Source organism: Roseateles sp. 22389, assembly GCF_052044995.1.
In the GTDB taxonomy this organism is placed as follows: Bacteria; Pseudomonadota; Gammaproteobacteria; order Burkholderiales; family Burkholderiaceae_C; genus Roseateles.
Genome location: NZ_JBQEOF010000017.1, coordinates 63146 through 119968 on the forward strand (window position 1 = coordinate 63146; position 56823 = coordinate 119968).

The window sequence follows — 56823 nt, forward strand, 5'->3', positions numbered from 1 at the left end:
GGCGTACTGGCGGGCGGCGATCACGCCGATGATCTCGCCGCTCTGGCCGGGCTGGCGATAGACCGGCGCGGCCAGCCAGAAGGCGCGCTGGCCGGTGGTGATGCTGATGCCGGCGAAGACGTTGGGCTGGCCGCGCATCGCCTGGCGGTAGTACTGGCGGAAGGCCACGTCCAGGCCGATCGGGGACACGCCCTCGTCGTCCCAGGCCGCGATGATGCGGCCGTGCGTGTTGACGACGTAGGCCAGCTGCGCGCCGACGCTGGTGCCGATGACCTCCAGCGTCTCGAAGGCCGGGCGGGTGCGGCGGGCGGCGTCGGTGTCGGTGAGCGCGGCGGCGTTCTTGAGGTCGGGATTGAGCTGGCCGGCCAGCACGACCGCGCCCATGCCCTTGCCGGTCAGGGTCAGGCCCTGCAGGGCGAGCGCCTCGCGCTGGGCGGCATTGGCCAGGGCGTGCCGGAAGTCGTGCTCGAGAGAGCGCCGGTGCGTCTCGCTCGCGGCGATGCCGAGCGCGAGCGCCACGACGGCCGCCAGCAGCCACGCGGTCCGGCGATGTCCCAGCAGCCAGTCGGACACACGACCCATCCCTTTCCCTCCCTGGAAGGCCCGGTCGGAGGCCGCCGGGCCGTGATGGATGAACGCCGGGGCAGTGTAGGGGAGGCGGCGCGGGGCGCAAGCCCTGAACTGGCGCGGGAAGGCCGGGCTTTCACCGACGTACGGCGCAGGACGCGGCGCCGCGCGCGGATGGCGGGCGGGGGATGGCCGTCGGGCCGGACGCGGGCTCGTCCTACAGCGGCCGGCGCCGGTCCTGGCTAGCATCGGCCGACATGGGCCTGCCATCCAGCATCGAAGCGACCGGCGACGGGTCGGGGCGGGGCGACCTGGTGGTCGCCCGCCCCGAGGGGCTCTACTGCCCGCCCGGGGACTTCTACATCGACCCGTGGCGGCCGGTGGACCGCGCCGTGATCACCCACGGCCACAGCGACCACGCGCGCTGGGGCCATGCCCATTACCTGGCCCACCACGACAGCGCCGCCATCCTGCGGCGCCGGCTCGGCGAGGACATCACCCTGCAGACCCTGGCCTACGGCGAGGCCGTGGTGCACCACGGCGTGCGGCTGTCGCTGCATCCGGCCGGCCATGTGCTGGGCTCGGCGCAGCTGCGGCTGGAACATGGCGGCCGGGTCTGGGTCGCCTCGGGCGACTACAAGCTGGAGGCGGATGGCACCTGCGCGCCGTTCGAGCCGGTGCGCTGCGACACCTTCATCACCGAGTCCACCTTCGGCCTGCCCATCTACCGCTGGCCGTCGCAGGCGGCGCTGTTCGCCGAGATCGACGCCTGGTGGCGGCGCAATGCCGCGGCGGGACGCGCGTCGGTGCTCTACGCCTATGCGCTGGGCAAGGCGCAGCGGCTGCTGCATGGCGTGGATGCCTCGATCGGGCCGATCGTCAGCCATGGCGCGGTCGAGCCGCTGAATGCCGTCTACCGCGCCGCCGGCGTGCCCCTGCCGCCGACCTTCCATGCGGCCGACCCGGCGCTCGACAAGGCGGCGCTGTCGCGCGCGCTGGTGATCGCGCCGCCGTCGGCCGCGCGCTCGCCGTGGATGAAGCGCTTCGGCGCGGATCCGGCGGACGCCTTCGCCAGCGGCTGGATGCAGCTGCGCGGCACACGCCGGCGGCGCGGCGTGGACCGCGGCTTCGTCGTCTCCGACCATGCCGACTGGCCGGGCCTGATGGCGGCCATCCGCGGCACCGGCGCCGAGCGCGTCTTCGTCACCCACGGCAGCGTGCCGGTGCTGGTGCGATGGCTCAACGAGCAGGGCCTGCAGGCGCAGGCCTTCGCGACCGAATACGGCCGGGAGGACGATGCCGTCGCCGACACCGCCGACACCGCCGACACCGCCGAGCCAGCCGAACCCGCCGACGGAGCCCCGCCGTCATGAAGGCCTTCGCCGCGCTGTACCGCGAGCTGGATGCCTCGACGTCCAGCCTGGCCAAGCAGGCCGCGCTGCAGGCCTACCTGCGCGAGGCGCCGCCGGCGGATGCAGCCTGGGCGGTGTACTTCCTGGCCGGTGGCAAGCCGCGGCAGCTGGTGCCGACCCGCTTGCTGCGCGAGCAGGCGCGGCTGGCGGCCGGCCTGCCGGAGTGGCTGTTCGACGAGAGCTACGAGGCCGTCGGCGATCTGGCCGAGACGATCGCGCTGCTGCTGCCCGAGCCGACGGACATCGTCGAGCGCCCGCTGTCCGTGTGGATGACCGAGCATCTGCTGCCGCTGCGCGGCCAGCCGCCCGAGGCGCTCGCGCTGGCGCTGCAGAGCCAGTGGGCCTCGCTGGCGGTCGAGCAGCGCTTCGTCTACTTCAAGCTGATCACCGGCGCCTTCCGCGTCGGCGTGTCGAAGCTGCAGGTGACGCAGGCGCTGGCGGCGGTCGGCGGCGTGGATGCCAAGCTGGTCGCGCAGCGGCTGATGGGCTACACGCATGTCGGCGCGCGGCCGACCGCGGCGGACCATGCCGCGCTGGTCGCGCCGGCGCAGGCCACGGCCGGCGAGGGCGGCGCGCGCGGCCTGCAGCCGTATCCGTTCTTCCTCGCGCATCCGCTGGCCCTGCCGGTCGAGCAGTTCGATGCGGCGATCGGGCCGGCCGCGGACTGGCTGGTCGAGTGGAAGTGGGACGGCATCCGCGCGCAGCTGGTGCGGCGCGGCGGCGAGGTCGCGATCTGGTCGCGCGGCGAGGAGCTGGTCACCGAGCGCTTCCCCGAGCTCGCCGCGATGGGTGCGGCGCTGCCGGACGGCCTGGTGCTCGACGGCGAGATCCTCGTCTGGCGCGACGGCCGCGCCATGCCCTTCGCGGAGCTGCAGCGGCGCATCGGCCGCAAGACGCTGGGCGCGAAGCTGCTGCGCGAGCTGCCGGTGGCGCTGTGCGTGTACGACCTGCTCGAGCAGGACGGCCAGGACCTGCGCGAGCTGCCGCAGCATGAGCGCCGCGCGCGGCTGGAGCGGCTGGTGGCCGAGCATCCGCTGCCGGGGCTCGAGCTCAGTCCGCTCGTGAGCGGCGCGGACTGGGCGGCGCTGGCGCGCGAGCGCGAGCAGGCGAGGGCGCTGGGCGTCGAAGGGATGATGCTCAAGCGGCGCGACGCGCGCTACGGCGTCGGCCGCACCAAGGACGTCGGCGTCTGGTGGAAGTGGAAGATCGATCCGCTGTCGGTGGATGCGGTGCTGATCTATGCGCAGCGCGGCCATGGCCGGCGCGCGAGCCTCTACACCGACTACACCTTCGCCGTCTGGAACGGCCCGCAGGAGGATCCGGCGCGCCAGCTGGTGCCGTTCGCGAAGGCGTATTCGGGCCTCACCGACGCGGAGATCCAGGCGGTCGACGCGGCGATCCGCCGCACCACGATCGAGAGCTTCGGCCCGGTGCGCAGCGTCACGCCGACGATGGTGTTCGAGCTCGGCTTCGAGGGCATCGCCCGCAGCGGCCGGCACAAGAGCGGCATCGCGGTGCGCTTCCCGCGCATGCTGCGCCGGCGCGAGGACAAGCCGGTCGAGGAGGCGGACACCTTGCAGACGCTGCAGGCGCTGCTGCCCGCCGGCGGCGGCGACGCGGCCCTCGTCCGCGCGGCGCCGCGGACGCCGCCGGCAACGGGCGCAGCGCCGGAGCAGGGCTTGCTCGAGGACGCCGACGAGGCCGCACCGTGAGCGCGATGAAAGCAGGCGGCGACGCGGAAGCCGTGAGCAACACGAAGGCCAGACGAAACGCGAAGGTCGCGAGCGACGTGGCCACCGTGAGCAACGCGGACACCGCGAGCGACGCCGGCGTCGTCAGCGAGGGCATGTCGATCGATGCCTGGCTCGCCGCGCAAGGCTGGCGGTCGTTCCCGTTCCAGCGCCAGGTCTGGGCCGAGATCGCGCGAGGCCGCAGCGGGCTGCTGCATTCGAGCACCGGCAGCGGCAAGACACTGGCGATCTGGCTGGGCGCGCTGGCCACGCTGCGCGAGGCCATCGGCGGCGAGGCGCGCCAGCACGGCGGCAAGGCCGTCGCGCCGCCGCTGACGGTGCTGTGGATCACGCCCATGCGCGCCCTCGCCGCCGACACGCTGCGAGCGCTGACGCGCCCGATGGCGGCGTTCTGCCCAGGCTGGACGATCGGGCTGCGCAGCGGCGACACCAGCTCCGCGCAGCGTGCCGCGCAGGACCGGCGCCTGCCCACCGTGCTGGTGACGACGCCGGAGAGCCTGTCGCTGCTGCTGTCGCGGGCCGACGCGCGGGAGCAGCTCGGCCAGGTGCGGCTGGCGGTGGTCGACGAATGGCATGAGCTGATGGGCAACAAGCGCGGCGTGCAGACGCAGCTGGCGCTGGCGCGCCTGCGCCGCTTCAGGTCTGAGCGTGGGGCCGACCGTGGGGCAGAGCGCGGCGCCGGGCGCGACGCGGCCCTGATGACCTGGGGCCTGTCCGCGACGCTGGGCAACCTCGACGAGGCGCTGCGGACGCTGCTCGGCACGGGCGCCGTGGACGCCGCCGCGGATGCCGTGCTGGTCCACGGCGAGACCGACAAGACCCTGGTCATCGACACGCTGCTGCCTGCCACCGCCGAGCGCTTCGCCTGGGCGGGCCACATGGGGCTGCGCATGCTGCCGCAGGTGGTCGAGGCGATCGAGGCCAGCGCCAGCTGCCTGGTCTTCACCAACATGCGCTCGCAGGCCGAGCGCTGGTACCGCGCGCTGCTGGAGGCGCGCCCCGACTGGGCCGGCGTGCTGGCGTTGCACCACGGCTCGCTGGACCGCGAGGTGCGCGAGTGGGTGGAGCTCGGCCTCAAGGAGGGCCGCGTCAAGGCCGCGGTGTGCACCTCCAGCCTGGACCTGGGCGTGGACTTCCTGCCGGTCGACCGCGTGCTGCAGATCGGTTCGGCCAAGGGCGTGGCCCGGCTGGTGCAGCGCGCGGGGCGCTCCGGCCACGCGCCGGGCCGGCCGTCGCGGATCACGCTGGTGCCCACGCACAGCCTCGAGCTGGTCGAGGCCGCTGCCGCGCGCGCGGCGGTGCGCGCCGGTCGCATCGAGGCCCGGCACAGTCCGCGCGAGCCGCTGGACGTGCTGGTGCAGCACCTGGTCACGGTGGCGCTGGGCGGCGGCTTCGAACCGGATGCGCTGCTGGCCGAGGTCCGCGGCACCGTCGCCTACGAGGCACTCGACGACGCGAACTGGCGCTGGGCGCTGGACTTCGTGCGCCAGGGCGGGGCCTCGCTGACCGCCTACCCGGACTACCACCGCGTCGTGCCCGACGAGCACGGCGTCTGGCGCGTGCCGGACGCGCGGCTGGCGCGACGCCACCGCGTCAACATCGGGACCATCGTCAGCGACGCGTCGATCAGCGTGCAGTACCTGGGCGGCGGCAAGCTGGGCAGCGTCGAGGAAAGCTTCATCGCGCGGCTGCGCCCGGGCGATGCCTTCATGTTCAGCGGCCGCCTGCTGGAGCTGGTGCGGGTGGAGCAGATGACGGCGCTGGTGCGGCGCGCCACCGCCGGACGGGCCGCGCTGCCGCGCTGGAACGGCGGCCGCATGCCCTTGTCCAGCACGCTGGCCGACGCGGTGCTGCGCGAGCTGGCCGAGGCCGACGCGGGCCGCTTCGATTCGCCCGAGATGGCCTGCGTGCGCCCGCTGATCGACATCCAGCGGCGCTGGTCCGGCGTGCCCGCGCCCGACGTACTGGTGGCGGAGACGTTGAAGTCGCGCGAGGGCTGGCACCTCTTCCTCTACCCCTTCGCCGGCCGGCAGGTGCACCTGGGCTTGGCCGGCCTGATCGCCTGGCGCGCGGCGCAGCCGGAAACCGGCACCTTCTCGATCGCGCTGAACGATTACGGCATCGAACTGCTCAGCGCCAAGCCCATCGACTGGGCCGAGCGGCTGCCGGGCCTGCTCAGCGTGCCGCCGCTGGAGACGCTGCTGCACGAGGTGCTGGCCAGCCTGAACGCGACCGAGCTGGCGCGCCGCCGCTTCCGCGAGATCGCGCGCATCGCCGGGCTGATCTTCCAGAGCCACCCCGGCGAGCGCCGCAGCAACCGGCAGCTGCAGGCTTCCGCCACGCTGTTCTTCGAGGTCTTCCAGCAGCACGACCCCGGCAACCTGCTGCTGGCGCAGGCCCAGCGCGAGCTGCTGACGCAGGAGCTCGACGTGCGCCGCCTGGCCGAGGCGCTGGGGCGGATGGCGGGGCAGACCCTGCAGGTGCACGCGCTGCGCAAGCCGACGCCGCTGGCGTTTCCGCTGATGGTCGAGCGCTTCCGCGAGAAGCTCAGCAACGAGTCGCTCGGGGATCGCATCGCGCGCATGGTCTCGGAGCTCGAGCGCAGCGCCGGCGGGGAGGCGGTCGGCACCGCGCGCGAGCCGGCCGAGCGCGCGCTGGCGGTGTTCGCGAAGCAGGATTCGCCGCAGTTCGCGATCGCGACGGTGCAGGAGTCGCTCGCGCTGGAAGCCCGTGGGGAAGCGCCGCCGGCGCGTCGGCGGCCGCGCGGCGAGCGGGCGAGGCGAGGGCGATGACACTGGATATCGATGCGCCGGCAGGGGCGCTCGCGACGACGCTGGCCGGCGAGCGCGTCTGGCTGCTGCCCGAGCGCGCGCTCTGGTGGCCGGCGGCGCGCACCGTCTTCGTCGCCGACGTGCATCTAGGCAAGGCCGCGAGCTTTCGCGCGCTCGGCCAGCCGGTGCCCGCGGGCACCACGCGCGACAACCTCGATCGGCTGAGCGCGTTGGTCGACGGCGTGCGGGCCGCGCGGCTGGTGGTGCTGGGCGACTTCCTTCACGCGGCCGCCGCGCGGCAGGCCGGGGTGCTGGATCCGGCGCACCGCTGGCGCGAACGCCATGCGGGGCTCGACTGCCTGCTGATCCGCGGCAACCACGACAGCCATGCGGGGGATCCGCCGGCAACGCTGCGTTTCGAGCTTGCGGATGAGCCGCATCGCCTCGGGCCCTTCGCGGCCTGCCACCACCCGCGGCGGGTCGCGCAGGCCTATGTGCTCGCGGGTCATCTGCATCCCGCGATGACGCTGCATGGCCGCGCGCATGAACGTCAGCGGCTGCCGTGCTTCTGCGAGGTGGAGGGGCTCATGATCCTGCCGGCGTTCGGGGCGTTCACCGGGACCACCGTGGAGGGGCTGCCGCCTGGGGCCAGGTGCCATGCCGTCGGGGGGGGCGCGGTGTGGCCCGACCCTCACCCCTGACCCTCTCCCGCAAGCGGGAGAGGGAGCCTTCAGCAGCGCGGCGCGCGCGAGGCGGGTGACGCGGGGGTCACGAGGGGGTGATGGGGGGATGAGGCGGGCGGCACGGCGCGTCAGGGCTGGAAGCCGCCGACGTCGGTGTGGAAGTCCCCGATCTCGGTCCACTCCTGCAGGTTGGCGGGCACGGCGAAACGCTCGGCCAGCGCTTTCGCGGCTTCTTCCGCCGTCGCGAATGAATCCCCCCACGGCATGCTGTCGTGCTTCACCCGCCAACGCCTTGACAGCCGCGGTTTGATCGTGAACGTCCCCTCCAGACTCTGGAAGACGTATGAGACGGTATCGAAATCCATGCTGAGCTCCGGAGCGTCTCCGACCGGACGACCCTAACCCACCGGGCGGCAACTGTCATTCCCGAGTCGCGGATGAGGGGGACGGTCCGGCACTCGCACGGGCCCAGGGCGGCATGGCGGCGGCGGCATGTCGCTTGCCGCATCCTGCGCACCCATGACACACCCCTGGCGATTCTTCCGGGCGGGCGGCGCCGATCAGGCACGCATCGACACCGCGGACGACCTCCTCCATCTCCGCGACCTCGACCAGAAGCGCTGGGTCGCGCTGGCCTGTCCCACGCGCGGCCTCGAATTCGACGAACGCACCCTCGACCTGATCGACCTCGATCGCGATGGCCGCATCCGCGCGCCGGAACTGATCGCCGCCTGCGAATGGGTCGGCGCGCGGCTCAAGGACTGGCAGCCGCTGCTGCGCGGCGAATCGCGGCTGGCGGCGGCCTCGTTGTCCGACACCGAGGAGGGACGGGCGCTCGCCGAGGAACTACAACGCACGCTGGCGCTGGCGGGACGGGCCGCGCCGGCCGAGCGGTCCGACATCGGCCTGGACGAGATCCGCGAGCGCCAGTCGCACCTCGTCGCGGAGCGGCACAACGGCGACGGCATCGTGCCGGTCGCGGCCTTCGAGGATGCGAGCGACCGCGCGCTGGCGCAGGCCATCGCCGACGCGCTGGGCGCGGTCGCCGATGCCGGCGGCGAGCCCGGGATCGACGAGACGCGCATCCAGGCCTTCTTCGACCAGGCCGGCGCCGTGCGGGCCTGGCATGCCGAGGGCGAGGCCGACTGCGCCGGCCGACGCGCCGCGGCCATGGCGGTGCAGGCGGTCCACGACAAGGTGGAGGACTTCTTCGCCCGCTGCCGGCTGGCGAGCTACGACGCCAGCGTCGCCGCGACGCTCAACGCCACCGAGCCCGAGCAGCTCAAGCAGCATGCGGCCGGCCTGCTGTCGCTGGAGTCGGGGCCGCTGAAGCAGCTGCCGGCGGCGCCGGTCGCGGCGGGCGCGGCGCTGCCGCTCGACGCGCGCGCGAATCCCGCCTGGCGCGCGGCGCTGGCGGCCTTGCGCGAGCAGGCGGTGCGACCCTTGCTCGGACGCGATGCCGACGAACTCGTCGAAGCGGACTGGCGCGCGCTGAAGGACCAGGTCCAGGCCTGCCGCGAGTGGCTCAAGCGCCAGCCCACCGGGCCGGTGGCCGCGCTCGGCGTGGAGGCGCTGACCGCGCTGGCGGGCGCTCAGCCGGAGGCGGCCCGCGCCCGGCTGCTGGCGCAGGTGGCCGAGGACCGCGCGGCCGCGCCCCGGCACGCGGCGCTCAACGACCTCGAGAAGCTGCTGCTGCTCCAGCGCGATCTGCTGCGGCTGGCGCGCAACTTCGTCTCCTTCGAGGACTTCTACGAAGGGCGCGGCGCGGTCTTCCAGGCCGGCACGCTGTTCATCGACGGTCGCGCGTGCGAGCTCGCCGTGGAGGTCGTGGATCCCGCCCGGCACGCGCCCATCGCGGGCCTGGCCAAGGCCTACCTCGCGTACTGCGAGTGCGTGCGGCTCAACCAGAAGCGCACCATCGTCGCGGTGGTCAGCGCGGGCGACGTCGACTTCCTCTTCGTCGGCCGCAACGGGCTGTTCTACGACCGCGAGGGCCACGACTGGGACGCGCGCATCGTCAAGGTGATCGAGAACCCGATCAGCGTCGGCCAGGCCTTCCTGTCGCCCTACAAGAAGCTGGTACGGCTGGTCGAGGAGCAGGTGGTCAAGCGCGCCGCCGCCAGCGATTCGACGCAGCAGGGGCGCCTGGGCCAGTGGGCCGGGCGCATCGCCACGGTGGACCAGCCCGCGGCCGCACCGTCGACGACCGGCGCGGCGGGCGCCCCGCCGGCCGGACTGCCGGTGCCGGGGCGGCGGGTGGACGTCGGCACCGTCGCCGCGATCGGCGTCGCGCTGGGCAGCATCAGCACGGTGATCGTCGGCATCTTCGGCCGCTTCGTCGACCTGGGCTGGTGGATCCCGCTCGCGGTGCTGGGCATCGTGCTGTCGATCTCCGGACCGAGCATGCTGATCGCCTGGCTCAAGCTGCGCCAGCGCAGCCTCGGGCCCATCCTGGATGCCAGCGGCTGGGCCATCAACAACCGCATGAAGCTGAGCACGCGCCTGGGCGGCTCGCTGACGAAGCGGCCGCAGCCGGTGCCGCACGCGGTGAAGCTGCCGGAGATGCGGCGTACCGCGCGCGACGAGGGGGCGCCAGCGGGCGCGCCGTCGGCAGCGGTGTCGGAACCCTCGCTGTAGCGCCAGCCGCCGCGTCCTTGGTCCGCGGCGACGATCAGTCGTCACGCGGCGGCGCTCGCCGGTCGTCGTCGCGCCCGTCCTTGCGACGCCCACCGTCATCGCGCGGATAGGGCCGGGTGAACAGCGGCAGCACGGCCAGGATCAGCAGCGCCAGCAGCATGCTGAACACCGCGGTGGCCTCGCGCCCCAGGCCGCAGGCGATGCCGATGGCGGCCGTCATCCAGATGCTGGCGGCGGTGGTCAGGCCGTGGACCTGTTCCTCGTCCTTGAGCTTGAGGATGGCCCCCGCGCCCAGGAAACCGATGCCCGCGATGACGCCTTGGAGCACGCGGCTCATGTCGGGCATCGGCATGCCGCCCTGTTGCGGCACCAGCACGAACAGCGCCGCGCCCAGCGAGACCAGCATGTGTGTGCGGATGCCCGCGGCCTTGCCGTGGTGCTCGCGCTCGTAGCCGAGGATGCCGCCCAGCAGCGCGGCCAGCAGCAGCCGCACGGCGATGCGGGTGATCTGCGCGGCATCGGGCAGGTCCGAGAACTCGGACCGCAGCGTGTCGACGATCTCGGTCCAGGTGTCGGCGCTCATGGCGGCTCCTTCGCGCACGGCGCCGAGGCGGGCCGCGTCGCGGTCATGGCGTCCGACGCGGGCGCGGCGACCGGGGCCGCGGCCTGGGCGGTCTGCGCGGCCTGGGCGGCCTGGGCGGCTGCGGCCTCGGCCTCGGCTTCAGCGGCATCGAAGTCGTAGCCCTCGGCCGCGTGCAGCTGCCAGGCGCCGCCGCCGGTCAGGCGCAGCACGTGCGTGTGATGCCGCAGCACGCCGTGGCGGTGGGCGATGCTGACCAGCGTGACGCCGTCGCGGCACAGGCGCTCGTAGAGGCGGCGCTCGTTGCCGCTGTCCAGCGCGCTGGTCGCCTCGTCGAGGATCACCATCCGCGGCCGCCGCACCAGCACGCGGGCGAAGGCGAGCCGCTGCTGCTCGCCCATGGATAGCAGCTTGTCCCAGTCCTGCGTGGCGTCCAGGCCGCCGACGCGCTCGGCGAGCTCCGGCAGGCCGACCTCGTCGAGGATCGCGCGCAGCGCCTCGTCGTCGAGCTCGGTCGCCGTGTCGGGATAGATCATCTGGCTGCGCAGCGTGCCCGGCTGCAGGTAGGGGCGCTGCGGCAGGAAGAAGACCTCCTCCAGCGGCGGATGCTCGATCGTGCCCTCGCCGCAGCGCCACAGGCCGGCTATCGCGCGCAGCAGCGAGCTCTTGCCGCAGCCGCTGACGCCGGTGATCAGCAGGCTCTCGCCCGGCTGCAGCGCGACGTTGAGCTTCTCGACCAGCAGCCGGTCGAACTGCGGCGTGTACAGCGTCAGGTCGCGCAGCGCGAGCTGGTCCGCGTGGCTCGTCACGATGCGTTCGCGCTGGCGCTCCGCGCGCGGCTTGCGCTGGTGCATCACGTCCGACAGCGCATGCAGCCGGTCGATGCCGGCGACGAAGCGGCTCAGGCTCTCGAAGTTGTCGACGATCAGGGACACCGCCGTCAGCACCGCCGCGAAGGCACCGGCCGCCTGGACGGCGGCGCCGACCTCCAGGTCGCCCGACAGCACGCGCTCGGCCAGGATCACGCTGGGCACGACCAGCGTCAGCTGGCTGAAGCCGCGCTGGAAGAGGTTGAGCGAGCGCTGCTTGCGGATCAGCTTCCAGTAGTTCTGGTAGACGGACTCGAAGCGGCCTTCGATGTGGGCGCGCTCCTGCGGCTCGCCGCGGTAGAAGGCGATGGATTCGGCGTTCTCGCGCAGCCGCATCAGGCCGAAGCGGAAGTCGGCCTCGCGGCGCAGCTGCCAGAAGTTCAGCTGGATCAGCGGCGAGCCGAAGACATACAGCGCCAGGAAGGTGCCCACCGTCGCATACACCGCGAGGAAGGCCACCAGTACCTTGGACAGCGACCACAGCACCGCGCAGAAGGCCACCAGCTGCATCGCCGATCCCAGCATCAGCAGCAGGAAGTGGGTGGAGCGGCCGGTGAAGGTGTTGATGTCCTCGGAGATGCGCTGGTCGGGGTTGTCGATGTCGCCGGCGGCGCCGGTGCCGATCTCGTAGTACTTGCGGCCATCGAGGTAGCCGTCGAGGAAGCGGCCGGTGAGCCAGCGGCGCCAGTGGTTGGAGAAGGCGTCCCGCATGTAGTAGTAGAAGGCGTATACCGGCACGGCGAAGGCCAGGACGATGAGGCTGTCGCGCACCGCGGTCCAGAAGCGGGTGTGGTTGCGTTCGGCCAGGGCCGAAGTCAGCTCGCCGGTCTTGGCGTTGAGCAGCACCGCGAGCTGGGTCTCGCACAGCATCAGCACGATCAGGAGCAGCAGCAGTCCCCAGGCGGCCTTGCGCTGGTCGCCGAGCCAGTAGGGCTTGGCGATCTGCAGGAACTGGCGCCAGGCGGCCGCGGAGAGACGCGGTGGCCGACGGCGCCGGCGCTTGGGCGCCGCGGTGGTGGAAGGCGCGGGAGCGGTCGTCGCGGAGGCGTTCGCCGCGGAAGGCGAACGGGCGCTCGAAGCACCCGGAGGGCCGGACGGCGGCAGGTCCGTCGCGGGAGTGGAGGGAGACACCATGAGGTCGGAACCCGGTCTGCCGAGATGGCTAGACGGTAGCTCCGACGGGTCATGGGGCGGGTAGGACGAAGCCTACTGGCGGTGACGGAGGAGGGCGCGTGGCGTCGGGCCGCGGGCGGGCTCACGAGAGCATCCGGGAGACGATGATCGCCAAGCCCGAGGAGCTGGCCGCCGAGCCGGCGAACCACTTCAGCAGGCGCGCGTCCGACGCGAGCCCGGCGTTGTTGACGCGCTCGTTCAGCGTGTTGAAGCGCTCGCAGAGCGGAGCCACCGCAGCGGTCACGCAGGAGTGGACCGTGCTGGCGATCTCGGCACGCAGCTCCTGAAGGTGCTGCTGTGTTTCCCTGCGGAAGGCGTCGAGTTGCTGCTGCGACTCCCTGCGGAAGGTGTCGAACTGCTGCTGCGAATCCTTGCGGAACGTGTCGAGTTGCTGCTGCGATTCCTTGCGGAAGGTCTCGAGTTGCTGCTGCGAATCCTTGCGAAAGGTCTCGAGTTGCTGCTGCGAGTCCTTGCGCAGCGCATCCACCTGGTCGCGCGATTCGATGCGCACGGCGTCGATCGAGGTCTTGAGCTCACGGACGTCGCCGCGCAGTTCGTGGATGTGGACGGAGTGCTCATCCAGACGATGCATGAGCAGCGGGAAATCAGGATGCCAAGAGGGCTGTGGCTTGGCGGTCGGATAGGGAGAGCGGTGATGCATGCGCGGGTTCCTGTTGAGAGGGGAGGAACCAGCGATGCTAGGTCGGCGTCGGCATGGCCCGGTGTGGCGGCGAGGTCAAAGGTCCGAGGTCCTTGATCGACCTCAACGCATCGCGTCACGAGCGCGTTTCGTGGGAACGCCCGCGGCGCGGCTCAGGCGAACAGAGCAGCCAGGCGCGCGACGGCGGCCTCGCTCATCGCGCGATCGATGCTGCGGTCCGGGTTGTTGAAGTCGTGCTCGCCCTGGGCCTGGACCAGCAGGCCGTCGCGCCGCGGCACGACCATCAGGTTGTGCCCGCGCCAGGCGACCATGTAGTCCACCTCCGGTTGCGGCACGAGCCGCGCGATCTGGCCGCGCACCGGGATCAGCGTGTCGTCGCGGAACAGCGCCCGCGCGCCGTAGCCGGTGCAGTTGACGATCGTGCGCTCGGGCAGGCCGGCCAGTTCGCGCGCATCGTTGAAGTCGCGGGTGACGATCTCGCCGCCTTCGCGGAAGAAGTCTTCCATCAGCAGCCGCTGGTAGGGGCGGATGTTGAAGGTCATCTGGGTGAAGCGGCGCGCATGGGGCACCGGGAACGGGTGCTGCGCCGGGCTCAGCGGCGCGGAGCGCGGGTGCAGGTCGGGGATGAGGTCCAGCAGCTCGGGATAGTCGGGTTCGGCCGGGCCGCCGTGCCCCCCCTGTCCGGCGGGCAGCGGCTGGTCGAAGGGCAGGTCGGACAGCACATAACCGTCGCGCCATTCGACCGGCGCGCCGGGCAGCCCCAGTTGGTCCTGCCAGGCCCGGAAACTGTGGCGGGCCATGCGTTCCCACATCGCGTTGAAGGCCGGCGTCGCATGCTCGGCCGTGACCACGCGCGAGTCGGGCGACCACATGCCGGTGGCGAAGGTGGAGGCCACCTCGGGCGGGCGCTCGCGGCAGTAGATGCGCACCTGCAGCCCGGCGCGCTGCGCGACGCGCGCGGTGGTCAGACCCACCGCGCCGCAGCCGATCACGGCGATGCGCCGCTCCCGAGTGCGGCGGATCAGCGGCAGCGCGCCCAGCGTCGCCGAGCCCCAGGAGAGCGACCAGCCCGCGCCGCCGTGGCCGTAATGGTGGATGACGGTCTTGCCGTGCAGTCGCTGCGCCTCGATGCGCGGCCCCTGGGCCCGGAACGGGCGGGTGCAGACGGTGATGTCGACGATGCGGTCCGCCGACACCCGCATGCGCGCGGGCCTTGGCGGCTCGGCGAAGGGCAGGCGATCGGCGGGCAGCGGCGCGTCCGCTTGCGCGGCGAGCGGCCATGCGGCGGCCCAGGCGCTGGCGGCGCCGAGCCAGTGGCGGCGATTCATGGGAACTCCTTGTATCGCCGGTCCCAGCCGGCGGAGGCGATCGATTGCGGCGGTGATCGACTGGCCCGCGTCCGCAGGGACGCGGCCTCGTCAGACCGCGGCGATCTTGGCGAGCGACTTGCGGATAGCGGCGGCGTCGCGCAGGCGCTGCGCGGAGCCGTCCGCGTCGAGCAGCACGACGGTGATGGTCTGGCCGCCGCTCTTCATGCGCATCGCCAGGCAGCGGCCGGCTTCTTCGGTGTAGCCGGTCTTGGACAGGCGGATGTCCCAGCCCTTGGCGCCGACCAGGTGGTTGGTGTTGCGCAGCTCGCGCGGCCGGCCGTTGACCTCGACCTCGCTGGACTTGTCGCTGCTGATGCGCGCGATCACCGGATAGCGGGCCGCGGCGGCGGCGATGCGGGCGACCTCGGCGGCCGTCGAGGTGTTGTGGGGCGACAGGCCGGTCGGATCGGCCAGCGCCGTGTGCGACAGGCCCAGCGCCTGGATCTTGGCGGCGACCGCCGCCTCGTAGGCCGGCAGCCCGCCGGGGAAGTGGCGGGCCAACGCCGAAGCCGCGCGGTTCTCGGACGAGATCAGCGCCAGCTCCAGCGCCGCCTCCCGGCTCATGGTCGCGCCCACGCGCACCCGCGAGCGGCTGTGCTTGAGGCGGTCGACGTCGGCATCGTCGATGCGGATCTCCTCGTTCATGTCCTGCTTGGCGTCCAGCACCACCATGGCCGTCATCAGCTTGGTCAGCGAGGCGATGGGCACGACGGTGTCGGCATCCTTGGCCATCAGCACGCGGCCGCTGTCGTCGATCACCAGCATGTGGCGGGCGTTGACCGGCAGCTTCATCAGCGGTTCGTCGACCGGCGTGGCGGGCGACACCGGAGCCGCGACGGCCGGCGGCGCCTGGACGACCGCCGGCGCCGAGGCTGTCGGTGCCGGCACCGCGGGCGTCACGACGCCGGTCGGTCCGATCGCGGCCGAGGTGGGCGCGGTCGTGGGGACGACGACCTCGGGGTCGTCGCTGGCGGCCTGCACGATCAGACTGCCGCAGGTCAGGGCCAGGGCCGGCAGCGCGAGGCGCCAGTTGGTGTGGGCGAGGGTGCGGAGGACGGTGTGGCGGATCGACACGGCGGTGGACGGCAGGCGTGACAGGCGGGCGGGGCCGGGGAGGGCGTCGGGGTCAGGCATTGACCGGCGGGAAGTTTAAGTGCTGCGCGCCGGGCGTCCATCGGCGCGTGCCGTAACGTGCGTTACGCGTGCGCCGCGCTTTTCGTCCTGCGACGCACCAGCCGCTCGCGGGCGCCCAGGGCGAACTCAGTCCCAGACCTTGCGCAGCCTCGCCGCGACGTCCATCGCGGGCTTGACCAGCTCCGGCAGCGCCGCCTGCGTCTGGTTGGCCGGTCCCAGCTTGTCGAAGTGGCGCACCACCTTGCCGGGCAGGAAGCGCGACACGCTCGCGTAGAGGTGGCGGTCGCCGTGCCGCGTCTGCTGCGTGACGTAGAAGCGCTGCGGCACCATCACCGCCAGGTGCTCCTTCGCCCGCGTCATCGCGACGTACAGCAGCCGCCGTTCCTCCTCGATCTGCGCCTGCGCGCCGGTGCTCAGGTCCGACGGCAGGCAGCCGTCCACGCAGTTCAGCAGATAGACCGCGTTCCACTCCTGCCCCTTGGCCGAGTGGATGGTCGACAGGATCAGGTAGTCCTCGTCCTTCAGCGGGACGCCGGATTCGTCGCTGCTCGCCTCGGGCGGGTCCAGCGTCAGCTCGGTCAGGAAGCGCTCCCGCGAGCCGTAGCCCTGCGCGATGCGCGTGACCTGCTCCAGGTCGGCCAGGCGCACCGGCGCGTCGTCGTGCAGCCGCTCCAGGTGGGGCGCGTACCACTCCACCACCGACTCCAGGTCCATCGGCCACTGCGGATCGCCGATGAGCCCGGCCAGCAGATCGCGCAGCGCCGACCATGACGCGGCCGCGGCGCGGGGCGGCTCGAACGCGCGCAGCGCCTGGACCGGGTCCACCGCGGGCGACATCGCGTCGATCAGCCGACGCGCGCTCGCCGGCCCGAAGCCGGGCAGCAGCTGCGCGACGCGGAATCCCGCCAGCCGCCCGCGCGGGTTCTCGGCCCAGCGCAGCACGCTCAGCACGTCCTTCACATGCGTGCTCTCCAGGAATTTCAGGCCGCCGAACTTGACGAACGGGATGTTGCGTCGCGTCAGCTCCAGCTCCAGCGGCGCGGCGTGGCTCGAGGTCCGGAACAGCACCGCCTGGCGCTTCAGCCGCAGGCCCTGCTCGCGCCGCTCGAGCACCTTGTCGGCGACCCATTGGGCCTGGCGCGCCTCGTCGTCGACCGTCACCAGTTGCGGCCGCTCGGTCGAGGCCTTGTCGGTCCACAGCCGCTTCTCGTGCCGCTCGCGGGCCATGCCGATGACCGCGTTGGACGCGTCCAGGATCGGCTGCGTGGAGCGGTAGTTGCGCTCCAGCGCGATCACCCGCGCGGGCGGGTCGAACTGGACCGGGAACTCGAGGATGTTGCGCACCTCGGCCGCGCGGAACGAGTAGATCGCCTGCGCGTCGTCGCCCACCACGGTCAGGTGGTCGCCGCGTGGCTTGAGCCGGCGCAGGATCGTCGCCTGCAACCGGTTGGTGTCCTGGTACTCGTCGACCAGCACGTGCTGGAAGCGCTCCCCGAGCTCGGCGGCCAGGCCGTCGTCGCTCATCAGCTCGGCCCAGTAGAGCAGCAGGTCGTCGTAGTCCAGCAGCTGCTGGCGCTGCTTGTCCTCGACGTAGGCCTTGAACAGGCGCTTGAGCCCGTCATGCACCGGGAAGCACCAGGGGAAGTGGTCCTGCAGCACCTGGTCCAGCCGCGCCTCGCTGTTGACGACGCGCGAATAGATCGTCAGGCAGGTGGCCTTGAGCGGGAAACGCTCGGTGGTCTCGGCCAGGCCCAGGGCCTGCCGCTGCAGGCCCATCAGGTCCTCGGCGTCGGCGCGGTCGAGGATGGTGAAGTTGGGCGCGAGGCCGATGCGATGGGCGTATTCGCGCAGCAGGCGCGCGCCCACGCTGTGGAAGGTGCCGGCCCAGGGGAAGCGCGGCGGCGCCTGCGTGGCGCCCAGGCCGAGCGCGCGATGCAGCACGCGGCCGGCGCGGCGTTCCATCTCGCCGGCGGCGCGGCGGGAGAAGGTCAGCAGCAGCAGGCGCTGCGGGTCCGCGCCCGACTGGATCAGGCGCGCGACGCGCGCCGCCAGGGTCTTGGTCTTGCCCGAGCCGGCGCCGGCGATCACCAGCAGCGGGCCGTGCCCGGGAACGCCGTGTTCATCGAGGCCGTGCTCGACCGCCGAGCGCTGCTCGGGATTCAGGTCGGCGAAGACGTCGGCCGCGCGGGGCGGGGCGTCGGCGAGGGCGGAACACATGGGGCGGCATCATAGCTGTATGCAAAAACAGTGGATGGGCCGGGGCCACGTAGTCCCGGGGGTACGCGCATTGCCCGAGCGGAGCAAACTCCCCGCCTACTGCCATGCATCAAGTGCTTGTCCTCCTCGCCGCCCTGGCCATGCCCCTCGTGGCCTGGGCCTCGCAGCGCCGCGTCTTCGGCCCCGACAACGGCACGATCTCGGATCGTTACCCGACCCTGCTCGTCGCCGACGGCTACGCCTTCTCCATCTGGGGCGTGATCTTCCTGCTCGACCTCGTCGCCGCGGCCTGGCTGCTGCGCGGCCAGCCAGTGCCCGACCGGGAAGGGCACCGCGATTCCCATCGCTGCCACTGGCTGGTGGTCGCCGGCTTCGCGCTCACCGCGAGCTGGATGATCGTGTTCTCCCAGCAATGGTTCTGGCTGGCGCTGGCCATCATCTGGCTGGCGCTGATCAGCCTGCTGTGGGCGCTGATGCTGCTGGCGCGGGCGGTGCCGCGCGGCGCGCCCTCATGGCTCGCGGTGCTGCCGCTGGCGCTGCACGCCGGATGGCTGTCGCTGGCGGCGTTCCTGAACACCGCGCAGGTGATCGTCGCGCAGCAGCTGCTGCCCACCGTCGATCAGCTGCCGTGGACGCTGGTGCTGTGGGCGCTCGCCGCCTTGCTGCTGCTGGTGGCGAATGCGCGGTTGCATGCGCCCGGCACCGGACCGGCGGCGCTGGCCTTCGCCGCGGCGGCGGTCTGGGGCCTGGTCGGGGTCTACCTGAAGCAGCGGGCCTCGCCGATGGCGGGTGCGGGTACTTCCGCCTGGGTCGCGCTGGGGCTCGCCGCGGCGCTGGTGGCGCAGACGGTCTGGCTGCGCCTGCGGCCGTCGGGTCCGAACAGCCCGAGCCGCTCCGGCGGCACTAACGATCCGAACGCCCGGACGACCCGAGCGGCCTGAACGACCCGAGCGGCGTGAACGACCGGCCGGACGGTCCGATCACACCAGGCGGCGCTCGTCCTTCGCGTCGAACAGGTGCGCCGACTCCGCCGCCCATTGCAGCCGCACCGCATCACCGACATTGAGGTGGGGATTGCCCGCCACGCGGGCGGTCATCGGGCCGGTCGGGGTGTCGACCAGCAGGTAGGTCTCCGGCCCGGTGGGCTCGCTCATCTTCAGCACGCCGGGCAGACCACCGTCGTTGCCGTCGGCAAGCCGGATGTGTTCCGGGCGCACGCCGTAGAGCACCTCGCCGGTGGCGCCGATCGCCGCCTGCTGCGCCGCGTTCACCGGCATGGCCTGGCCGCTGGCCGCCAGCCCGGCGGCGCCGCGCTGGGCGCTGACGAAGTTCATCGTCGGCGAGCCGATGAACTCGGCCACGAAGCGGTTGGCCGGCCGCGTGTAGATCTCCTCCGGCGTGCCGAACTGCTGCACCAGGCCGTCGCGCATCACCGCGATCCGGTCGCCCAGCGTCATCGCCTCGACCTGGTCGTGGGTGACGTAGACGGTGGTGGTCTTCGTGCGCTGGTGCAGCAGCTTGATCTCGGCCCGCATCTCGATGCGCAGCTTCGCGTCCAGGTTGGACAGCGGTTCGTCGAACAGGAAGAGCTTGGGATCGCGCGCCAGCGCCCGACCCATCGCCACGCGCTGGCGCTGGCCGCCGGAGAGCTGCCCCGGCTTGCGGTCCAGCAGGTGGCCGATCTGCAGCATCTTGGCCACGCGCTGCACCGTCTCGTCGCGCTGCGCCTTGGGCACCTTGCGCATCTCCAGGCCGAAGGCGATGTTCTGCGCGACGTTCATGTTGGGATAGAGCGCATAGCTCTGGAACACCATCGCGATGTCGCGGTCCTTGCTCGGCGCATAGGTGACGTCGCGGTCGCCGATGTGGATCGAGCCCGAGGTCGGATGCTCCAGCCCGGCGATCATCGCCAGCAGCGTGGACTTGCCGCAGCCCGAGGGGCCGACCAGGATCAGGAATTCGCCGGCCTCGATCGACAGATCGATGCCCTTGAGGATGTCGGCCGAGCCGTAGCTCTTGCGGACCTGAGAAATGGCGAGCGCGCCCATGCTTGACTCCTCTTAACCCTTGACGGCGCCGGCGGTGAGCCCGCGCACGAAATACTTGCCCGCGACGATGTAGACCACGAGCGTCGGCAGCGCGGCGATCAGCGCCGCGGCCATGTCCACGTTGTATTCCTTGACCGAGCTGGACGTGTTGGCCAGGTTGTTCAGCCCGACCGTGATCGGCTTGCTGTCCGCGCCGGAGAACACCACCCCGTACAGGAAGTCGTTCCAGATCGAGGTGAACTGCCAGATCAGCGTCACGACCAGGATGGGCGTGGACAGCGGCACGACGATGCGCCAGAAGATCTGCCAGAACGAAGCGCCGTCCAGCGTCGCGGCCTTGATCAGCTCGTCGGGCAGGCCGGCGTAGTAGTTGCGGAAGAACAGCGTGGTCGAGGGCATGCCGGCCAGGATGTGGACCAGGATCAGGCCCCACACCGAGCTGGCGATGCCCAGCGTGCCCAGCACCTGGCTCATGGGCAGCAGCACGACCTGCATCGGCATGAAGACGCCGAACAGCAGCAGCCCGAACAGCAGCTCGCTGCCGCGGAAGCGCCACTTGGTCAGCACGTAGCCGTTGAGCGCGCCCAGCGCCGTCGAGATCAGCACCGCCGGCACCACCATCAGCACCGAGTTCATGAAGAAGGGCTTGAGGCCGCCGCAGTCGGTGCCGGTGCAGGCGCTGTGCCAGGCCTTGGACCAGGCGTCCAGCGAGGGGCTCAGCGGCACCGACAGCAGCGTGCCGGTGCGCACCTCGTCCATGCTCTTGAGCGAGGTGCTGACCATCACGTACAGCGGCAGCAGGAAGAAGAAGGCGAAGACCAGCAGCACGGCCCACAGCAGCAGGCGCTGCGCGGTCAGGTGCCGGGATCCGGCCGGGGAGGGGGAAAGGGTGTGGCTCATGTCGCGTCGCTCGTCCCGCACGGGATCACTGCTTCGAGCGGAGCTCGGAATAGAGGTAGGGAACGACGATGGCCGCGATCGTGGCCAGCATCACCGTGGCGCTGGCCGCGCCCAGGCCGATCTGGCCGCGCGAGAAGGCCATCGTGTACATGAAGGTCGCCGGCAGGTCGGTGGCGTAGCCGGGACCGCCCGCGGTCAGCGCCATCACCAGGTCGAAGCTCTTGATCGCGATGTGCGCCACGACCATCAGCGTCGAGAAGAACACCGGGCGCAGCGTCGGGATGATGATGCGCCAGTAGATCCGCGGCAGCGACGCGCCGTCGACCTGCGCGGCCTTGATGATCGAGTCGTCGATGCCGCGCAGCCCCGCCAGGAACAGCGCCATCACGAAGCCCGCCGACTGCCACACGCCCGCGATGACCACGCAGTAGATGGCCATGTCGGGGTCGACCAGCCAGCCGAAGCTGAAGGACTCGAAGCCCCACTGCTGCATCAGGTGCTCGATGCCCAGGCCCGGGTTGAGGATCCACTTCCACGCGGTGCCGGTGACGATGAAGGACAGCGCCATCGGGTACAGGTAGACCGTGCGCAGCACGCCTTCGCCGCGGATCTTCTGGTCCAGCAGGATGGCCAGCAGCAGGCCCACGGCCATCGCGCCGCCGATGAACAGCGCGCCGAACAGGCCCAGGTTGGTCAACGCGAGCCACCAGCGCTCGTTGTCGAAGAGCGCGCGGTACTGGTCCAGGCCGACGAACTCGTAGTTCGGCAGCAGCCGCGACGCGGACAACGACAGGTAGCCGTTCCACGCCATCAGGCCGTAGATGAAGAGGAAGGAGATCAGGAAGGTCGGCGCGACCACCAGCTTGGGAAGCCAGGGACTGCGGGGGGCTCGGGAGGCGGACATGCGGTGCGGACCTGCAGGGCGCCGGCGTGGCGCGTGGGAAGGATGGAAGGCAAACGGCCAAAGATCAAGGACCTGGGCCCAAGGCCCGAGGCCCGAGGCCCGAGGACCAAGGACCAAGGACCAAGGACCAAGGACCGACGAGCGGAGCCGGAAGACTCCCTCTCCCGCTTGCGGGAGAGGGCAGGGGTGAGGGTCTTCGCGCCCCCCGCCTTACTTGGTCTTCGCCGCCGCGGCCAGGCGCGCCTGCGCGTCCTTGGCCGTCATCTTGTCGCTGTTCCAGAACTGGCTGACCACGTCCTTCATCGCGCCCTCGGCGGCCGCGGGGACCGCCATGCCGTGCGCGATCGACGGCACCAGGGTGCCGGACTTGGCATCGGCGGCGAAGTCCGTGGCCGACTGCTTGGCGCAGTCGTCGAACTTGTCCATCTTCATGCCGGTGCGCACCGGGATCGAGCCCTTGTTCAGGTTGAACAGCTCCTGGAACTCCGGCGACATGATCGCGGTGGCCAGGTCCTGCTGGGCCTTCTCGTTGGCGGCGTTCTTCAGCTTGAACAGCGCGAAGGAGTCGATGTTGAAGGTGAAGGCCTTCTGCGTGCCGGGGGCGGCGGTGCAGGTGAAGTCCTTGCCCGGCGCCTTGCCCGCGGCGATGAACTCGCCCTTGGCCCAGTCGCCCATCAGCTGCATGCCGGCCTCGCCCTTGATCACCATCGCGGTGGCCAGGTTCCAGTCACGCCCGGGGGCGTTCTTGTCGGTGTAGTCCTTGATGCGCTTGAAAGTGGTCAGCACCTTCTCCATCTGCGGGCCGGCCAGCGTGGCCGGATCGAGCTGCACCAGCGCCTTCTTGTAAAAGTCCACGCCGCCGACGCCCAGCGCCACCGATTCGAAGACGGTGAAGTCCTGCCAGTTCTGGCCGCCATGCGCCACCGGGATGATGCCGGCCTTCTTCAGCGCCTCGGCGGTGACGAAGAACTCGTCCCAGGTGGTGGGCAGCTTGGCGCCGGCCTTCTTCAGCGCCTCGGGGTTGGCCCACAGCCAGTTCACGCGGTGCACGTTGACCGGCGCGGCGATGTAGTGGCCCTTGTACTTCATGATGTTGGCGACCACCGGCGGGATCACCTCGTCCCACTTGCCGGCCGCGGCGACGGCGTCGACGTTGGTCAGCACGCCTTCGGCCGCCCATTCCTGCAGCGACGGGCCCTTGATCTGCGCAGCCGCCGGCGCGTTGCCGGACACCACGCGCGACTTCAGCACCGTCATGGCCGAGTCGCCGCCGCCGCCGGCGACTGCGAAGTCCTTCCAGGTGTGGCCCTGCTTCTGCAGCGTGGCCTTGAGCGCGGTGGCGGCCTTGGCCTCGCCGCCGCTGGTCCACCAGTGCAGGACCTCGACCTCGCCGGCATGCGCCGCGCCGGCGGCCATCAGCGCGCACAGCGCCGCGGCCTGGGAAAGTTGCTTGAGCTGGGTCATTCCGTTGTCTCCGTGTCGTCGGGAAGTTGGAGCGAATGTTGTCATGCGAGGCCGCGGGAGCGGGCTGCCGCCCCCGGGCGCGTCATCGGTGGGGCGTCAGAACCAGACTTCGACCTGCGCGCCGAAGCTGGTGCCGGAGGTCTCGCCGTCGTAGCCGGCCACGCCGGTCACGTTGCCGGCGGCCTTGTTCCACTTGGCGTGGGTGACATAGAGGCGGAACTCGGGGCGATCCATCAGCGCCGGGCCGGTGGACAGCGTCGGCGCGAAGGTCACCTTGGTCAGGCGCGCGCGCTGGCCGCCGTCGGGCTTGTACTGCGACACGCCGGCTTCGGTGAGCAGCTTGAAGTTGCGGGTGACCCCGTAAGACACGCGGCCGCCGATGGAGGTGGACACCGTCGCCTTGCCGGCGTTGTCCTTCTCGTTGGCCCACAGCAGCATGCCCATGCCGCCCCAGGCGCCCTGCTGGAAGTTGACCGACTCGACGACGCGGAACTTCTTCGCGGCGGAGGTGTCGGTCTGGTTGCCGAAGTTGGAGTTCAGCCCGGTCGAGCCCTGCGCGTACTGCACCCACAGCACGTTGTTCAGCGAGGTGCCGAACAGCTTGCTCTGCACATGCTTGGCAGCCAGGCCCCAGCCGTTGGTGCCGCCGGCGAACTGCGACTTGGTGGCCGTGCCGAAGAAGGCCAGCGTGCCGTCGGTGTTGGTCGGGATGTCGACGTACTCGACGTTGCCGCGATGGCCGGGGCGCTGGTTGGTGTCCTTGTCGTTGGTGTAGTAGGCGACGCCGAGCTTGCCCGGGCCGACCGGGATGCCCTTCATGCCGGCGCCGATGCCGGCCATCTCGGTGAAGTAGGTGTCGACGATGTGGACGTCGCCGCGGCGGCCGCGTTCCTTGCCGGCCCAGACGGTGGCCTCGGGCAGGAAGTCGAAGCCCTTGGCCTCGACATACATCTGCGCCAGGCGCAGGTGCTTGGCGTCGTCGGCATCGGAATGCGGGTTCCAGTAGTCGGTCATCAGCACGACCTTGTAGTCGATGCCGTCCTTCTTGAAGCCTTGCGCGAGCTGGAACTCGCCGTAGATGTCGCACTCGTTGCCCAGGCGGTACTTCATGCCGCTGGTGCCGCCATTGAGGGCGTAGCAGGCGCGGCTGGCGCCGCCGTCGGTGGTGCCGCCCGGGCCGGCGCGCAGGTAGCCGGTGTAGTCCAGGGCCTGGGCGGAGCCCGCGGCCAGCAGCAGGCCGGCGGCGGTGGAGAGCGTGGCGCGAACGCCAGGGATGCGCGCGGCGCGCGGGGGGCAGGTCATGTTCAGTCTCCGGTGTGGGTCCGAGGAACGGCGCTCCGGGCGTGCTCCGTTAATCGGACGTTTATCTTTCTTGCATGCGGGCTGAACTTTAATTTTCCATTAATGAAACTATATTGGTGCTTACCACTAGCGCTGTGGTGCGTGAAATCCGTGTAGGCGGGCGAACAGCGCTCGGCGGGGCCGGGCTGGTGCGTGGGGGCGGATGGCGTGCGGCCGAAAGGCCACTGCGGCTACCGCGGCTACCGCGGCTACCGCGGCTACCGCGGCCGTCAGGCCGCGATGGGCAGCTGGATCGAGACGCGCAGTCCGCGCGGTCGGGCGGTGGACAGCCCGATGCGGCCGCCGTGGCGCTCGACGATCTCCTTGACGATAGCCAGGCCCAGGCCGCAGCCATTGCCCTCGTGGGTGGCGCGGAAGAAGCGCTCGAAGACCTGCTCGCGCAGGGCCTCGGGGACGCCTGGGCCGTTGTCGGTGACGACGAGTTCCGCGTGATCGCCCGCCTCGTGCACCTGCACCGTCACCCGCGCGCCGCGGCCGGCGTAGCGCAGCGCGTTGTCGATCAGGTTGACCAGCGCCTCGCGCAGCAGCAGCGGGATGCCGACGACCGCCACCGGCCGCCCGGGCGCGCCGTCGGCGTCATCGGTCTCCGGCCCCGCGCCATGCCGATCATCGAGCTGCGACGGAGAGGTGCACTCCGGATCGCTGTCCGGCCCGTCGTAGCCCAGGTCGACGTTCTGCTGCAGCGCGCGCGGCACCAGCTCGGCGGTGACCTCGCGGGCCAGACGGCCCAGGTCGAAGCGCACCGGCGTCTGGCGCTGCAGCGACTCCGGCTCGGTGCGCGCGAGCGCGAGCAGTTGGTTCACCAGATGCGCGCTGCGGGAGGCGCCTTCATGCACGCGCGCCAGCCGCATCGTCAGCGGACCGGGCGGCGCCTCGGCGAGCGCGAGTTCGCTCTGGCTCTTGAGGCCCGCCAGCGGCGTGCGCAGCTGATGGGCGGCGTCGCTGATGAAGCGGCGCTGGGCCTCGACGTTGTGGCTGACCGCCTCGAGCAGGTCGTTGATCGCCTGCGCGAGCGAGCGCAGCTCCTGCGGCGCGGCATCGAGCTCGATGGGCCGCAGGTCATTGGGCTTGCGGCCCTCGACCAGCCGGCGCAGCCGCGCGATCGGCGCCAGGCCCGCGCCGACGCCGGCCCACACGATCATGCTCATCAGCACGATCAGGACCGACAGCGGCAGCATCGTGTCGATCAGCAGCCGACGCGCGAGCAGCTCGCGGTTGGCGCTGGACCGCGCCACCTGCACCAGCATGGTCTGCTGGGCGCGGGGGTTCTCGCCAAACTGCAGGTACAGCGCGGCCACTCGCACCGGCGAGACGGCGCGGGCGCCGTCGGACTCGATCTCGCCGTCGTAGAACTGGGCCTGGCCCAGCGGCGGGCTGGCCGGCATCGCCGGCGGACTGGGCAGGTTGCGGTTGCCCAGGATGAACTGGCCCGGCGGCGAGCTGACGGTGTAGAGCAGCTTGTCGCTCGGGTCGGCCTCGAGCACGTCCTGCGCCGCGCGTGGGAAGTCGATCAGCAGCCCGTTGCCCATCGGCTTGACCTGGCGCGCGAGCGAGCGCGTGGCCTGCAGCAGCGTCGCGTCGACGGCCTCGTTGGCGTAGCGGCCGGCGAGCCGGTAGCTGAAGACCGCGCCGGCCAGCCACAGCACCACCTGCGGCAGCAGCAGCCACAGCAGCAGCTGGCGCTTGAGCGAGAACCGCGAGGGGCTCATGGCGCGCGGGTCGTGGCGGACCGAAGGCGAGGCACGGGTCAGGGCAGGGTGGGGCGGGAGCTCAGGCCCGCTCCAGCTCCAGCAGGTAGCCGAGCCCGCGCACGGTGCGGATCGCCACCTGCGCGCCCTCGAGCTTGCGACGCAGGCGATGGATGTAGACCTCCACCGCGTTGGTCGCGGCGCCGTCGCTCGTGCTGGGCGCGGCGCGGTCGCCCGACCAGGCCTGGTTGATCTGCTCCTTCGTGATCACGCGGCCCTGGTGGGTCAGCAGCAGGTCCAGCAGGTCGAACTCGCGCGGGCTCAGTTCCAGCATCTCGCCGCGCACCTGGGCGCTGCGGGTCTCGCGCTGCATGCTGAGCTGGCCCAGCTCGGTGCTGGCCTTGAGCGCGCGGCTGCGGCGCAGCAGCGCGCGCAGCCGGGCTTCCAGCTCGGGGAAGTCGAAGGGCTTGGTCAGGTAGTCGTCGGCGCCGGCGTTGAGGCCGGCGACCCGGTCCTCCAGGCTGTCCAGCGCCGTCAGGATCAGCACCGGCAGCGACGCGTCGGTCTGGCGCAGCTGGCGCAGCACGTCGATGCCGCTGACCATCGGCAGGCCCAGGTCCAGCACCACCACGTCGAACTGCTGCTTGGCCAGCAGGTATTGGGCGACGGCGCCATTGGGCGCGTGCTCCACGGTGAAGCCGCTGGCGCGCATCTGTTCGCACAGGGCGTCGGCCAGGATCGCATCGTCTTCGGCGAGCAGCAGGTTCATGAATGGCAGATTAACAGCCCGCGCGGACGCACTGCCCTGGGGCAAGCCCGGGGCGCCACTTCCGCACGCCACGCCCCGTTGTCGGGCGATTGTCGGGCGATTGCCGACAGGCGCTGGCGGCGATGGCCTCTGCCGCGGCGGCGGACGGTGCCGGAATACTGCGCGCCATGAATGCCAGTGACCTCAAGCAGACGCTCTGGCGCGTCGTCTACACGAAGAACGCGAACCTGCAGAGCAGCGGGAGCGCGGCGGGGCCCTGGCATCCGGACCGCCGCCACATCGAGCGCTGCGCCCAGGCCATGCGGGCGATGGCGCAGGAGGTCGGCATCCAGAGCAACGCGGAGGCGGCGAAGACGGCCTGCACCTGGTTGAGCGGCGCGGCCTGAGCGCCGCATAAGCACAGACGAATTTCTCGCTTCGGTCCGCACGGCTGGACGGGAACACTCGGCGCCATCGCGCTAGCCGCGCCCCGAGTGCCCCCGATGACCGCTCCCGTGCTCCGTCGTCCCGACGACCTTCCTCCGACCGCCGCCACCGCCACGACCGTCCCCGCCGCGGCCTCGCTCGCCCAGGTGCTGGGTCCGGGCCTGGATCAAGTGGTGCAGCAGCTCGCCGCCACGGCGGTGCGACGCGACCGCGAAGGCGGCCACGCCGCCGAGCAGCGCGAGCTGATCCGCGCCAGCGGCCTGCTCGCGCTGACCATCCCCGAGGCGCACGGCGGCCTGGGCGGCGGCCTTCCCGAGTTCTACGAGGTCGTGCGGCGGCTGGCCCGCGTCGACAGCGCGCTCGCCCATGTGCTGGCCTTCCACCACCTCCAGCTCTATGGCGTGTCGCTGTACGGCGGGCCGGCCGCGACGGCCCACGGCGCGCGCCACCTGCGCGAGACCGCCGAGCAGCGCCTGTTCTGGGGCAACGCGCTGAACCCGGCCGACACGCGGCTGACCGCCGTGCGCGAGGGCGGCGGCTGGCGCCTCCAGGGCGCGAAGGGCTTCTGCTCCGGCGCGCTCGGCTCCGACCGCCTGACCGTGTCGGCGACCACCGCCGCCGGCGGCTTCCTGATCGGCATCGTGCCGACGCGGCGCGAGGGCGTGCGGGTCGAGCAGGACTGGGATGCCTTCGGCCAGCGCCAGACCGACAGCGGCACGGTGCGCTTCGACGCGGTGCGCCTGGACGACGAGGAACTGCTGCAGGTCCCCGGCCAGGGACCGACGCCGCGCGCCACGCTGCGCTCCCAGATCGCGCAGCTGATCATGGCGCAGCTCTACCTGGGCCTGGCGGAAGGCGCCTTCGACGAGGCGCGCCGCTACACCGCGACGCGCGCCCGGCCGTGGTCCGCCTCCGGCGTGGCCCGCGCGGTCGACGATCCGCTGGTGCAGCACCGCTACGGCGACCTGTGGTTGAAGGTCCGCGCGGCGCAGGCCGTCGCGGCCGATGCGGTCGACCTGCTGCGCCGTGCCCTGGAGCGCGGCGAGGCGCTGACGGCGCAGGAGCGGGGCGAGGTCGCGCTCGCCGTCGCCGAGGCCAAGGTGCTGGCGCATCGCGCCAGCGTCGAGGTGGGCAGCCAACTGTTCGAGTTGACCGGCGCGCGCAGCACCGCCGCCGAGTTCGGCCTCGACCGCTTCTGGCGCAACGCGCGGGTGCACACGCTGCACGACCCGGTCGACTACAAGCTGCGCGACCTCGGCCGCTTCTTCCTCGACGGCCGGATCCCCGATCCGACGGCCTACTCCTGATCGAGATGCCCATGAGCGAGCCGCTGATCCGCCTCGACGGCGTGTCCAAGTCCTTCGCGTTGCCGGACGGCCGGCGCTTCGAGGCCGTGCGCGAGGCCAGCCTGTCGGTGCGCGCCGGCGAGGTCCTCGGCCTGATCGGCCGCAGCGGTGCCGGCAAGTCGACGCTGCTGCGCCTGATCAACCTGCTCGAGCGTCCCGACACCGGGCGGGTGCATCTGGGCGGCCGCGAGCTGACGGCCCTGAAGCCGGCGGAGCTGCGGCGCGAGCGCCAGCGGCTGGGGATGATCTTCCAGCACTTCAACCTGCTGCAGAACGCGACCGCGGCGGAGAACGTCGCCTTCCCGCTGCGGCTGCACGCGGGGCACTCGCGCCGCGAGATCGATGCGCGCGTGGCCGAGAGCCTCGCGCTGGTCGGGCTGGCCGACAAGGCCGACCACTACCCGGCGCAGCTGAGCGGCGGGCAGAAGCAGCGGGTCGCGATCGCGCGGGCGCTGGCGCCCCGACCCGACGTGCTGCTGTGCGACGAGCCGACGTCGGCGCTCGACGCGGCGACGACCGGCGAGCTGCTTGCCACGCTGCGCGACATCAACACGCGGCTGGGCGTGACGATCGTGATCGTCACCCACGAGCTGGAGGTGGTGCAGGCGCTGTGCCAGCGCGCCGCGGTGATCGCGGACGGGCGCCTGGTCGAGCAGTTCGACGTGGCCGACGCGTCGCGCCACGCGACATCGCCGCTCGGGCTCGAGCTGGTGCGGCTGCAGCGGCGCGAGACCAGGCCGGCCGCGCTGGACCAGTCGGCGCTCGAGACCTCCGCGGTGATCGCCGCCCTCGGACGCCGGGAGGTCCGCCATGCTTGAGAACCTCGTCGGCCTGCTGCCGGAGATCGGGATCGCGCTCGGCCAGACCGCGCTGATGCTGGCGATCGGCCTGAGCGCGGCGGTGCTGCTCGGCGGGCCGCTGGGCGTGCTGCTCTTCCTGCTGAGCCCGGGCCAGTCGCTGTCCGGCCATCGCGGCGCGGCGCTCGTGCACCGGATCGTCAACGCGCTGGTGAACACCGTGCGCAGCTTCCCGTTCATCATCCTGCTGGTCGCGCTGGTGCCGATCACGCGCGTCATCGCCGGCACCTCGATCGGACCGCTGGCGGCAGCGGTGCCGCTGTCCTTCGCCGCGATCCCGTACTTCGCGCGCCTGGTCGAGCAGTGCCTGCGCGAGGTGCCGCGCGGCGTCATCGAGGCGGCCCAGGCGATGGGCGCCTCGGAGAGCCAGATCGTGCTGCGCGTGCTGGTGCGCGAGGCCCGCGCCGGCCTTGTGGGTGCGCTGACGGTGCTGGCGATCAGCTTCCTGTCCTACTCGGCGGTGGCCGGCGTGGTCGGCGGCGGCGGCATCGGCGACCTCGCGATCCGCTACGGCTACTACCGCTTCCAGACCGACGTCATGGTGCTGACCGTGGCCATCCTCGTCGCGCTCGTGCAACTGATCCAGTTCGCCGGCCACCGCGTCGCGCGGCGGCTCGACAAGCGCTGAGCCCGCCGGCACCTGGGCGAGGCCGTCTCCGTCGCCATCCCCATTCACATCACGTCCACTTCCAAGGATTCCCGATGACCGTTGCCCGCCGCACGCTGCTGGCCCTCGCGCTGAGCGCCTCCGCGCTGTCCACGCCCCTCGTCCAGGCGCAGGACAAGAAGGAACTGACGATCGGCGCCACCGCCGGCTCCAACATCGAGGTGCTGCGCCAGGGCATCAAGCCGCTGCTGGAGAAGCGCGGCTACACCGTCAAGCTGGTCGAGTTCAACGACTACGTGCAGCCCAACATCGCGCTGGCCCAGGGCGCGCTGGACGCCAACTTCTTCCAGCACATCACCTACCTCAACCGCTTCCGCGAAGACCGCGGGCTGGACATCGTGGACGTGGTGCAGGGGCCGATGGCGCCGTTCGGGATCTATTCGAAGAAGCGCAAGAGCCTGGCCGAGGTGAAGCCGGGCGACCGCATCACGCTGGCCAACGACCCGGCCAACCTGGCGCACGGCCTGGCACTGCTGGCCGAGCAGAAGCTGCTGACGCTGAAGCCGGGCGCCGACCCGATCCGGGTGACCGAGAAGGACATCGCCTCCAACCCGCTGCAGCTGAAGCTTCAGCCCATCGAGGCCGCGCAGATCCCGCGCACGCTGGACGATGCGGAGTACGCGATCGTCAACGGCAACTTCGCGATCTCCAGCGGGCTCAAGCTGAGCGACGCGCTGCTGCTGGAGAAGACACCCGACCACTACATGCTGGTCGTCGCGGTGAAGGGCAAGGACAAGGGCCAGCCCTGGGCGAAGGCGCTGAACGACGCGTTCCGCGCACCGGAGTTCAAGACGGTGCTGCTGCAGAAGTTCCCGGGTTACGCGCGGCCCGCGTTCCTGCAATGAGCGCGCACGCGAAGGGCGCCGCGCCGGACCCTGGCGCGCCCAAGCCGGTGCGCTTCAACGCCTTTGCGATGAACACGGTCGGGCACCAGTCCCCGGGCCTGTGGACGCATCCGCGCGACGAGTCCCATCGCTACACCGATCCGGACTACTGGATCGAATTGGCGCGCCTGCTCGAGCGCGGCGGCTTCGACAGCGTCTTCCTGGCCGATGTGCTGGGCGTCTACGACGTCCATGGCGGCACGCCGGACGCGGCGCTGCGCCATGCGGTGCAGGTGCCGCTGAACGATCCGCTGGCGCTGGTGCCACTGATGGCCTCGGTGACGCGGCGGCTCGGTTTCGGCGTCACGGTCGCGCTCAGCTACGAGCCGCCGTACAGCTTCGCGCGGCGCATGTCGACGCTGGACCACCTGACCCGGGGGCGCATCGGCTGGAACATCGTCACCGGCTATCTCGACAGCGCGGCGCGCAACCTCGGGCAGGACGGCCAGCGCGCACATGACGAGCGCTACGACCTGGCCGACGAGTACCTGGACGTCGTCTACAAGCTCTGGGAACTGAGCTGGGCGGACGACGCGGTGCGGCGCGACAAGTCGGGGCGCGTGTACACCGATCCGTCCAAGGTGCGCGCGATCCACCACCGCGGCCCGCACTACCGCGTGCCCGGCGTGCATCTGTGCGAGCCGTCGCCGCAGCGCACGCCGGTGCTGTTCCAGGCCGGCACCTCGAGCCGCGGCCGCGCCTTCGCCGGCCGGCATGCGGAGTGCATCTTCGTCAGCGGCCCCAGCCAGGCGGTGGTGAAGGGCTACGTGGACGGCCTGCGCGAGGCCGTCGTGGCCGCCGGCCGTGCGCCGGGCGACGTGCTGATCTACGGACAGGCGCTGATCGTCACCGCGCCGACGGCCGAGCAGGCGCAGGCGAAGCTCGAGGACCTGGAGCGCCATGTCGACCTCGAAGCCGCACTGGCCCTGCTGTCGGGCTGGACCGGCGTCGACTTCAGCCGCTATCCGCTGGACGCGACCATCGACTACCTCGACACGCAGGCGGGTCGCACGGCGCTGGCCTCGTTCAGCAGCGCGGACCCGACGCGGCGCTGGACCGTCGGCGAGGCCGCCGCGTTCATCGGGCTGGGCGGGCGGGGACCGGTGTTCGTCGGCGATCCGGCGCAGGTCGCCGATCAACTGCTCGACTGGCAGGCGGCCACCGGCCTCGACGGCTTCAACCTGGCCTATGCGCTGGCGCATGAAACCTTCCGCGATGTCGTCGAGCTGGTGGTGCCCGAGCTGCGCCGGCGCGGGCGCTACCCACCCGAGCACGGGCCCGGTGCCGACGACGCCGACGCGACGGCGCCGACGCTGCGAGCCCGGCTCTTCGATCGCGGAGACCGGCTGCCGGCGAATCACGCGGGGCGGCAGGTCCGGATCGGTACGCCGCAGGACGCGCGCTCGACCGCGGGCCACGACGCCGCCCGCCACGCCGCTGCCCCCGCTGTCGATGCGGCCACCGATCTGTCCCTCACTTCCCTGACCATTCCCTTGACGGAGCCTGCCGCATGAGCCGAAGGAACGATTCGAATCAACCGCTGCCGCCGACACGGCGCGACGCCCTGGCGCTGGGCGCGGGTCTGGCCGCCGGCCTCGCCACGTTCACCAGCGTCGGTGCGCGCGCGCAGGGCACCGCGGCGCCGAAGGAGTTGCGGCTCGACTACGCCTACTACTCGCCCACCAGCCTGGTGCTGCGCCGCTTCGGCTGGCTGGAGGAGGACCTGGCCAAGGACGGCACAGCAGTGCGCTGGGTGCTGAGCGCCGGCAGCAACCGCGCGCTCGAGTACCTGAACGCGGGCAGTCTGGACATCGGCTCCACCGCCGGCCTGGCCGCGCTACTGGCGCGCGCGAACGGCAATCCGATCCGCACGCCCTATATCTTTTCGCGGCCGGAATGGACGGCGCTGGTGGTGCGCGGCGACTCCGGCATCCGATCGCTCGCCGACCTGAAGGGACGCCGGATCGCGGCGACCAAGGGCACCGATCCCTATCTGTTCCTGCTGCGCGCGCTGCACACCGTCGGCCTCAAGCGCGGCGACATCGAGCATGTCGCCCTCCAGCATGCCGACGGCCGCGCGGCGTTGGAGCAGGGCCGCGTCGACGCCTGGGCCGGACTGGATCCGCTGATGGCGGCGAGCGAGCTCGATGCCGGCTCGAAGCTGCTGTACCGCAACGTCGGTTTCAACACCTATGGCTTCCTCAACGTGCGCGAGGAGTTCCTGGCCCGGCAGCCGCAGACGGTGCGCCGCGTGATCGCCGCGTACGAGCGCGCGCGGGCCTGGACGCTGGCGAATCCGTCGGATGCCGCGAAGATCCTGTCGGAGGAGGCCAAGGTCAGCCTGCCGGTGGCATTGCTGCAGGTGAAGCTGCGCAGCGATTTCTCGCGTCCCCAGCCGTCGGACGAGCATCTGAAGGCGCTGCAGGCGGCGGCGCCGATCCTGACGGCGGAGCAGCTGGTCAAGCCGGGCGTGGACCTGAATCGCACGATCGCCGAGCTGGTCGACACGCGCTTCGCCACCGGGCTGGTGAAGGCGTGAGCGGGCGCGAGCGGGCCGCGATGGGTGCCGATCCCGACCTGATCGAGCGGGCCGTGGCCTCGCTCGGACCGGTGTTGCTGGAGCAGCCGGCGGCTGCGGCAGTTGCGGCGAACGCGGCGAATGCTGCGAATGCGGCGGGCGGGACGGATGCGGCCGCCGGCCGGTGGCCGGCCTGGCTGCTCGGCGCCTTGCCGCCCGTGGCGCTGCTGGTGCTGGCCGAGGCCGCGGTGCGGCTCGGCTGGATCGCGCCGCACCTGCTGCCCGCGCCGAGCGATGTCGGCGCCGCGCTGGCGCAGATGGCGCGCGATGGCCAGCTCGTCCCGCATGTGGTCGCCAGCAGCCTGCGCGTGGCTGGTGGTTTCGCACTGGGCGCGGTCCTCGCGGTGCTGCTGGGCGCGCTGGTGGGCCTGTCGGCCACGGCGGCGGCGGTGCTGACGCCGAGCTTCCAGGCCCTGCGCGCGATCCCGTCGCTGGCCTGGGTGCCGCTGCTGCTGCTCTGGCTGGGCATCGACGAGGCGTCCAAGCTCGCGCTGATCGCGATCGGCGCGTTCTTCCCCGTCTACATGGGCGTGTCCGCGGGCTTCCGCGACGTGGACCGCAAGCTGGTCGAGGTCGCCCGCCTGCGCGGGTTCGGCCGCGCGGCGCTGGCGCGGCGCGTGCTGCTGCCCGCGGCGTTGCCGGCGCTGCTGACCGGCCTGCGCAACGGGCTCAGCCTGGCGTGGATGTTCATGGTCGCGGCCGAGCTGATCGCGGCGAGCCGCGGCCTGGGCTACCTGCTGACCGATGGTCGCGAGACGGGGCGGGCCGACCTGGTGCTGGCGGCGATCGTGCTGCTGGCCCTGCTGGGCAAGTTCACGGACAGCCTGATGGCGACGGTGGAACAACGCGCGCTGCACTGGCGCGACAGCTTTGGAGGCCCGGCATGAGCGTGCTCGAGGTGCAGGTGAGGGCGAAGCGATTCGCCGGTGCGGCCAGTGCTGCCAGCGCGGCGGGCCCGGCCGGCGCGGTCGGCTCGGTTCGCGGGAATGGCCAAGGTGGCGGGGCACAGGCCTCGCCGCGCGAAACGCCGGTGCTGTCCGACGTCCGCTTCGCGTTGGCGGCGGGGGAGGTGCTCGCGCTGGTCGGCGCGAGCGGCTGCGGTAAGAGCACGCTGCTGCGCATCGTGGCGGGCCTGGATCCCGACTTCAGCGGCGAGGTCCGGCTCGGCGGGCGGGCGCGGCAGGGGCCGGATCGGGACATCGGGGTTGTCTTCCAGGAACCACGGCTGTTCCCGTGGCTGACCGTGGCGGAGAACGTCGGGTTCGATCTCGGGCAAGGGCATGACGAGGCCTGGGTGAGGCGGCTGCTCGAGGAGGTCGGCCTGGCTGGACTGGAGGACGCGCTGCCGCGTCAGCTGTCCGGCGGTCAGGCACAGCGGGCGGCGATCGCGCGGGCGCTCTACACGCGGCCGCGGGTGCTACTGCTGGATGAGCCGTTCTCGGCGCTGGATGCGTTCACGCGGATGAAGCTGCAGGACCTGGTGCGGGAGGTGGCGCGGGCGCATGGCACCAGCCTGCTGCTGGTGACGCATGACATCGAGGAGGCGGTGCTGCTCGCCGATCGGGTGCTGGTGCTTGGGGCAGTGCCGGGGCGCATCGTGCGGGAGATTCCCGTCGGGGTGCCGCACCCCCGGGGGCGTGGGAGCGCTGAACTGGGGGCGCTGCGGGGGCAGGTGTTGTCGGCGTTGGCACCACCGGGGTGATCGGCCCTCACCCCCACCCCTCTCCCGCAAGCGGGCGAGGGGAGCATACCGGCCAGCGCCGCTCTTACCCCCTCTCCCGCTTGCGGGCGAGGGGGGTATGCCGACCAGCGCCTCTCTTACACCCTCTCCCGCGAAGTGGGAGAGGGAGGGGTGAGGGCCAGCGGCGGTGGCAGCGCAGGAGCGCTGGACACGGTTGCTCTCCTCAAAGCGGGCGAGGGGCTTCGGTGCGCCGTGCCTGGGCGTTTGGCGATAGCCGTTTTGCGCCTATCCATCGGCGTTCTGCTTCGTTCAGGGAATGACGGCCGATTCGCAGAATGACCCGGTCCCTGCTTCATCCCCCGACCGCCATGTCCGTCCTGCTCATCGCCGCCAGCCCCAGTGTCCACTCGCGCTCCGGCGCCTTGCTGGGCGCCGCGGCGCAGCGCCTGCATCACCACGGGCTTCCGACCCGCACCCTCAAGCTGCGCGATCTGCCCGCGCAGGCGCTGCTTCATGCGGACGTCGGGGACGCGACCCTGCGCCAGGCGCTCGCGTCCGTCGCAGAGGCCCGCACCGTCGTCATCGCGACCCCCATCTACAAGGCGGCCTATAGCGGCCTGCTGAAAGTCTTCCTCGATCTGCTGCCGCAGGACGGCCTGGCCGGCAAGACGGTCTGGACGCTCGCGACGGGCGGCAGCCTCGCGCATCTGCTGGCGCTCGATTACGGCCTGCTGCCGGTGCTGTCCGCGCTTGGGGCGCGCTCGCACATCGATGGCGTCTATGCCAGCGACGCGCAGATCGCCAAGGATGCCGCCGGCGAGTACCGCGTCGGCGACGACATCGCCCGCCGCCTGCTGGTGGGCGCCTCGCAGGTGATCGATCGCGTGCCCGCGCCCGAGCGCGCGGCGCCGGTCGCCCGTCCCGCGCTGGTCCTCTGAACGTCGGCTCTGCCCGGCGCTCTCCAACAACCTCCCACTCCGCGACCTCCTCATGAAGCTCTTCCTCGATCGCCGCGCGGCGCTGGTCCGCGCCGTCACCTTCTCCGCCGCGCTCGCCGCGACGCTCGGCCTGCATGCCGGCGCCGCGCACGCGCAGGCGCCGGCCAATCCCACCGAGCTCCGCATCGGCTTCCAGAAGTACGGCACGCTGACCGTGCTGAAGGCCAAGGGCGACCTGGAGAAGCGCCTGGCGCCGCTGGGCATCACGGTGAAGTGGACCGAGTTCCCCGCCGGCCCGCAGCTGCTCGAGGGGCTGAACGTCGGTTCCATCGACTTCGGCACCGTCGGCGAAGCGCCGCCGATCTTCGCGCAGGCCGCCGGCGCGGACCTGGTCTATGTCGCCAACCAGCCGCCCGCGCCGGCGGCCGAGGCGCTGGTCGTGCCCAAGGACTCGCCGGTGCGCACGCTGGCCGATCTCAAGGGCCGCAAGGTGGTGCTGAACAAGGGCTCCAACGTCCACTACCTGCTGGTCAAGCTGCTGGAGAAGCAGGGCCTGAAGTACAGCGACATCCAGGTCGTCTACCTGCCGCCGGCCGACGCGCGCGCCGCCTTCGAACGCGGCGCCGTCGACGCCTGGGTGATCTGGGATCCCTTCCTTGCCGCGGCCGAGCGGCAGCTCGGCGCGCGCGTGATCGCCGACGGCAAGGGCGTGGTCGCGAACCACCAGTTCTACCTGGCCGCGCGCGGCTACGCGGAGAAGCATCCGCAGGTCGTGCAGGCGATCGTCGACGAACTGGCCCGGCTGGACCGCTGGTCCGAGGCCAACACCGCCGCCGTGGCGGCCCTGCTCGCGCCGCAGATCGGCCTGGACGTCGCGACCACCGAGCTCGCGGCCGCGCGCTTCGCCTATGGCATCCAGCCGATCACGCCGGCGATCGCCGCCGAGCAGCAGAAGATCGCCGACGCCTTCCATGCGCTGAAGCTGATCCCCAAGCCCATCCGCATCGCCGACGCGCTGCCGAAGTCGGTCCGCACCGCCGCCAAGTGAGCGGCACGACGAGAGAAGGTCCCCCATGAAGATCCTCTGGTTCATCCCCACGCACGGCGACTCGCGCTACCTCGGCACCTCCAGGGGCGCCCGCGTCGCGGACTTCGACTACTACCGCCAGGTCGCGATCGCGGCCGACAGCCTCGGCTACGAGGGCGTGCTGCTGCCCACCGGCCGCAGCTGCGAGGACAGCTGGATCGTCGCGGCCAGTCTGATCGAGGCGACGCGGCGCCTGAAGTTCCTCGTCGCGCTGCGGCCGGGGCTGGTGCAGCCGGTGCAGTCCGCGCGCATGGCCGCCACCTTGGACCGGCTCTCCGGTGGGCGACTGCTGGTCAACCTGGTCACCGGCGGCGATCCGGACGAACTGGCCGGCGACGGCCTGTTCCTGCCGCATGAAGAGCGCTACGCGCTGTCCACCGAGTTCCTGACCGTGTGGCGCGAGGTGCTGCGCGCCAGTCACGAGGGCGAGGCCGTCGACTTCGACGGCGACCAGCTGCGGGTGAAGGGCGGCAAGCTGCTGTACCCGCCGGTGAGCCGGCCCTATCCGCCGGTGTTCTTCGGGGGCTCCTCGGGACCGGCGATCGAGCTGGCGGCCGAGCAGGTCGACACCTACCTGACCTGGGGCGAGCCGCCCGCGGCCGTCGCCGAGAAGCTGGGCGAAGTGCGCCAGCGCGCGCAGGCCAAGGGGCGCCGCCTCGAGTACGGCATCCGCCTGCATGTCATCGTCCGCGAGACCGAGGAAGAGGCCTGGGCCGCCGCCGGCGACCTGGTGAAGCACCTCGACGAGGACGTGATCGCGGCGGCGCAGGCCAAGTTCGCCGCGATGGATTCGGTGGGGCAGCGCCGCATGGCCGAGCTGCACAAGGGTCGGTTCAACAAGGACGACATCCGCAGCGGGCTGGAGATCTCGCCCAACCTGTGGGCCGGCGTCGGCCTGGTGCGTGGCGGTGCGGGCACGGCGCTGGTCGGCAATCCGCAGCAGGTGGCCGACCGGCTCCAGGAATACGCCGCGCTGGGCCTGGAGTACTTCGTGCTCAGCGGCTATCCGCATCTGGAGGAGGCCTACCGCTTCGCCGAGCTGGTGTTCCCGCTGCTGCCGCTGGCGCTGCGCGAGAAGCTCAGCGCGCCCAAGCTGACGGGCCCCTTCGGCGAGATCGTCGCCAACAGCTACGTCCCCGGTCCGGCCAAGCTGGCCGCCGCGAGTTGAGATGGGAACGGCCGTGATCGAGGCGCCACGCGCGCCGCGCATCGTGGGGGCTGCGACCGGAGATACCGCGGGCGGGCGGGCAGCGCCACGCCAACCGCAGGCGTGGCGGGCCGCGTCCGCCGCGGCGCTCAGGCGATTGGCCCCATGGCTGGTGCCGCTGGCGGTGCTGGCGCTCTGGCAACTGAGCGCGCAGGCGGGCTGGCTGTCGACGCGGGTGCTGCCGGCGCCTTCGGCGGTGGCGCGGGCGGCGTGGGAGCTGGCGCTGTCGGGCGAGCTCTGGCGGCACCTGGTGGTGAGCACCGGCCGGGCCTTCCTCGGCTTCGCGATCGGGGGCGGCCTGGGGCTGCTGCTGGGCCTGCTGACCGGCTCGCAGCGCTGGGCCGAGACGGCGCTGGACACGACGCTGCAGATGCTGCGCAACATCCCGCCGCTGGCGCTGATCCCGCTGGTGATCCTGTGGTTCGGCATCGACGAGACGGCCAAGCTGTTCCTGGTGGCGCTGGGCGTGTTCTTCCCGGTCTACCTGAACACCTTCCACGGCATCCGCGGCGTGGACCGCGACCTGATCGAGATGGCGCGCTCCTACGGCCTGCGCGGCGGGGCGCTGTACCGGCGGGTGATCCTGCCGGGGGCGACGGCCTCCATCCTCGTGGGGCTGCGCTTCTCGCTGGGGCTGATGTGGGTGCTGCTGATCGTGGCCGAGACCATCTCGGCGCAGAGCGGCATCGGCTACATGACGATGAACGCGCGCGAGTTCCTGCAGACGGACGTGGTGCTGGTGGGCATCCTGATCTACGCGCTGCTGGGCAAGCTGGCCGACGTCGCGGCGCAGGCGCTGGAGCGCGCCTGGCTGCGCTGGCATCCGGGCTATCAGACATGACGGGCAAGACATGATGAGCGTCACCGAGATCGACATCCTGGCCGATGCGCAGGACTCCCAGCCCGCGGCGCTGCCGGCCGAGGCGGACGCGCCGCTGCCGCCGCTTGCGCGCCGCGACCTGGCCGGGCCGCGCGACGCCGCGGCCGGTGGCGAGGCGGTGACGCTGGCGGGCCTGGGCAAGTCCTTCGGCGAGCGCCAGGTCTTGCGCGGCGTGGACCTGCGGGTCGAGGCCGGCGAGTTCGTCGCGGTCATCGGCCGCAGCGGCTGCGGCAAGAGCACGCTGCTGCGGCTGCTCGCCGGACTCGATCAGCCGAGCGCGGGGACGCTCGCGGCCGGCGAGGCGTCGGCCACGCGCTTCATGTTCCAGGAGGCGCGGCTGCTGCCGTGGGCCAAGGTGGTCGACAACGTCGCCCTCGGCCTGGAAGGCGAGGACGCCCGCGAGCGCGCGCTGAAGGCGCTCGCGCAGGTGGGTCTGGCCGACCGCGCCGGCGAATGGCCGGCCCGGCTGTCCGGCGGCCAACGCCAGCGCGTGGCGCTGGCCCGGGCGCTGGTGCACGCGCCGAAGCTGCTGCTGCTGGACGAGCCGCTGGGCGCGCTGGACGCGCTGACCCGCATCGACATGCAGCGGCTGATCGAGTCGCTGTGGACGCGGCACGGCTTCACCGCGCTGCTGGTGACGCATGACGTGGCCGAGGCGGTCGCGCTGGCGGACCGGGTGCTGCTGATCGAGGACGGCCGGCTGGCGCTGGACCTGCGCATCGACCTGCCGCGACCGCGCCGTCGCGACGCGGCCTTCGCGGCGCTGGAGCAGCGGCTGCTCGATCGCGTGCTGAGCGCGCCGGACCGCGAGCCCGAGACACCGCCCGACCACGCGGCGGTGCCGGTGCCCGCGCCGATGTTGCGCTGGGCGGTGTAGGGCGAGGGCGGGGCAGGGCGAGGCGGTCCCTACGCTGGCGGCTTGAGGCGCATCCGGCGCTTGGGGTACCCTGGCCCGATGACACTGCCGCTGCCCATCGCCACGCCACTGCCCAATGCGGAGTGGCCCTACCTCGAGATCCTCCTGCGCCTGGCGCTGGCCCTGTCGCTGGGCCTGCTGCTGGGCCTGGAGCGGGAGCGGCGCGGCAAGGAGGCCGGGCTGCGGACCTTCGGCTTCATCGCCTTGCTCGGCGCGCTGGGCGGCTCGCTGGGCGAGCATTACGCGCTGCTGAGCCTGATCCTGGCCGCCGGCCTGGCGATCCCGCTGAACGTGCACACGATGCGCGGCGGCCACGGGCCGGAGCTGACGACCTCCGCCGCGATGCTGGTGACCTGCATGGCGGGCGTGCTGTGCGGGCTCGGCCACACGGTGACGCCGGCGGCGGTGATGGTGAGCACGACCGCGCTGCTGGCCTGGAAGGAGCGGCTCTCGGGCCTGTCGATGGGCCTGACCGAAGGCGAGGTGCGCTCGGCGCTGCTGCTCGCGATCCTGGCCATCGTCATCTACCCGGCGCTGCCGACCGGCGCGGTCGGCCCGTGGCGGCTGATCGAGCCGCGCGCGGCCTGGGTCACCGTGATCCTGATCGCCAGCATCGGCTTCGTGAACTACATCCTGTGGAAGATGTATGGCTCCAAGGGCGCGGAGCTGTCGGCCTTCTTCGGCGGCCTGGTCAACAGCAACTTCACCGTCGTCGAGATGGCCACGCGGGTCCGCGAGACCGCCGGCCGCTTCGCCGAAGGCGCTTACCGCGCGGTGCTGGTGGCGGTGGCCGCGATGGTGCTGCGCAACGCGGTGCTGCTGCTGATCCTCACGCCGCTGGCCTTCGTCAACGCGGCGGCGGCCTTCGGGATGATGGTGCTGTCGGCGGCGGGCTTCGTGGTGCTGAGCCTGCTGCAGCGCAACGGCACGCCGACCGAGGATGTCTCGGACATCAAGCTGGAGCTGCCGTTCTCGCTGCCGGTGGCGCTGCGCTACGGGCTGCTGTTCCTGGCGCTGCACATCGTGGGCCGGCTGATGCAGCGCGAGTTCGGCGAGGCCGGCTTCTATGCGGTCACCGTCATCGGCGGGCTGCTGTCCAGCGCCAGCGCGGTGGCCGCCGCGGCGAGCATGGCGGCGCAGGGCGCGATCGGCTTCGACGTCGCGGCCAACGGCGCGGTGCTGGCATCGCTCACCAGCCTGGTGTTCAGCCTGTCCTTCATCGTGCGCACCGGGCACCGGCCCCTGATCGCGCGCCTGGCGATCGCGATGGTGGGCATCGCGCTGGCGGGCGGACTGGGCCTGCTGCTGCGCGAGCTGGTCAAGCCGCTGGTCGAGGCCTTGCTGCCCTACGCCAACGGCAACGGACCCTGAGCAGGGCGGGCATTATCGGCCGCGTCTTCCGTGGACCGGGCCCGCCCGGTCTTCAATTCCCGAAAGCCCGGCGCAGGCGCTCGCCGGCAAAGGCCTGCGCGTTGCGCGCCTTCTCCACGACCGCGGCGGCGCCGAAGAACTCGTGGGTCACGCCTTCATAGTCGCGGCGCTCGACCAGGACATCGGCCCGCTTGAGCGCGTCCTCCATCTTCGCGCTGTCGGATCGCAGTGGATCCACCCGGGCGCTGATCAGCGTCACCGGCGGCAGGCCAGCGAGCCGGGCGTCGATCAGGTTCAGGCGCCAGTCCTTGAGCTGCGCCTTGTCCTCCAGGAGCTGGTCCAGGAACCACTGGACCATCGCCCGGTTGAGCGGCTGCGCGAGCGCGTTCTCCAGGTAGGACTCGGTGTTGAGGCTGCTCTGCATCAGCGGATAGATGGCCAGCACATGAGCGGGCTTTTGCAGGCCGGCGTCGCGCGCGGCGATCGCGGTGGCGAGCGCGAGGTTGCCGCCGGCGCTCTCGCCGGCCAGCGCGACGCGGCTGGTGTCGCCCTTGCGATTGGCTGCGTTGGCCAGCGTCCAGCGGTAGGCGGCCAGCGCGTCGTCCCAGGCGGCGGGGAACCGGGCCTCCGGCGCGCGGCGGTAATCGACGGAGATGACCAGCGCCTGGGCCTGCTGCGCGATGGCGCGCGCGCTGGCGTCGTAGACCTGCTTGTCGGCGAGGACCCAGCCACCGCCGTGGAAATAGACGACGACCGGGAAGGGCCCGGGCCCGGCCGGCGTGTAGAAGCGCGCCGGCAGCGGACCGGCCGCGCCCTGCACGGTGGCGTCGACGCTGGTGATGCCGGGCGCCAGCTGCGCGGGATCGGTGCTGCGCTGGTTCTGGCGCAGCAGCGCCTGGACCGCATCCGCCACGGTCGGATTCGCGCGGGCGGCGCGGACGTCGAGCTTCTCGATCGCCTTGGGCTTCAGCCCTTCATGCGCCTTCAGCAGCGCCAGCATGTCGCCATCCAGCCGGATCTTGCCCAGGCCCTTGGCGATGGCGGTGCTGACCTTGCCGGGCCGCTCATTGCCAGTGCCCTTGCCGGCGTCGTCATCGGCGCGGGCGGGGGACAGCGCCGTCAGCAGCAGCGCAATCGCGCCGATGGCCCCGACCCTGACGGTGAAGTGCGAGGTGGCAGACATGACAGGCTCCTGGTCGATGAGGCGGCATCCGCTCGGATGCCTGGACAGAGGCGGCATCGTTCCGGCGGCGGTTCAGCGCCGCGCCTTCGCCTCCAGCACGAAATACGCGATCGCCGCGACCGCCAGCGGCGCGAGGTAATACAGGGCGCGGTAGGCGATCAGCGCCGCCAGCACCTGGCCGTCGCCGAGCGTGGGTCCGAGGAAGGCGACGAACACGCCTTCCAGCACGCCCAGCCCGGCCGGCACATGGGTGATGACGCCGGCCACCGCCGCGACCAGCAGCACCGCCAGCGTGTGGCCGTAGTCCACGTCCTGCTGCAACAGCACCCACAGCACCGCGCCGATGGTCAGCCAGTTGGCCGAGGCGATCAGCAGCTGCATCAGCGCGATGCGCAGGCTGGGGACGAAGAAGTCGTGGCCGCGCCAGCGGAACTCGCGGCGCGGCGAGAAGGCGCACAAGGCCAGGTAGCCCAGCACGACGACCCACATCAGCGCGCCCAGCCCGCGCAGCGCCGCCGCGCCGATGCGCCAGTCCGACGGCGGGGCCAGCCAGCCGAAGAGGAACAGGCCGCCCGCCAGCAGGCCATAACCGAGCCAGTTGGAGGCCATGCTGAGCGCCAGGACCTTGGCCGGGACGGGATGCCTCAACCCCTCGCGGGCATAGAGCCGCAGCCGCATCGCCACGCCGCCGACCAGCGAGCCCAGGTTGAGATTGAACGCATAGCTGATGAAGGTGATCAGCATGACGCGCCGCGCCGGCACCGGGTGCCGCGTCCAGCGCTTGCCGATCAGGTCGTAGCCGCTGTAGATCAGGTGGCTGAGCACGCACAGCGCGCCGCCCGCGACCAGCACGCCCACTGGCAACTGCCGCAGCGCCTCGCCGACCTCGTGCCAGTCGACCTGGCGCGCCGCCCAGGCCAGCAGCGCGACGACGGCGATGGCGAAGGCGGCGCTGAGCCAGCGGCCCCAGCCGCGCCAGCCGCCCAGGCCGCGCCAGCGACGGCGCGCCGGCGCCGCGTCGCCGCGGCCATTCCGGCTCACTCCGCGGTTTCCTTGCTCAACTGCTTCGTGGCGTGCCATTGCCAGGCCTCGATCGCCGGTGTCTGCGGCGCGCTGACCACCACCGGCGTTTCCGCCACCGGCAACAGCGGCTGCGTCTGTCGCGGCAGTCGCGCCAGCCAGCGCGGGAAATGCCGCATCACGTGGAAGACCAGCGCGCCCATGCCCAGTCGCCACCACCAGCGGTGCGCGTTGGTCTCCTCCAGCTTCAGCAGCCGGCAGTGGCTGCGCATCAGCGGCTGCAGCTTGTCGCGCAGCGCGCGGTTGAACTCGCGGTCCTCGACGATGAGGTTGGCCTCCAGGTTCAGCGACAGGCTCAGCGGGTCCAGGTTGCTGGAGCCCACCGTCGCCCAGGCGCCGTCCACCAGCGCGACCTTGCCATGCATCGGCCGCTCGCAGTATTCGTGGATGTGGACGCCGGCGCGCATCAGCTGGTCGTAGACCATGCGCGCGGCCCAGCGCGCCCAGGGGATGTCGGGCTGTCCCTGCAGGACCAGGTGGACCGCCACGCCGCGCCGCGCCGCGCGCTGCATGCTCCGCAGCAGCAGGAAGCCGGGGAAGAAATAGGCATTGGCGATGATCACCTCGTGCCGCGCCGCATGCAGGGCCATGCGGTACATGCGCTCGATGTCGTCGCGATGGCGATGGTTGTCGCGGGTGACGACGACCGCCTTGGCCGAGCCCGCGCGCAAGGCCTGCTCCCCGGGCGCGGCCGACGCCGTCGCGCGCGACTCGCGGGCCCGGCCGGGCCACCAGCGTCGCTGCGCGGCGGGGCCGGCCGACGGTGCCGTCGTCGTCGTCTCCGTTGTTGCAGTCTTCGTCGTCGTCGTGCCGAGGATCTCGAGCGTCGCGCGGCGCAGCTGCGTCACCACCGGGCCGTGGACGCGCACCGCGTAGTCCTGCTTGGCCTCGGGACCGAAATCGATCAGGTGGTCGGCCGAGAAATTGATGCCGCCGATGAAGCCGGTCGTCCCGTCGACGACGACGATCTTGCGATGCAGCCGCCGGAACGGCTTCAGGCGGCGCGACAAGCGCGGCGGCGGATCGAAGACGTGCAGCCGCACGCCGGCCTCGGTGAGGCCGCGGACGAAACCTTCGGACAGTTCCGGCGAGCCGAAGCCGTCCACCGTCATGTCCACGCGCACGCCGCGCCGGGCGGCGGCGATCAGCACCTCGCGCAAGGCCAGGCCGACCTTGTCCTCGAACAGGATGAAGGTCTCGATCAGCACTTCCTCGCGGGCCGACTCGATCGCGGCGAAGACGGCGGGGAAGTACTCCTCGCCGTTCTCGAGCAGCTCGATGCGGTTGCCTTCGGTCCAGTCCGGACGCTTCATAGGCGGATCTCCGCGGCCAGCGGCGCATGGTCCGACAGGTGCGACCACGGCCGGCGCGGCAGCACGATCGGATGCTGCACCGAGGCGCCGCGCACGTAGATGCGGTCCAGCGGCAGCAGCGGGAAGCGCGCCGGGAAGGTGCGCGCGGCCGCGCCGTAGGACTTCACGAAGACCTCGGCCAGTCCCGCGCAGCGGCTCAGCATGCGGTGGGCGCGCTGGCGCCAGTCGTTGAAGTCGCCGGCCACGACCACCGGGTCTTCCGGCGGCAGGCTGTCGATCAGCTGGCACAGGCGCTCGACCTGGCGCTGGCGATGCGACTCTCGCAGGCCCAGGTGCACGCAGATCGCATGCAGCTGGCGGCCGCCTTCCAGCTTGAGCACGCTGTGCAGCAGGCCCCGGCGCTCCGGTCCCTCCACCGACACGTCATGGTTGGTGTGATGGGTGATGGCGAACTTCGACAGCAGGGCATTGCCGTGATGCCCCTGCGGATAGACCGCGTTGCGGCCGTAGGCGAAGTCGCTCCAGAGGCTGTCGGCCAGGAACTCGTAGTGGGGCGCCTGGGGCCAGGTCGGGACACGGGCCGCGTGCAGCTCATGCTCGCCGAGCACTTCCTGCAGGAAGACGACGTCGGCAGACACGGCCCGCACCGCTTCCCGCAACTCGTGCAGGATGAAGCGGCGGTTGAAGAAACCGAAACCCTTGTGGAGATTGACGGTGAGGACGGTGAACTTCATGGCCTGCCCAGCGGCAAGCCCTGTGCCCGTCAGGGATTACTGGTCGTCAGACTGCAGCACCATGGGGCCCACGCACAGGACCCCGAAGGTGAGCGCGAAGGCGCCCACCAGAATCGCGCCGATCAGTTCAAGCATGGGGTGCTCCTGTTGGCGGTTGGCCGCAGCTCGCGGCGGGCTCCCGGCTCGGAGCGCGAGGCTCGCGGACGCCGGGTGGGAGCGGCCAATACTAGACCCCTCCCGGTCGTCGTCGCAATCGCGCGGCGCGGAGTCCCACCGCTGATTCAGGGGATTCCCCGGGCCCGGTTGCGCAACGCTGCACGCCGTGCTCAGGAACGCGCGGCGCCGATGACGACGCTCGTGCCGGCGAAGTGCCGCTTCAAGTCTTTCGTTCAAGTCATTGAACAGGCATGGCTTTTGCCACGCGCCCGGGCGGGTGTCGAAGCGCCGATGGGCGCGGCGACGCTGTGGTGCGGACGCGCAGGGCGGCGGTGCGACGTCCGCCGGCTCACTCGTCCCAAGTCCGCGATGACGTCGGGGTCATCGCACGACGGCCGACGGCTCGCGGCGCAAGACCCGGCCTAAACTCGTCGGGCGTTCGGCGACAGGTCACATCAGGGAGACGACAGATGACCGAAGAGACCGCACAGCCCGCCGTCCTGTTCGTGGACGACGAGCCGTCGATCCTCAGCGCATTGCGCCGGCTGGTCCGGCCCCAGGGCTATCGCGTGCTGCTCGCGTCCGGCGGGGCGGCCGGGCTGGAGATCCTCGCCCAGGAACCCGTCGATGTCGTGGTGTCGGACATGCGCATGCCGGAGATGGACGGCGCGATGTTCCTCGAGCAGGTGCGGGAGCGCTGGCCCTCCGTGGGCCGCATCCTGCTGACCGGTTATGCCGACATCCAGGCCACGGTCGCCGCCGTCAACCGCGGCCAGATCCAGCGCCACATCGCCAAGCCCTGGGACGACCGCGAGCTGCTCCTGGCGATCGACGACGCGTTGGCGCGCCGCCGGCTCGAACTCGAGAATCGCGCGCTGCTGCAGCTGACCAAGACCCAGAACGCCGAGCTGCAGTCGCTCAATGCCGACCTCTCGCAGCGGGTGCGCGCCCGCACGCAGGAGATCGAGCAGGTCAACGCGATGCTGGAGAAATCCTTCGAGCAGGTGAAGGAGAACTTCCTGCTCTCCATCCAGGTGTTCTCGGGCCTGCTGGAGCTGCGCGAGGGCGGGCTGGCGGGCTACTCGCGCCAGGTCGCCGACCTGGCGCGGCGCACGGCGCGCCGCATGGGCCTCGGGCCGCGGGTGGAGGAAGACGTCCACAGCGCCGGCCTGCTGCACGAGATCGGCAAGATCGGCTTCCCCGACGCGCTGCTGCGCAAGCCGGTGTCGACGATGAACGCCGAGGAGATCGCGCGCTACCGCCGCCACACGCTCAACGGCGAGGCCGCGCTGCTGCCGCTGGGCCAGCTGCAGCATGTGGCGCGACTGGTGCGCTCGCAGCATGAGCGCGTCGACGGCAAGGGCTTCCCCGACGGCCTGTCGGGCAACGCGGTGGGCCTGGCCTCGCAGGCGCTGAGCGCGGCCAGCGACTACTGCGCGGCGCTGTCGGGCCGCATGGCCGAGCAGCACTTCTCCCCGGCGCAGGCGCTGCAGCTGATCCGCGGCGGCGCGGGCACGCGCTACGAGCCGGAGATCGTCGAGGCCTTCGAGCTCGCCCTGACCGACGAGCCCGAGGACAAGCCGCGCGACCGCCAGGTCAGCCCGCAGGACGTGGAGCCCGGCATGGTGCTCGCGCGCGATCTGCTGACGCCCAAGGGCACGCTGCTGCTGGCGGCGGGGCATGTCTTCGACGCGCGCCTGGTGCGCCAGATCCGCGAGTTCGCCGGCCGCGAGGGCGTGCGGCTCGCGCTCTACATCCGGCTGCCGGATGAGGACGCCGGGCCGGCGCGCGCGCGGCCGGCCGCCGCGCCGAGCGCGCCGAATGCGCCTACAGCGCCTACAGCGCCGACCGCCCCGACCGTCCCGCAAGGAGCCTCCCATGGCTGAACGCATCCTGATCGTGGACGACGAGCCCGGCATCCTCCATGCGCTGCAGCGGCTGCTGCGCCATGGCCTGAGCGCGCCGGACGGCAGCCGCTACCAGGTCGACGAATGCGCCAACGGCGCGCTGGCGCTGGAGCAGGCGCGGCGCCAGGTCTACGCGCTGGCGATCTCCGACTACCGCATGCCCGAGATGAACGGCGTGGACTTCCTGACGGCGCTGCGCACGCTGCAGCCCGAGTGCGAGCGCATCATCCTGTCGGGCTACGCCGACCTGAACGCGCTGGTGCGGGCCGTCAACGAGGCCGCCATCGCGCGCTTCATCGCCAAGCCCTGGGCCGACTTCGAACTGCTCAGCGCGGTGCGGCAGGTGCTGCAGGTCCGCGACCTGGTCATCGAGAACCGCCGCCTGGCCGACCTGGTCCGCACCCAGCAGGGCCAGATCAGCGCGCAGGAGGAGGAGCTGCGCCGGCTCGAGCGCCTGGAGCCCGGCATCACCCATGTCAACTGGGCCGACGACGGATCCTTCATCCTGGAGGATCCGGGCGACGTGAAGCTATGAGCGCCGCCATCCCCGCGCCGATTCCCGCGCCGATGGCAGCGCCGCTCGCCGAGCCGGCGGTGGCCGGCGAGCTGCCGGCCGACCTCTCTGCCGAGCTGGCCGCCGCCTGGGAGGCGGTGACCACGCCGGTGCTCGTGCATGACCTGGCGGGCATCGTCCACGCCAACGCGGCGATGCTGCGGCTGCTGGGCTACGACGCGGCCGCGATGGCGGCGATGCCGTTCGAGGGCTGGGCCGCGCCCGAGCAGCGCGAGGCGCTGCGCCACTACGGGCTGCAGGCCATCGCGCAGGACGATCCGCCGCCGGCCATCGAGATCGAGGCGCTGACGGCGAGCGGATCGACGCGGTCGCTGGAGCTGACCGCGCGACCGGTCAGCCTGCGCGGACGCCGGCTCAACGTGATGACGGTGCAGGACCTGAGCGACATGCGCCATGTGCAGACCAGCCTGCTCGACGTGGGACGCGTGCTGCACCAGATCATCGAGAACAGTCCGGTCGCGAGCTTCGTGCTCGACGCCGAGCACCGGGTCACGCACTGGAACGCCGCCTGCGCCAAGCTCACCGGCCGCGACCGCTTCGACATGCTGGGGCGGCAGGACGCCTGGTCGGCCTTCTATCCGGACGAGCGCCCGCTGCTGGCCGACCTGATCATCGCCGGCACCATCGAGGCCGAGGGCGTCCCGCTGTACGAGGGCCGCTGCCGCCGTTCGGAGACCGTGGACGACGCCTATGAGGTCGAGTCCTTCTTCCCGCAGATGGACGGCGGCGGGCGCTGGCTGTTCTTCACCGCCGCGCCGCTGCGGGATGCGCATGGCAACGTCATCGGCGCGATCGAGACGCTGCAGGACGTCACCCAGCGGCGCCGCGCCGAGGAGGAACTGCGCCGCCATCGCGCCGAGCTCGAGGAGCTGGTCAGCGAGCGCACCGCCGAGCTGCTGCTCACGCACCATGAGCTGGAGGCCTTCCTGGAGAACGCGTCGGTGGGCATCGTCACCACGCTCAACCAGCGCATCGTGCGCGGCAACCGCAAGTTCAACGAGATGTTCGAGCTCGACGGCGCGTCGCCCAGCGGCATCCCGACGCGTTCCTTCTTCGCCAGCGACGAGGACTTCCAGTCGCTGGCGTCGATCGCCTATCCGGTGCTCACCCGTGGCGAGTCGCTGCAGCACGAGATGCCCATGGTCTCCGCGCGCGGCCGGCCGCTGTGGATCCAGATGATTGCCTACGTGGCCAATCCGCATGACCGCCTGGCCCAGACCTGGTGGCTGCTGCAGGACCGCAGCGAGGTGCGGCGCGTGCAGCGCGAGCTCGAGGAAAACTACCAGCGCATCAAGTCGACCAACACCCGCCTGGAGGAGGCGCAGAACCAGCTGCTGCAGTCCGAGAAGATGGCGTCCATCGGCCAGCTCGCGGCCGGCGTGGCGCATGAGATCAACAACCCCATCGGCTTCGTCAGCTCCAACATGAGCACGCTGCGCGGCTACGTGGAGCCGCTGTTCGAGCTGCTCGACACGATGCAGGCGCAGGCGCCCGGCACGCTGCCCGAGGCGGTCGACCGCGCGCTGCGCGAGCTGGACCGGCGCATCGACCTGGCCTTCGTCAAGGAGGACCTGCCGCAGCTGCTCGACGAGAGCGACGACGGCCTGGTGCGGGTCAAGAAGATCGTGCACGACCTCAAGGACTTCTCGCGTGTGGACCATGCCGAGTGGCAGGACGCCGACCTCAACGCCGGCCTCGAGTCGACACTCAACGTCGTGATGAACGAGGTCAAGTACAAGGCCGACGTGAAGAAGGACTACGGCCAGTTGCCGCCGGTGCGCTGCATCGCGGCGCAGCTGAACCAGGTCTTCATGAACCTGATCGTCAACGCGGCCCATGCCATCCCGCAGCGCGGCGAGATCCGCCTGCGCACGCGGGCCGAGGGCGACTGGGTCCGCGTCGAGGTCCAGGACACCGGCACCGGCATGAGCGAGGAGGTGCGGCGCCGCATCTTCGAGCCCTTCTTCACGACCAAGCCGGTGGGCAAGGGCACCGGGCTGGGGCTGTCGCTGTCCTACTCCATCGTGCAGAAGCATGCGGGGCGGATCGAGGTGCGCAGCGTTCCCGGCGAAGGCACGACCTTCGAGGTCTGGATTCCCGTCAAGCCACCGGAAGACGGGTCCGCGCCAGGCTGACCGGCGCGCGGACGGTCCCTGGACATCGCGCAGGCTTGGGCCTCTAATCGTCGCTGTCCGAGAGGGGCGTCGATCCCCCGGGACCTTCGAGACGCAGGGGGGCTGCGATGTCCGATGCAAACAGGATGACCGCGACGGCGGCGCCTTGGCGCCTGGCCGTCGTGGGCCGCTTGGTTGGCCGCGTGGTTGGCCGCATGAGGCGGCTCGCCGCGTGCGTCGCGTGCGTCGCGCTTGCCGCGGCGCTGGCCGGCTGTGATCGCGCCGCGGCACCACCGGCTGACGCGCCGGCCGAGGCGCCGGCCGCGCGCCAGGCCGTGGTGCTCGCGGTGACGCCGTATGCCGGCGCGGCGCCCGCCTTCGTGGCCCATGCGCGGGGCTACTTCGAACGCCAGGGGCTGGCCGTGACCGTGCAGCCGCACGGCTCGGGCAAGGAGGCGCTGGACGCGGTCCTCGACGGCCGGGCCGACGTGGCCACCGTCGCCGAGTTGCCGGTCGCTCTGGCGGTGGTCAAGGGCCACCCGGTCACCATCCTGGCCACCCTCTCCACCCAGAGCGACCATGCCATCGTCGCCCGCACCGATCGGGGCATCTGGTCCGCCGACGCGCTGCGCGGCAAGCGCATCGGCGTCAGCGCCGGCACCAGCGGCGATTTCGTCCTGGATGTGCTGCTGGTGCGCGAGCGCCTGTCGCGGGCCGATGTCCAGGTGGTCGACCGCAAGCCGCGGGAGCTGGCCGACGCGCTCGCCAGCGGCGAGGTCGATGCGATCGCGACCTGGGAGCCCTACGTCGCCGACGCGCGCCGGCGCCTGGGGGACCGCGCGTCGGTCTTTCCGAGCGAGGGCGTCTACGACTCCAGCTTCAACCTGGCCTCGCTGCGCGGTTTCGTGCTCCAGCGCGGCGAGACGGCGCGCCGCCTGCTCGCCGCGCTGCTGCAGGCCGAGGAGCTGCTCAAGCGCGACCGCGCCGCCTGCGAGCCCATCGTCGCGCAGGCGCTGCGCAAGCCGCCGGAGGAGATCCGCGAGCTGCTCGCGCGCAGCCGCTTCTCGATGTCGCTGGAGCAGCACCTGCTGGTGGTGCTGGAGGACGAGGGGCGCTGGGCGATGAAGCACCGCATGGTGGACGCCGGGCGGGCGCCCAACTTCCTCGATGCCGTCTACCTGGACGGCCTGGCCGCGGTCAAGCCGCGCGCGGTCACGATCATCCACTAGGCCATGAAGATCTCGACCCGCCTCGCGATCGTCGGCTCGACCTGCGTGCTGGTCGCGCTGGCCATCGCGGTGTCGCTGGGGCTGTCCGGCCAGCAGGTCGCCGAGGGCGTGCGCAAGAACCGCGCCGCCGCCGACCTGGTCGAGTCGGTGGCCGGCCTGCGCCACCTGACGCTGGAATACGCGCGCCAGCCCGAGGCGCGTGTCGAGGTCCAGTGGCACAGCGCCTACCGCACGCTGGGCGCCGCGCTGCAGCGCGCCCATGGCTTCGACGCGCGCGACGAGCAGGAGGGCATCGCGCAGATCCGCGCCGCCTACGACAAGTCGCCGGCCGTCTTCGCGGAACTGGTGCGGGCCCAGCGGGCGCGGCAGGCCGGCGACGGCGACCGGCAGGTGCTGGACGAGTGGGCCGGGCGACTGGCCGCCGCCATGGCGCGCAAGACGCTGCTCATGATGAGCGAAGCCTTCCGGCTGCAGGACCTCAGCCGCGAGGAGGTCGCCGCGGCGCAGCGGCGCGCGTTCGCCATCGTGCTGGCGCTGTCGGCGACGCTGGCCGTGGTGGTGGCGGGCAGCATGGTGCTGGTCTTCCGCGACATCGCCCGGCCGCTGGCCCGGCTGCGCGAGGGCATGCTGCGCGTCGGCGCGGGCGACCTGGAGCACGCCGTCGGCGGCACCGGATCGGACGAGATCGCCGAGCTGGCGCGCGAGTTCGACGGCATGAGCGCGCTGCTGCGGACCACGACCGTCTCGCGCGACCGGCTCGCGGAGAGCGAGGCCCGCACGCGGCTCATCCTCGACGCGGCGCTGGACGCGGTCGTCGGCATCGATGGCGACGGACGCATCACGCATTGGAATCCGCAGGCGGAAGCGGTGTTCGGCTGGCCCGCGGCCGAGGCGACCGGCCAGTCGCTGGCCGACCTGATCGTGCCCGAGCGCTTCCGGGAAGCGCACCTCGCGGGCCTGCGGCGCTACCTCGACACCGGCGTGGCGACGGTGCTGGACCGGCGCGTGGAACTGCGCGCGGTGCGCCGCGATGGCGGGGAGTTCCCGATCGAGCTGGCGATCACCGCGATCCGCGCCAACGGCGTGGTGAGCTTCAGCGCCTTCCTGCGCGACATCACCAGCCGCAAGCTCGGCGAGATGCGGCTCAAGGAACAGCTGGCGCGGCTGAACCTGCTCCACCAGATCACGCGGGCGGTCGGCGAGCGGCAGGACCTGCGCAGCATCTTCCAGGCGGTGATCCGCGGCCTGGAGGACGACGCGCCGGTCGACTTCAGCTGCATCTGCCTGCGCGACGCCGCCAGCGACACGCTGCGGGTGACCGGCGTCGGCGTGAAGAGCGCGCCGCTGGCGCTGTCGCTCGCGCTGTCCGAGCAGGCCGACCTGTCGATCGACGGCAACGGCCTGTCGCAGTGCCTGGCCGGCCGGCTGGTCTACGAGCCCGATGCGGCGCAGGTGCCGTTTCCCTTCCCGCAGCGGCTGGCGCGGGCCGGGCTGCGCTCGCTGGTGATCGCGCCGCTGCAGTCGGAGAACCGCGTGTTCGGCGTCCTCGTGGCGGCGCGGCGGGCGCCGCAGGCCTTCAGCAGCAGCGATTGCGAGTTCCTGCAGCAGCTCAGCGAGCACGTCAGCCTGGCCAGCCACCAGGCGCAGCTCCATGGCGCGCTGCAGCAGGCCTACGAGGACCTGCGCCAGACGCAGCAGGCGATCCTGCAGCAGGAGCGGCTGCAGGTGCCGGGGCAGGGCGCCTGCGTGTCGCTGCGCTTCGCGGCGCTGGCGCCGGAGGAGGGCCTCGCCGCGCCGCAGGCCGATCCGGACGAGAAGCCGCCGCCGCTGCGGATCCTGCTGGTCGACGACGACCCGCTGCTGCTGCGCTCGCTGCAGGAGACGCTCGAGGCGGAGGGTCACGCGGTGACGGCGGCCCATGCGGGGCGGGATGGCATCGAGGCGTTCGAGGCGGCGTTCCACGCGGAGCGGGCGATGGCGCAGGACGATGCGGTCGATGCCGACGAGGCGGGGGAAGGCGGTCCCTCGGGCCGCGGCTTCCAGGTCGTCGTGACCGACCTGGGCATGCCGCATGTCGACGGTCGCCAGGTCGCGGCGGCGGTGAAGGCCTTGTCGCCGGACACGCCGGTGATCCTGCTCACCGGCTGGGGTCAGCGGCTGGTGGACGACGGCGAGAAGCCGCGGCATGTCGACCAGGTGCTCGGCAAGCCGCCGAAGCTGCGCGAGGTTCGGGCCGCGCTGGCGAGGCTGGTCGAGCGCCCCTCCGGTGTTTCAACTGGTAATACCGAAACTTCCTATTGAAGTGTTGGTTAGACCAATTCAGACTTGCCGACTGACGCGAGCCAAGGTCGTTCCACTTCGTTCCGCGTCGAGCGGGCGCGCCGGTCCGGGCGCTCATCCGTGCAGAAATCCAAGAGGGGACAACATGGCAACTGGAAAGGGACTGCTGCTGGCAGCGGTCATCGTCGGCGCGCCCGCCTGGGCGCAGAACTGTCAACCCAGCGCGGTCACGCCGTATCTCAACGTCAACGGCACGACGTCCTGGGTGGCGAAGGCCTCCGCCTCGCTGAACGCGGGGGCGAAGGTGGTGCTCGGACCTCAACCGGTGTCCGGCAACTGGTCGTGGAGCGGCTGCGGCGCCTCGGGCACGGCCCGCGAGCAGACACTCAAGCTCACCGCGACCTGCACCGCCACGGCGACCTACACCAACAGCTGCGGGGCCAAGACCACGCAGGCCTTCAACTTCACGGTGTGGCCAGCCATGGCCGCCAATGCCGGCAAGTTCATCATGGTCGACCAGTTCGGCTATCTGCCCGGCATGAAGAAGGTGGCCGTGCTGCGCCTGCCCAAGGTCGGCTTCGACAGCAACCAGAGCTACTGGCCCCAGCAGCTGCAGGTGGTCGACGCGGCGACCGGCGCCGTCGTGTACACCGCGTGGCCGCAGGACTGGAACGGGCTCAAGACCGACGACTCCTCGGGCGACCAGGTGTGGCACTTCGACTTCAGCCAGGTCACCGCGCCCGGCACCTATGAGATCGTCGATCCCACCGCCAACCAGCGCTCGGCGCGTTTCGAGATCGGCGACAACGTCTACCGCAACGTGCTGATCCAGGCGGTGCGGATGTTCTATTACCAACGCGCCGGTCAGGAGAAGACCGTGGCCAACGCCGGCGTGGGCTGGGCCGACGGGGCCAGCCATCTCAAGGGCGGACAGGATCCGCAGGCGCGGCGCTTCCTCGATCCCAACAACGCCGGCACGGCGCGCGACCTGCGCGGCGGCTGGTTCGATGCGGGCGATCCCAACAAGTACACCAGCTGGGCGGCCGCGTACATCCAGGACCTGCTGGACGCCTACATCCAGAATCCAACGGTCTGGACCGACGACTTCAATCTGCCCGAGTCCTACAACGGCATTCCCGACCTGCTCGACGAGGTGAAGTGGGGCACGGACTGGCTGGCGCGCATGCAGAACAGCGATGGCTCGGTGCTGTCGATCGTGGGGCTGGCCGATGGCAGCCCGCCGTCGGCGTCCACCGGTCCCAGCTACTACGGCGACGCCAGCACGACCGCCACGCTCGCGGCGGCCGCGGCCTACGCGGAGGCGGCCAAGGTCTTCGGCGGCCTCAACAACACGGCGATGAAGACGTACGCCGCGGATCTGCTCTCGCGCGCCAAGCGGGCCTGGGCCTGGGCGCAGGCGAATCCCAACGTCCTCTTCTACAACAACGATGCCACCCGCGGCACCGGCGGCCTGGGCGCGGGCCAGCAGGAGACCGACGACGCGGGCCGCGCGGAGCTGCGCCTGTTCGCGGCCATCAAGCTGTTCGCCGCCACCGGCGACGCCACCTACCGCAGCTACGTCGACACGCATTACACCGAGGCGCCGATGTTCTCGCAGTGGTACGTGTCGGCCTTCAATGCCGGCAACGCGCGCAACCTGCTGTACTACGCCTCGCTGCCCGGCGCGACGGCGGACGTCGCCACGGCGATCCGCACCCGCTTCCTCGACCTGTGGGGCCGCAGCGACTACGGCGGCTGGGGCGCCATCGACGCGAAGACCGATCCCTACCGCGCGTACATCTCGTCGTACACCTGGGGCAGCAACGGGGTGAAGGCCAACGCCGGCACGTTGTTCACGGAGGAGGGCTACTACGGCATCAGCCGCCACACGCCCGAGCAGGTGGCCACCGCCGCGGCCGACTACCTGCATTACCTGCATGGCGTGAACCCGCTGGGCAAGGCCTACCTGACCAACATGACCAGCTTTGGCGCCGAGAACTCGGTGAACCAGATCTTCCACATGTGGTTCGCCGACGGCAGCGCGAAGTGGGATGACGCCAGGACCTCGACCTATGGGCCGGCGCCCGGCTACCTCGTGGGCGGGCCCAACTACAACCAGTGGGACTGGGATTCGCGCTGCCCCGGGATCTCGTCGGCCTGCGGGTCGAGCCGGCCGACGCCGCCCTACGGTCAACCGCCGCAGAAGTCCTACCTGGACTTCAATGCCGGCTGGCCGTTGAACTCCTGGCCCATCAGCGAGCCTTCCAACGGCTACCAGACGGCCTACATCCGGCTGCTGGCCCGCTTCGTGAAGTAAGGCGCCCGAGCGCCTCTCGCGGNGTGGCCGCGTGCCTCGTCATCGCGAGGCGCTCGAGCGCCCCGGGCGCTCAGGGCTTCTGTTTCCAGAGCTGGTTGCTGGCGCCCTGGTAGCGGCTGGTCTTGAGCGCGCTGCCCG

General features: G+C 71.6%; 47 protein-coding genes (2 of these 47 only partly in view). 27 read left to right on the plus strand and 20 right to left on the minus strand.

Annotation, left to right across the window (positions count from 1 at the left end; translation table 11 throughout):
* On the minus strand, positions 1-582 hold the 5' end (the start) of the coding sequence (locus ACTJKJ_RS20580; protein WP_440821669.1) for a response regulator. It extends 3144 nt beyond the left edge of the window; only the first 582 of its 3726 coding nucleotides appear in the window; its start codon is at positions 580-582; the stop codon falls past the left edge of the window.
* Positions 583-824: 242 nt separating this feature from the next.
* Between ACTJKJ_RS20580 and ACTJKJ_RS20585 the strand changes: the two genes are divergently transcribed.
* The 4 genes from ACTJKJ_RS20585 (at position 825) to pdeM (ending at position 7202) form a co-directional block, all read left to right on the plus strand.
* The gene (locus tag ACTJKJ_RS20585) at positions 825-1940 is read left to right on the plus strand and encodes a ligase-associated DNA damage response exonuclease (RefSeq protein ID WP_440821671.1); all 1116 of its coding nucleotides are present in this window, start codon (positions 825-827) and stop codon (positions 1938-1940) included.
* Positions 1937-3691 (plus strand): ATP-dependent DNA ligase, encoded by a 1755-nt coding sequence (locus ACTJKJ_RS20590; protein WP_440821672.1) that lies wholly within the window; start codon positions 1937-1939, stop codon positions 3689-3691. The genes ACTJKJ_RS20585 and ACTJKJ_RS20590 overlap by 4 nt, the downstream gene beginning before the upstream one ends.
* A gap of 134 nt (positions 3692-3825) precedes the next feature.
* Positions 3826-6522, plus strand: coding sequence for a ligase-associated DNA damage response DEXH box helicase (locus ACTJKJ_RS20595; protein WP_440821775.1), 2697 nt, complete (start codon positions 3826-3828; stop codon positions 6520-6522).
* Positions 6519-7202, plus strand: a complete 684-nt coding sequence (gene pdeM / locus ACTJKJ_RS20600) for a ligase-associated DNA damage response endonuclease PdeM (protein ID WP_297384350.1) — start codon at positions 6519-6521, stop codon at positions 7200-7202. Before ACTJKJ_RS20595 ends, pdeM begins: the two co-directional genes overlap by 4 nt.
* A gap of 110 nt (positions 7203-7312) precedes the next feature.
* Here pdeM and ACTJKJ_RS20605 read toward each other — a convergent pair whose 3' ends face one another.
* A complete protein-coding gene (locus ACTJKJ_RS20605) occupies positions 7313-7549 on the minus strand; it encodes a hypothetical protein (RefSeq protein WP_297384352.1) in 237 nt (78 codons plus the stop codon).
* A 154-nt stretch (positions 7550-7703) separates the two neighbouring features.
* On the opposite strand from ACTJKJ_RS20605, the gene ACTJKJ_RS20610 reads away from it, so the two are divergent.
* The gene (locus tag ACTJKJ_RS20610; RefSeq protein ID WP_440821675.1) at positions 7704-9821 is read left to right on the plus strand and encodes a hypothetical protein; all 2118 of its coding nucleotides are present in this window, start codon (positions 7704-7706) and stop codon (positions 9819-9821) included.
* 34 nt (positions 9822-9855) lie between these two features.
* Here the strand turns inward: ACTJKJ_RS20610 and ACTJKJ_RS20615 are convergent, their stop codons facing one another.
* The 6 genes from ACTJKJ_RS20615 to ACTJKJ_RS20640 form a co-directional block, all read right to left on the minus strand.
* Entirely contained in the window at positions 9856-10404 is a 549-nt protein-coding gene (locus ACTJKJ_RS20615; protein ID WP_440821677.1) for an MgtC/SapB family protein, read from the minus strand.
* Positions 10401-12404, minus strand: coding sequence for an ABC transporter ATP-binding protein/permease (locus tag ACTJKJ_RS20620; RefSeq protein ID WP_440821679.1), 2004 nt, complete (start codon positions 12402-12404; stop codon positions 10401-10403). Before ACTJKJ_RS20620 ends, ACTJKJ_RS20615 begins: the two co-directional genes overlap by 4 nt.
* Positions 12405-12525: 121 nt before the next feature.
* Positions 12526-13104 carry a hypothetical protein gene (locus ACTJKJ_RS20625; RefSeq protein ID WP_440821681.1) on the minus strand — a complete coding sequence of 193 codons (579 nt, stop codon included), beginning with the start codon at positions 13102-13104 and terminating at the stop codon, positions 12526-12528.
* Between the two features lie 152 nt (positions 13105-13256).
* Positions 13257-14432, minus strand: a complete 1176-nt coding sequence (locus ACTJKJ_RS20630; protein WP_440821683.1) for an FAD-dependent oxidoreductase — start codon at positions 14430-14432, stop codon at positions 13257-13259.
* A 90-nt stretch (positions 14433-14522) separates the two neighbouring features.
* Positions 14523-15608, minus strand: coding sequence for a serine hydrolase (locus tag ACTJKJ_RS20635; protein ID WP_440821685.1), 1086 nt, complete (start codon positions 15606-15608; stop codon positions 14523-14525).
* A 126-nt stretch (positions 15609-15734) separates the two neighbouring features.
* Complete coding sequence (locus tag ACTJKJ_RS20640) at positions 15735-17825, minus strand: ATP-dependent helicase (protein WP_440821687.1); 2091 nt, start codon at positions 17823-17825, stop codon at positions 15735-15737.
* A gap of 104 nt (positions 17826-17929) precedes the next feature.
* On the opposite strand from ACTJKJ_RS20640, the gene ACTJKJ_RS20645 reads away from it, so the two are divergent.
* A complete protein-coding gene (locus ACTJKJ_RS20645; RefSeq protein ID WP_440821689.1) occupies positions 17930-18766 on the plus strand; it encodes a hypothetical protein in 837 nt (278 codons plus the stop codon).
* A gap of 39 nt (positions 18767-18805) precedes the next feature.
* On the opposite strand, the gene ACTJKJ_RS20650 is transcribed toward ACTJKJ_RS20645, so the two are convergent.
* The 7 genes from ACTJKJ_RS20650 to ACTJKJ_RS20680 all read right to left on the minus strand — a co-directional run bounded on the left by ACTJKJ_RS20650 (position 18806) and on the right by ACTJKJ_RS20680 (position 26960).
* Positions 18806-19873 (minus strand): ABC transporter ATP-binding protein, encoded by a 1068-nt coding sequence (locus ACTJKJ_RS20650; protein WP_440821691.1) that lies wholly within the window; start codon positions 19871-19873, stop codon positions 18806-18808.
* Between the two features lie 12 nt (positions 19874-19885).
* Entirely contained in the window at positions 19886-20773 is an 888-nt protein-coding gene (locus ACTJKJ_RS20655; RefSeq protein ID WP_297384372.1) for a carbohydrate ABC transporter permease, read from the minus strand.
* 25 nt (positions 20774-20798) lie between these two features.
* Positions 20799-21677, minus strand: coding sequence for a carbohydrate ABC transporter permease (locus tag ACTJKJ_RS20660; RefSeq protein ID WP_440821693.1), 879 nt, complete (start codon positions 21675-21677; stop codon positions 20799-20801).
* Between the two features lie 210 nt (positions 21678-21887).
* Positions 21888-23141 carry an ABC transporter substrate-binding protein gene (locus ACTJKJ_RS20665; RefSeq protein ID WP_440821695.1) on the minus strand — a complete coding sequence of 418 codons (1254 nt, stop codon included), beginning with the start codon at positions 23139-23141 and terminating at the stop codon, positions 21888-21890.
* 96 nt (positions 23142-23237) lie between these two features.
* A complete protein-coding gene (locus ACTJKJ_RS20670) occupies positions 23238-24443 on the minus strand; it encodes a maltoporin (protein WP_440821697.1) in 1206 nt (401 codons plus the stop codon).
* Positions 24444-24712: 269 nt separating this feature from the next.
* Positions 24713-26212, minus strand: coding sequence for a sensor histidine kinase (locus ACTJKJ_RS20675; protein ID WP_183490869.1), 1500 nt, complete (start codon positions 26210-26212; stop codon positions 24713-24715).
* Positions 26213-26273: 61 nt separating this feature from the next.
* A complete protein-coding gene (locus tag ACTJKJ_RS20680) occupies positions 26274-26960 on the minus strand; it encodes a response regulator transcription factor (RefSeq protein WP_440821699.1) in 687 nt (228 codons plus the stop codon).
* A 167-nt stretch (positions 26961-27127) separates the two neighbouring features.
* Between ACTJKJ_RS20680 and ACTJKJ_RS20685 the strand changes: the two genes are divergently transcribed.
* From ACTJKJ_RS20685 to ACTJKJ_RS20755, 15 genes are all read left to right on the plus strand, one after another.
* Complete coding sequence (locus tag ACTJKJ_RS20685; RefSeq protein WP_091723845.1) at positions 27128-27346, plus strand: hypothetical protein; 219 nt, start codon at positions 27128-27130, stop codon at positions 27344-27346.
* A gap of 96 nt (positions 27347-27442) precedes the next feature.
* Entirely contained in the window at positions 27443-28693 is a 1251-nt protein-coding gene (locus ACTJKJ_RS20690) for an acyl-CoA dehydrogenase family protein (RefSeq protein ID WP_440821701.1), read from the plus strand.
* A gap of 11 nt (positions 28694-28704) precedes the next feature.
* Positions 28705-29550, plus strand: coding sequence for a methionine ABC transporter ATP-binding protein (locus ACTJKJ_RS20695; protein WP_440821703.1), 846 nt, complete (start codon positions 28705-28707; stop codon positions 29548-29550).
* A complete protein-coding gene (locus tag ACTJKJ_RS20700) occupies positions 29543-30217 on the plus strand; it encodes a methionine ABC transporter permease (protein ID WP_440821704.1) in 675 nt (224 codons plus the stop codon). Before ACTJKJ_RS20695 ends, ACTJKJ_RS20700 begins: the two co-directional genes overlap by 8 nt.
* Positions 30218-30291: 74 nt before the next feature.
* Positions 30292-31101, plus strand: a complete 810-nt coding sequence (locus ACTJKJ_RS20705) for a MetQ/NlpA family ABC transporter substrate-binding protein (protein ID WP_440821705.1) — start codon at positions 30292-30294, stop codon at positions 31099-31101.
* A complete protein-coding gene (locus tag ACTJKJ_RS20710; RefSeq protein ID WP_440821707.1) occupies positions 31098-32654 on the plus strand; it encodes an LLM class flavin-dependent oxidoreductase in 1557 nt (518 codons plus the stop codon). The genes ACTJKJ_RS20705 and ACTJKJ_RS20710 overlap by 4 nt, the downstream gene beginning before the upstream one ends.
* Entirely contained in the window at positions 32651-33679 is a 1029-nt protein-coding gene (locus tag ACTJKJ_RS20715) for an aliphatic sulfonate ABC transporter substrate-binding protein (protein WP_440821709.1), read from the plus strand. The genes ACTJKJ_RS20710 and ACTJKJ_RS20715 overlap by 4 nt, the downstream gene beginning before the upstream one ends.
* 20 nt (positions 33680-33699) lie before the next feature.
* Positions 33700-34605 carry an ABC transporter permease gene (locus ACTJKJ_RS20720; protein ID WP_440821711.1) on the plus strand — a complete coding sequence of 302 codons (906 nt, stop codon included), beginning with the start codon at positions 33700-33702 and terminating at the stop codon, positions 34603-34605.
* On the plus strand, positions 34602-35420 hold the full coding sequence (locus tag ACTJKJ_RS20725) for an ABC transporter ATP-binding protein (protein WP_440821713.1): 819 nt from the start codon (positions 34602-34604) through the stop codon (positions 35418-35420). Before ACTJKJ_RS20720 ends, ACTJKJ_RS20725 begins: the two co-directional genes overlap by 4 nt.
* Before the next feature lie 347 nt (positions 35421-35767).
* Positions 35768-36337 (plus strand): NADPH-dependent FMN reductase, encoded by a 570-nt coding sequence (gene ssuE / locus ACTJKJ_RS20730; protein ID WP_440821715.1) that lies wholly within the window; start codon positions 35768-35770, stop codon positions 36335-36337.
* 52 nt (positions 36338-36389) lie between these two features.
* Positions 36390-37385, plus strand: coding sequence for a sulfonate ABC transporter substrate-binding protein (locus ACTJKJ_RS20735; protein ID WP_147241275.1), 996 nt, complete (start codon positions 36390-36392; stop codon positions 37383-37385).
* Positions 37386-37410: 25 nt separating this feature from the next.
* The gene (ssuD, locus tag ACTJKJ_RS20740; RefSeq protein ID WP_091723873.1) at positions 37411-38592 is read left to right on the plus strand and encodes an FMNH2-dependent alkanesulfonate monooxygenase; all 1182 of its coding nucleotides are present in this window, start codon (positions 37411-37413) and stop codon (positions 38590-38592) included.
* A gap of 1 nt (position 38593) precedes the next feature.
* The gene (gene ssuC / locus ACTJKJ_RS20745; protein WP_440821718.1) at positions 38594-39472 is read left to right on the plus strand and encodes an aliphatic sulfonate ABC transporter permease SsuC; all 879 of its coding nucleotides are present in this window, start codon (positions 38594-38596) and stop codon (positions 39470-39472) included.
* Positions 39473-39485: 13 nt separating this feature from the next.
* Positions 39486-40388, plus strand: a complete 903-nt coding sequence (locus ACTJKJ_RS20750) for an ATP-binding cassette domain-containing protein (protein WP_440821776.1) — start codon at positions 39486-39488, stop codon at positions 40386-40388.
* 78 nt (positions 40389-40466) lie between these two features.
* Entirely contained in the window at positions 40467-41798 is a 1332-nt protein-coding gene (locus ACTJKJ_RS20755) for an MgtC/SapB family protein (RefSeq protein WP_297384407.1), read from the plus strand.
* Positions 41799-41850: 52 nt separating this feature from the next.
* Here ACTJKJ_RS20755 and ACTJKJ_RS20760 read toward each other — a convergent pair whose 3' ends face one another.
* From ACTJKJ_RS20760 to ACTJKJ_RS20775, 4 genes are all read right to left on the minus strand, one after another.
* Positions 41851-42981: an alpha/beta hydrolase gene (locus ACTJKJ_RS20760; protein WP_440821720.1), complete on the minus strand. Its 1131-nt coding sequence runs from the start codon at positions 42979-42981 to the stop codon at positions 41851-41853.
* A 72-nt stretch (positions 42982-43053) separates the two neighbouring features.
* A complete protein-coding gene (locus ACTJKJ_RS20765) occupies positions 43054-44022 on the minus strand; it encodes a lysylphosphatidylglycerol synthase domain-containing protein (protein ID WP_440821722.1) in 969 nt (322 codons plus the stop codon).
* Positions 44019-45374: a cardiolipin synthase ClsB gene (gene clsB / locus ACTJKJ_RS20770; protein ID WP_440821724.1), complete on the minus strand. Its 1356-nt coding sequence runs from the start codon at positions 45372-45374 to the stop codon at positions 44019-44021. Before clsB ends, ACTJKJ_RS20765 begins: the two co-directional genes overlap by 4 nt.
* A complete protein-coding gene (locus tag ACTJKJ_RS20775; protein ID WP_091723885.1) occupies positions 45371-46108 on the minus strand; it encodes an endonuclease/exonuclease/phosphatase family protein in 738 nt (245 codons plus the stop codon). Before ACTJKJ_RS20775 ends, clsB begins: the two co-directional genes overlap by 4 nt.
* A gap of 626 nt (positions 46109-46734) precedes the next feature.
* On the opposite strand from ACTJKJ_RS20775, the gene ACTJKJ_RS20780 reads away from it, so the two are divergent.
* The 6 genes from ACTJKJ_RS20780 to ACTJKJ_RS20805 all read left to right on the plus strand — a co-directional run bounded on the left by ACTJKJ_RS20780 (position 46735) and on the right by ACTJKJ_RS20805 (position 56685).
* On the plus strand, positions 46735-48150 hold the full coding sequence (locus ACTJKJ_RS20780) for an HD domain-containing phosphohydrolase (RefSeq protein ID WP_440821726.1): 1416 nt from the start codon (positions 46735-46737) through the stop codon (positions 48148-48150).
* Entirely contained in the window at positions 48143-48706 is a 564-nt protein-coding gene (locus ACTJKJ_RS20785) for a response regulator (protein ID WP_440821728.1), read from the plus strand. Before ACTJKJ_RS20780 ends, ACTJKJ_RS20785 begins: the two co-directional genes overlap by 8 nt.
* Complete coding sequence (locus tag ACTJKJ_RS20790) at positions 48703-50880, plus strand: PAS domain S-box protein (protein ID WP_440821729.1); 2178 nt, start codon at positions 48703-48705, stop codon at positions 50878-50880. Before ACTJKJ_RS20785 ends, ACTJKJ_RS20790 begins: the two co-directional genes overlap by 4 nt.
* 194 nt (positions 50881-51074) lie before the next feature.
* Complete coding sequence (locus ACTJKJ_RS20795; RefSeq protein ID WP_440821732.1) at positions 51075-52088, plus strand: ABC transporter substrate-binding protein; 1014 nt, start codon at positions 51075-51077, stop codon at positions 52086-52088.
* Positions 52089-52091: 3 nt separating this feature from the next.
* On the plus strand, positions 52092-54389 hold the full coding sequence (locus ACTJKJ_RS20800) for a PAS domain S-box protein (protein WP_440821734.1): 2298 nt from the start codon (positions 52092-52094) through the stop codon (positions 54387-54389).
* 124 nt (positions 54390-54513) lie between these two features.
* Positions 54514-56685 (plus strand): glycoside hydrolase family 9 protein, encoded by a 2172-nt coding sequence (locus tag ACTJKJ_RS20805; protein ID WP_440821735.1) that lies wholly within the window; start codon positions 54514-54516, stop codon positions 56683-56685.
* 70 nt (positions 56686-56755) lie between these two features.
* Here ACTJKJ_RS20805 and ACTJKJ_RS20810 read toward each other — a convergent pair whose 3' ends face one another.
* On the minus strand, positions 56756-56823 hold the final stretch of the coding sequence (locus ACTJKJ_RS20810) for a ricin-type beta-trefoil lectin domain protein (RefSeq protein WP_440821778.1). Its footprint extends 499 nt past the window's final position; the window shows 68 of its 567 coding nt (coding positions 500-567); its start codon lies off the right edge, out of view; it ends in the stop codon at positions 56756-56758.

Coding starts and splice junctions, on each gene's coding strand:
- ACTJKJ_RS20585 (WP_440821671.1), top strand. CDS start 825: ATGGGCCTGCCATCCAGCATCGAAGCGACCGGCGACGGGTCGGGGCGG.
- ACTJKJ_RS20590 (WP_440821672.1), top strand. CDS start 1,937: ATGAAGGCCTTCGCCGCGCTGTACCGCGAGCTGGATGCCTCGACGTCC.
- ACTJKJ_RS20595 (WP_440821775.1), top strand. CDS start 3,826: ATGTCGATCGATGCCTGGCTCGCCGCGCAAGGCTGGCGGTCGTTCCCG.
- pdeM (WP_297384350.1), top strand. CDS start 6,519: ATGACACTGGATATCGATGCGCCGGCAGGGGCGCTCGCGACGACGCTG.
- ACTJKJ_RS20605 (WP_297384352.1), bottom strand. CDS start 7,549: ATGGATTTCGATACCGTCTCATACGTCTTCCAGAGTCTGGAGGGGACG.
- ACTJKJ_RS20610 (WP_440821675.1), top strand. CDS start 7,704: ATGACACACCCCTGGCGATTCTTCCGGGCGGGCGGCGCCGATCAGGCA.
- ACTJKJ_RS20615 (WP_440821677.1), bottom strand. CDS start 10,404: ATGAGCGCCGACACCTGGACCGAGATCGTCGACACGCTGCGGTCCGAG.
- ACTJKJ_RS20620 (WP_440821679.1), bottom strand. CDS start 12,404: ATGGTGTCTCCCTCCACTCCCGCGACGGACCTGCCGCCGTCCGGCCCT.
- ACTJKJ_RS20625 (WP_440821681.1), bottom strand. CDS start 13,104: ATGCATCACCGCTCTCCCTATCCGACCGCCAAGCCACAGCCCTCTTGG.
- ACTJKJ_RS20630 (WP_440821683.1), bottom strand. CDS start 14,432: ATGAATCGCCGCCACTGGCTCGGCGCCGCCAGCGCCTGGGCCGCCGCA.
- ACTJKJ_RS20635 (WP_440821685.1), bottom strand. CDS start 15,608: ATGCCTGACCCCGACGCCCTCCCCGGCCCCGCCCGCCTGTCACGCCTG.
- ACTJKJ_RS20640 (WP_440821687.1), bottom strand. CDS start 17,825: ATGTGTTCCGCCCTCGCCGACGCCCCGCCCCGCGCGGCCGACGTCTTC.
- ACTJKJ_RS20645 (WP_440821689.1), top strand. CDS start 17,930: ATGCATCAAGTGCTTGTCCTCCTCGCCGCCCTGGCCATGCCCCTCGTG.
- ACTJKJ_RS20650 (WP_440821691.1), bottom strand. CDS start 19,873: ATGGGCGCGCTCGCCATTTCTCAGGTCCGCAAGAGCTACGGCTCGGCC.
- ACTJKJ_RS20655 (WP_297384372.1), bottom strand. CDS start 20,773: ATGAGCCACACCCTTTCCCCCTCCCCGGCCGGATCCCGGCACCTGACC.
- ACTJKJ_RS20660 (WP_440821693.1), bottom strand. CDS start 21,677: ATGTCCGCCTCCCGAGCCCCCCGCAGTCCCTGGCTTCCCAAGCTGGTG.
- ACTJKJ_RS20665 (WP_440821695.1), bottom strand. CDS start 23,141: ATGACCCAGCTCAAGCAACTTTCCCAGGCCGCGGCGCTGTGCGCGCTG.
- ACTJKJ_RS20670 (WP_440821697.1), bottom strand. CDS start 24,443: ATGACCTGCCCCCCGCGCGCCGCGCGCATCCCTGGCGTTCGCGCCACG.
- ACTJKJ_RS20675 (WP_183490869.1), bottom strand. CDS start 26,212: ATGAGCCCCTCGCGGTTCTCGCTCAAGCGCCAGCTGCTGCTGTGGCTG.
- ACTJKJ_RS20680 (WP_440821699.1), bottom strand. CDS start 26,960: ATGAACCTGCTGCTCGCCGAAGACGATGCGATCCTGGCCGACGCCCTG.
- ACTJKJ_RS20685 (WP_091723845.1), top strand. CDS start 27,128: ATGAATGCCAGTGACCTCAAGCAGACGCTCTGGCGCGTCGTCTACACG.
- ACTJKJ_RS20690 (WP_440821701.1), top strand. CDS start 27,443: ATGACCGCTCCCGTGCTCCGTCGTCCCGACGACCTTCCTCCGACCGCC.
- ACTJKJ_RS20695 (WP_440821703.1), top strand. CDS start 28,705: ATGAGCGAGCCGCTGATCCGCCTCGACGGCGTGTCCAAGTCCTTCGCG.
- ACTJKJ_RS20700 (WP_440821704.1), top strand. CDS start 29,543: ATGCTTGAGAACCTCGTCGGCCTGCTGCCGGAGATCGGGATCGCGCTC.
- ACTJKJ_RS20705 (WP_440821705.1), top strand. CDS start 30,292: ATGACCGTTGCCCGCCGCACGCTGCTGGCCCTCGCGCTGAGCGCCTCC.
- ACTJKJ_RS20710 (WP_440821707.1), top strand. CDS start 31,098: ATGAGCGCGCACGCGAAGGGCGCCGCGCCGGACCCTGGCGCGCCCAAG.
- ACTJKJ_RS20715 (WP_440821709.1), top strand. CDS start 32,651: ATGAGCCGAAGGAACGATTCGAATCAACCGCTGCCGCCGACACGGCGC.
- ACTJKJ_RS20720 (WP_440821711.1), top strand. CDS start 33,700: ATGGGTGCCGATCCCGACCTGATCGAGCGGGCCGTGGCCTCGCTCGGA.
- ACTJKJ_RS20725 (WP_440821713.1), top strand. CDS start 34,602: ATGAGCGTGCTCGAGGTGCAGGTGAGGGCGAAGCGATTCGCCGGTGCG.
- ssuE (WP_440821715.1), top strand. CDS start 35,768: ATGTCCGTCCTGCTCATCGCCGCCAGCCCCAGTGTCCACTCGCGCTCC.
- ACTJKJ_RS20735 (WP_147241275.1), top strand. CDS start 36,390: ATGAAGCTCTTCCTCGATCGCCGCGCGGCGCTGGTCCGCGCCGTCACC.
- ssuD (WP_091723873.1), top strand. CDS start 37,411: ATGAAGATCCTCTGGTTCATCCCCACGCACGGCGACTCGCGCTACCTC.
- ssuC (WP_440821718.1), top strand. CDS start 38,594: ATGGGAACGGCCGTGATCGAGGCGCCACGCGCGCCGCGCATCGTGGGG.
- ACTJKJ_RS20750 (WP_440821776.1), top strand. CDS start 39,486: ATGAGCGTCACCGAGATCGACATCCTGGCCGATGCGCAGGACTCCCAG.
- ACTJKJ_RS20755 (WP_297384407.1), top strand. CDS start 40,467: ATGACACTGCCGCTGCCCATCGCCACGCCACTGCCCAATGCGGAGTGG.
- ACTJKJ_RS20760 (WP_440821720.1), bottom strand. CDS start 42,981: ATGTCTGCCACCTCGCACTTCACCGTCAGGGTCGGGGCCATCGGCGCG.
- clsB (WP_440821724.1), bottom strand. CDS start 45,374: ATGAAGCGTCCGGACTGGACCGAAGGCAACCGCATCGAGCTGCTCGAG.
- ACTJKJ_RS20775 (WP_091723885.1), bottom strand. CDS start 46,108: ATGAAGTTCACCGTCCTCACCGTCAATCTCCACAAGGGTTTCGGTTTC.
- ACTJKJ_RS20780 (WP_440821726.1), top strand. CDS start 46,735: ATGACCGAAGAGACCGCACAGCCCGCCGTCCTGTTCGTGGACGACGAG.
- ACTJKJ_RS20785 (WP_440821728.1), top strand. CDS start 48,143: ATGGCTGAACGCATCCTGATCGTGGACGACGAGCCCGGCATCCTCCAT.
- ACTJKJ_RS20790 (WP_440821729.1), top strand. CDS start 48,703: ATGAGCGCCGCCATCCCCGCGCCGATTCCCGCGCCGATGGCAGCGCCG.
- ACTJKJ_RS20795 (WP_440821732.1), top strand. CDS start 51,075: ATGAGGCGGCTCGCCGCGTGCGTCGCGTGCGTCGCGCTTGCCGCGGCG.
- ACTJKJ_RS20800 (WP_440821734.1), top strand. CDS start 52,092: ATGAAGATCTCGACCCGCCTCGCGATCGTCGGCTCGACCTGCGTGCTG.
- ACTJKJ_RS20805 (WP_440821735.1), top strand. CDS start 54,514: ATGGCAACTGGAAAGGGACTGCTGCTGGCAGCGGTCATCGTCGGCGCG.